This window comes from Caulobacter zeae, from assembly GCF_002858925.1.
GTDB classification, from domain to species: Bacteria; Pseudomonadota; Alphaproteobacteria; order Caulobacterales; family Caulobacteraceae; genus Caulobacter; species Caulobacter zeae.
This window is the reverse complement of the sequence record NZ_PJRS01000010.1, coordinates 1-53,324: the sequence shown is the minus strand read 5'-3', so window position 1 is coordinate 53,324 and position 53,324 is coordinate 1. Positions and strand designations below refer to the sequence as shown.

Here is a 53,324-nt window from a genome sequence, read left to right as displayed (position 1 = left end):
GCGGCAATCCACGCCGCCAGCGGATCGCTCTCTGATGGGGTGATGGCCGCGGTTGAAATCCACGGAGCCATGTGCGCGATCCTCCGCTACCAGGGTATGCGCGCGGGTGCCGAGATCACTCCGGAATGGGCGAAGCTGCGCGGTGACTTCATGAGGGCCTGGGGCCTTTATGAAGGCTCCTGCCTGTTCACCGACGACGTCGTCACCGGCGACCTCGATGTCACCGCTGGCAAGGAGCTCCACGACGAGCACGAAGAGCGGTTCGACGATCTCCTCGATCAGGTCGAGGCCTACCGGCCCGCAACGGTGCTCGATATCGCCGACAAAGCGATGTTGCTCCACCTAACCCCCGAGTTCGACCAGTCCGGTCTGGACGTGATCGCTCGCGACCTTAGCGCGCTTTTCCTGAGCGACGCTGTCAGCCGCGCCTGGGTCGCGGCGGCCGGCGCGGTCGATGATGCGGAGCAAGCCTTTGTCTCGGCCGCGCATGCGCAGTACGCGTTCGAGGACGCCAACCCCGATGTCGGCGACGGCGACCCCGAGTACGAGCGCCTCAAGTCGAAATGGGACGCCACGAACTGCGCCCATTCCAACGCCCTGTATGAGCTCACACAGGTCCAGGCGCCGGACGCCGCGGCGATCGCTCGCCAAGTGCAGGCCTTCGGCTACCTGTGCCAAGTTACCACCCACAAGATTGGTGGCCTCGAAGGCCACCCCATGGACCCCGCCGACCCTCACATCGCTAGCGCGGTTGACCTCGCGGGCCCCACCGACGAGCGGGCAATTCTCGGCATCTACCGATCGGCCCTGCACCTCGCGAACGGGCGCGCGCCGAAGATTATCACCCCCGATTTCAGCGCTGGATCTTACGCGTCCATCGCCCTCCAGGCCGCCGAATAGCGACATGGCCGCCGGCCAGTGCCGGCGGCCGCTCTGCGCTTCCGTTGAACCTAAAGCCCAAGAGGCGGCCAATGTCTCGCGACCCCCGCATTAAGCGCCACTGCCCGTTCTGCAGTGAGCGGGATCATCTACACATCGTCGACCGCGGCGCCCTCCGACCAATCATCCGAGACGGCGCGACGGTACTGGACCCTGACGGTACCGAAGAGCTCGAAGAGGTCGACGGAGCCTTCTGCCAGGTGTGCTCGGCCAGCGCGCCGCTGGATGTCTGGAACAACGAGGTAACCCCCGACACCTACGCCATTCTTCGAGACATCGACCTCCCCACCGAACCCGTCTGAGAAGGATTCGTTATGCCCGACCAAGCTAGCCAAGACCGCGTCCAGGACTGGATCGCCCGCGGTGCCCGCCCGAACAGCCGAGAGCGCCTGGAACGCGAAGCTGAGTTCCTGCTCGAGGTGCAGGCCGATATCCGCACGCTACCCAGACAGCGCCTGGCCGAGCTGGCGGATGAGCAGACCGAGTTGGCCGCCGGATACCGGGACAGCGCGGTCGCGTGCTCGGGCGGTGATCTCCTGAACATACTGCAGCTGGCCGGCCGAAGCGCCTTCAAGGCGCGGGTTTACGCCGAAGCCGCGCGGGCCGCGTAACGTGGAGGGGCTATCCGAGGACAAGCTCGAGGGCGTGCGCGCCATCGCCGACTTCCTGGGGTGGGCCGGAAAGGCCGGCGAGCGCCGCGTCTATCATGTGCGAGAACGCGGCCTGGGGCCGATCCGCAAGCGCGAAGGTATCGGCTACTATGCCTTTCGATCCGAGCTGACCGAATGGCTGAAGTCGGAAGATACCCTCGGGGGCGACCGCGCGGCTTGACGCTGGGCGTACTGCTGCCGTTCTAATCCTTCATGGCCAACATCCAGAAATTCCAGGGCCCCCCGCGGAAGGACGGCACGCGCGCGACGAAGTGGCGAGCCGCCACCAAGGACGCGAGCGGCAAGCGGATTTCGAAGGTCTTCGCGCGCAAGGGCGATGCCGAGGCCTGGCTGAAGGAAGTCGATCGCGCCGGCGTCGTGGGCTCCTCGACCATGACCGTGCTGGCCGTGGCCCGCGAGCACTACGCCCACTTCGACAAGCTGGTGAAGAAGGGGGCCAAGGAGGCCGCGACCCGGGACGGCTACGACACCGCGATCGACAAGCACCTGACCTCAGCGCCCGAGTTCTCGGCGACGCGCATGTGCGACCTGACCACGCCCAAGGCGCAGAACTACCTCGACGCCATTTTCGAGACCTCCGGGTCGCTCGACCTCACCCGCCGCCAGCGGCGCTACCTGGTCACCTGGTTCGACTTCGCCATTCGGAAGGGCTGGCTTGGCGTGAACCCGGCCCGCGCCACCAAGATTGAGGTTGTCGAGCGCGTTGACGACGAGGACGTCATCGAGATCCCCGCCAAGGAAACCCTGGCGGCCGTGCTAAAGGCGGCGGGGCGGGGCGACAACGCGGTGCGGGACACGGCCGTCGTGCGCCTGCTCATGTTCGCAGGGCCGCGCATTTCCGAGCTGCTGGGCCTGGCCGACGACAAGGCGGCGATCACCAAGGATGGTGGCGAGGTGGCCATCACCGAGCGCCTGTGCGGCAAGTACCTGACCCTTGGTTCGCCGAAGTCGAAGAAGAGCCGCCGTAAGGTTCCGATCGGCCCCGCCGCGGCGATGGCCGTCCGCTCCTGGCGCCTGCGTCGCGGCCCGGCCCAGGCGTTCACGCTGGACGGCGGCAAGGGGAGGGAGCGCCACGCCGGTCGGCTGTTCCCAAGCGCCGACGGACCGCTGTGGAGCTATCAAGCCTTCTGGCGCGAATGCTGGCTGCCGCTGATGCGGCGCGCCGGGCTTGTCGAGATGATCCCCGATTCCAAGGGCAAGAACCGGCCCGTGCCGGCGTTTGGCCCGCACGCGCTGCGGCATGTGGCCGTCAGCCTTTGGATCGCCCAGGGGCTTAGCCCCAAACGTGTGCAGGAGCTAGCTGGGCATTCGAGCCTCGCGATGACGATGGACTTGTATGGCCACCTCTGGACCGACGACGAGGCGGACGCGGCCTTGGCCAGGCGGAGCGAGGGGCTTATCTGCTGAACGATGAGCTTCAGCCCGCGTTAATACCGGTCGTGAGATGTTGAGTTGTCAACAGACGGTTGACAAAAGTTCTAACCTGTTAACATGTCGACCCCGACAGGTGAGCCATTGCCAAGTAGCTCACCATGAGGCCTTCGCCGAGGCCACGGAGAGAAAAATGGCTGCGCAGTTGAAGGACGGAGGTCGTTACCCGTCCGTTCAGAAACTCGACAAGTCGGAGTTCGCTCGTTTCGTCACGACGTGCCAGAACGCCCCGAAGCCGTCGCAGTCGCTCCAGCGCCTCCTTGAAGCGAGCCGCGCGCGGAAGGCCGCTTGCCGCTCGATCTAGCACGCGTCCGGATCGAGGCCCTTAACGACCTTCACGAGCGCAGCCGTTTCCGCTGCTCGTATCGCCGTATTCAGAACTTCCTCCGCGGCAACATCTGCCGCGCGCAGCGGAGGAATGCATTGCGCGCCTTCGTGGCCTGCGAGGAAGGCAGTAGGACGGTCGTTGGATACTACTACCTGACAGCCACGTCCGTTGAGCACGAAGACGTCGGCCTAGAAGCGGCTGTCGACTTTAACCAATTCAACAAAATTCCGGCCGTTTACCTCGGCATGATCGGCGTCCACACAACCTACTGTCGCCAGGGGCTTGGCACAGAACTGATGTTCGACATCTTCCGGCAGGCTGAAGAGGTTGCGAACCGTGTGGGCATATGGGCGCTGACCCTGGACGCGGTCGATGAGGAAGCTGCGGCCTACTACGAGCGGTTCGATTTCCAGCGGTTTAAGCCGGGCAGCCTGGAGATGTATCTCCCGATAGACACCATCCGGGCGGTGAACGAAACGCGCCGCGAGGCGGATGAAGAAGCGCGACTTGAAGCGGAAAGACTATTGGCCGAGGCGGCCAATGAGGAAGCGGTTGATCAACAGGCAGGGGAAGGCGCTCCGCCAGCCGAGCGCACAATCGGCGCATAAGCCGGATAACGCGCTGATTTTATTCGAGGCGTATCGCTCTTAAAATCCGCCGGCCGCAAGGCCTTGCCGGTTCGACCCCGGCTGCCCGCACCACGGCCGCTCCCAGGATCAGAAGACCGTCAGCGTCGGGGCCGTATGGAGAACCCCGTAGACGGTGCAGTTGCCCGGCGTGCCGGGGATGATCGTGTCGTTGAATAACGCCTGGCCGTAGCCGCTGGGCTGGGTCCAGATGGCCACGACCGAGCCGCTGCAGGATCCGAGGATCGTGTTGAAGCTGAAGCCATAGAACAGCACCTGGTACGTCGAGAGGGGATAGACGGCCCCGGGGAGCCCGGTCGGGGTCACGAGCCAGCCACAGCGCCAGTCGCCCTCGGAGAAGCTGGCGTCGGTGATTTCCACCTGAGAGCCGCCTGCCACGACCTTCCCGCCCAGCCAGACCCGGCAGGTGATCGTGAAGCCGTTCTGCTCGATGGCGAGATCGCCGCCGAACGCCACCGGGTTCTGCGGATTGGGGGTGAAGATCGCCGCGGTCGCCGACGCGGCGGGGATCGCCGCCGCCAGGGCGGCGGCGCACAGGAAAGTCACGGCTTTAGGCATGATGGCGCCTCCCAGATTGCTTTCCGCCTGTCGCGGTCTCCAGAGTTCTGCCGCCGCCCCCTACTGGCGCTTCGTCGGGCGGACCTTATTCGAGCTATTGGATGGTGATGGGGGTCGAGCTGTAGTTCGTCACCGACAGCATGCCGTCGTAGAAGCAGGTGTAAGGCGAACCCGAGGAGGCCTGGCCCCAGAAATCCATGCCGGCGTTCCATGAGGGGCTGTTCACCCACTTGACCGTCACGAAGCCGCTGCAGTTCCCCAGGATCGTATTCACGCCCATGCCTTGAATGGTGGCCGTGGGCCATGGGCCATAGTTGTTGGGCATGACCGTCCAGGGAAACGACGTCGGCTGCACCAGCCAGCCGCATTGCCAATCGCCCGCTGTGAACGAGCCGTTGGTGATCTGCATCATGCTGCCGCCGAACATGATGTAGCCGTCCAGCGTGACGTCGCACGTGACGGGGCCGCCTTGGTCGATCGTCAGTCGCCCGGTGATCCTCACATTGGGTGGGAAGTCCGGCGTGAACGTCGCCGCCGGGGCTGGCAAGGCCAGACTCGCTGCGACCAGCGACAAAACAGAAGCAACAGCGGTGCGCTTGATCATTGAGCGACTCCCTAATTGCAACTTATGATTTTATCGCTATTTACTCCAATATAAATTGTATTGCAACGGCGGCGTCACCCGACCCTGCGCCCCTTGGCGCGCGCCCTGCGCCGCCGCCACGCCAGCGCCGCCAGCCCCACGGCGAACGCCACCAGCTCGGCGTAGCTCCACAGGTAGTAGGCCGAGAAGAAGCCCCACTGGCGCAGCGAGCGGTCCAGCGCGAAGGCGACGTGGGTCAGCACGATCAGCAGCTGGAAGGCGGTCATGAACAGCAGCCAGATCCGGCGGTCGAACAGGGTCAGGCCGACCAGCACGCTGAGATAGACCAGGTCGATGGCGAAGATGCCCCACTGGGTGAGGCTCTTGTCCTCGATCTCGGCCAGGGCCGAGCCGACCCAGGCCAGCATGGTGGCGATGGCCAGAACGCGCTCGAGCCGGCCGCCCATCCACAGCGCTGCGCCGCAGACCACGAACATCGCGCCGGCGCCGAGCTGGGTCGGCAGGATGCTGAACATGAGGCCCCCGAACAGTGTCCGGGGGCCATTGTCGCGACGAATCGCGCGGGTCGAAAGAGGCGTCGGGTAACCGACGAAGGCGGCGGTCAGGCCGACTTCACCACCTCCAGGAAGCCGGTGCGGGTGGGATCGCCGTCCTCCTCCTTGTCGCCGCCGCCGACCAGGGTGACCCGGCGCAGGCCGATTTGGTCCTTGGCGTCGGCCAGGGCGCCGTGGGCGGCGATCAGCGAGCGGCGGACGTCGGCCAGGCCCGAGGCGGCCTCCATCACGTGGTCGACGGCCTGCTGGCCGACCCCGGCGGCGACCCTGGCCTGCAGGCGGGCGCGGGGCATGGCGGCGATCAGCTCGCCCATGGCGGCCAGGGTGTTGTCCACGGCCTCCTCAGCGGTGAACAGGCGGGAGGCCAGGTGCTCGGCGACGATGCGGCGGTTCATGAAGCGGTGTCCCCTCGGAAGTCCGGCGCTCCGGCAGGCGCTGTCCGGACGGTGATCGAAGGCGCCGGCGGGCGCCTCCTGGGGGAAGGCGGCCTCAGCCGTGGCGCAGGTTCTGGAAGAGCTCGACCACCTGGCGGGCGCTGAGCAGCCCGCCGATCAGCATGGCGAAGCCGAGCGCGATGGCCAGGACGGCCAGGAGGCGGAAGGCGGGGGTCAGAGCATGGTCGGATCCTCCGCGTATTTCTCGCGGAAGCCATCGTCCAGCACCGTGGCGGTGATGGTCAGGATCTCCCTCAGCACCATCTCGGCCGGCTTGGCCGCCGATTCCTTGCGGATCGCCGAGACGAGGTCCGCCACCAGCGGCTGGAGTTCCGGCGGGGCCAGGTCGGTCAGCTGGCGTTGCAGCTGCGACCAGCCGAAGACCGGGACCGCCGGTTCCGGCGGCAGGGGCGGCCAGGCTTGTTCGAAGGCGGTCACCGCCTGGCGGATCTGGCGGGCCTTCCAGACCAGCAGGCCCAGTCGGTGCTCCTGCAGGCTGGTCGTGTCCGCCGGCGGCGGGATGGTGTTGTCGGGAAACTCTTTCACTGGGGTCGAAGGCCTCGGTTGATTGCGAGGCCGACGGTGGCGAGGAGGGCGGGGCGCCCGCCAGTCCGATTGGATCGGGGTGGGATTGAATCCCATAGTCGCCGGGGGCGAATCCCACGGCGCCGGCGACTCGCTCGTGCTCGCTCAGAACACGGGCGGCGGCCCGCCGGCCGTTGACGCCCAGCTTGCGGCAGGCGCTTTCCACCAGGGCGTCGGCGCGCGACTTGGAAACCCCCATCAGCGGGCCGATTTCCTTGGAAAGCCTGTGTTCGCTGACGAGGCGAAGGGCTTCCCGTTCGCGCTTGGTCAACAGTTCGAGGCCGGCGGCGATGTGGGGCGTGTCGGGCATGAGGGCGAGCGGAAGGAAACTACTCGATCTAAGAGGGAGGTGCGTTGCGGCCGGTGACGGCTACGTCGATAGATAGCCGAGTTCTGTGAGCTTCGGACAATATCGATGACGACAACCGGCCCGGATCCCATCGACCTTGCGGTCGGAACCCGCATCCGTATTCGTCGTCGTTATCTGAAGGTCAGCCAGGACGACCTGGCCGCGGCGCTGGGCCTGACCTTCCAGCAGATCCAGAAATACGAGCGGGGCGAGAATCGCGTTTCGGCCTCGATGCTGGTGCGCATCGCCGGCCGCCTGGAGACGACGGTGGCCGCCCTGGTCGGCGAGGACGCGCCATCGGGCGAGGATTCGGCCATGCTGGCGGCGCTGACCCTGCCCGGCGCGCTGGACCTGCTGCACGCCTACGCCGCCGCCGGCCCCAAGACCCAGCGGGCGCTGCTGGGCCTGGCCCAGTCGCTGCTGGCGGCCGACGAGGATTAGGCCTGGGATCAGGCCTCCAGCCGTTCGACGTTGGTGACGCCCAGGTCGGCCAGGGTCTTTTCCAGCTCGACGGCGGCGGCCTCCACCTGCGCCGGATCGCGGCCGCGGATCACCAGGCTGGCGCCGTAGACGTCCGGCGGGGCGAAGAACGGATAGCTGCCGATCGACAGGTCCGGATAGGCCTTGGCGACGGCCTCCAGCGGGGCGGCGATCGTGCCCTCGCCGGCGCCGGTGACGCGCACCGTCGTGGCCACCACCACGGCGCCGGTGCGCAGGCGCGGCCCCACGTCGTCGAGCATGCCGCGCATGATCGCCGGCACGCCGGCCAGCACAAAGACGTTGTCCTTCTGGAAGCCGGGCGGGCCCTGCACCGGGTTCTTCACCAGGCTGCCGCCTTCGGGCACGTGGGCCATGCGGCGGCGCGCGGCGTTGGGCTCGCCCCAGCGCTCGCGCAGCATGGCCATGATCTCGGGATGCTCGGGCGCCGTGACTCCGAAGGCCTTGGCCACCGAATCGGCGGTGATGTCGTCGTGCGTGGGGCCGATGCCGCCGGTGGTGACCAGGTAGTCGTACTTGGTCCGCAGGGCGTTGACCGCATCGACGATCTCCTGCTCGACGTCGGGGACCACCCGCGCCTCGCAAAGGTCCACGCCGTAGGTCGCCAGGTACCTGGCGATGGCGTTGAGGTTCACGTCCTGGGTGCGGCCCGACAGGATCTCATCGCCGATGATCAGCACCGCCGCCGTCACTCGATCCTTGCTGGCCGTCATACGCTTGGCTCCCGGTTGTCGACATCAGGACTTAAGGCCAGGCCGGCCGGGCGGCAACGGCGTCGTGCAATCAATCCTGATGGCAATCCTGGCCGGGCGCGCCCAACCCTCGATTGACACCCGGGTCAGCGTGACAGCTTATCGCTGCATCTTTCAGCTTAACCATTGAGCCGTGATGCGCGCCTTCGTCGTTTCCGCCCTGATCTCCATCGCCGTGGCCGGCTCGGCCGCCGCCCAGACCGCCGCGCCTATGGACGCCGCCGCGCCGACCGCCGCCGCCGACAAGAAGGCCGAGAAGAAGAAGGACCCCGGCGTCGTCTGCCGCCGCGAGCGCGTCGTCGGCAGCAACCGTCCGGTGCGGGTCTGCACCACGGCCGCCCAGCGCGACACCGACAAGGAGGCCGCCCGCACCCTGCTCGACGGTCGCGCGCCCAACAGCACCGACGCGCCCGACGGCGGCTCGGCGAACTGACGCCTTCGACGTCGTGCGTCTTCCGCAACCGCTGACCCGCGGTCTCATCGTCCAGCGCTACAAGCGGTTCTTCTGCGACCTGGTGCTGGACGACGGCCGCGAGATCACCGCCCACTGCCCCAACTCCGGCGCCATGCTGGGCGTGAACCTGCCGGGGCAGGGGGCGTGGGTCTCTCACTCCGACGATCCCAAGCGCAAGCTGGCCTGGACGCTGCAACTGGTCGAGGCCGCCGGTCCCGACGGGACGGGCCTGGTGGGGATCAACACCCTGCTGCCCAACAAGCTGGTGGCCGAGGCCCTGGTCGGCGGGGTGATCCCGGAGCTGACCGGCTACGCCTCGATCCGCCCCGAGGTGAAATACGCCGCCGCCAGCCGCGTCGACTTTCTGCTCACGGATCCCGACCGGCCGCCGTGCTGGCTGGAGGTCAAGAACGTCCACCTTTCCCGCAGCCCGGGCCTGGCGGAGTTCCCCGACTGCAAGGCCGCCCGCTCGACCCGCCACCTCGAGGACCTCGCCGCCCAGGTGCGCGAGGGCCATCGGGCCGTGGCGCTGTTCGTAGTGCAGCGCGAGGACTGCGAAGCGTTCCAGGCCTGCCGCGAGCTCGATCCAGCCTTCGCACGCGGCCTCGACGTCGCCGCCGAGGCGGGGGTGGAGGTCATGGTCTGGGCGTGCGCGATGAGCGCTGAAGAGGTTCGGATCGCGCGGCCGATCGTGTGGAGGCGCTGAGGCGCTCCCTCATCCTTGATGGGGAGGGGCCACTCGGCGCCCCCAGTTGAAATTTCATGCTATGGTCGCGACATAAGCCCGACCGGCATCCAGTGTTTCCGGCGCGCCTTCGTGGTCGCGCCCCGTTTGAGATTGAACGCCCATGACCCTCGACGACGCCTTCGAGATCGAGACCGAGACCCGCACGGGCCAGATCAAGATCCACAAGCCCGAAGACTTCGAGGGCATGCGCAAGGCCGGTCGCCTCGCCGCCGAGTGCCTTGACATGCTGATCCCGCACGTCGTGCCCGGCGTGTCGACGGATCATCTCGACGCGCTGGCCCGCGAGTTCATCCTCGACCACGGCGCCCTGCCGGCCTGCCTGTTCTATCGCGGCTATCCCAAGACGGTCTGCATCTCGCGCAACCACGTGGTCTGCCATGGCATCCCGGGCGACTGGACCCTGCGCGAGGGCGACATCGCCAATATCGACGTCACCGTCATCGTCGACGGCTGGCACGGCGACACCTCGCGCATGTACGGCGTGGGCGAGGTCGGCCCGCGCGCCCGTCGCCTCGTGGACATCACCTATGAAAGCCTGGCCCGCGGCCTGGCGGCCGTGAAGCCCGGCGCGACCCTGGGCGACATCGGCCACGCCATCCAGTCCTATGTCGAGGCCCAGCGTTGCAGCGTCGTGCGCGACTTCTGCGGCCACGGCCTGGGCAAGGTGTTCCACGACGCCCCCAACATCCTGCACTTCGGCCGTCCCGGTCAGGGCGCGGTGCTGAAGGCCGGCATGTTCTTCACCGTCGAGCCGATGGTGAACCTGGGCAAGCCGGCGGTGAAGGTGCTGGGCGACGGCTGGACCGCCGTGACCCGAGACAAGTCGCTGTCGGCCCAGTGCGAGCACTCGATCGGCGTGACGGAAGACGGCTGCGAGATCTTCACGGCCTCGCCCACCGGCCTGTTCCAGCCGCCGATGCAGGGCGCCTGACTGCTTTCGGTGCGTGATCCTCGTCCTTCGACAAGCTCAGGATGAGGATCATGGACGGCCCCAGGGCTGGAAAACCTCACCCTGAGCCTGTCGAAGGGCGAGGTTTCGCCCCGTCGCCTTTCGGCTCGCAGACGCCCCCCGGCCCAACCCCTTACGGGCGCGAAGCCACTAGGCGAAACTGACATTTCAGCCTACCTATCAGTCCGAGGACAACCTTCGGAGCGGTTTCGTGCGCCAGCCTTCGCCCCCTCGGGCCCCTGACGACGCCCCCTACAACGTCGCTGGTGGCGGCGCGCGCTCGCGCATGCTGGTGCTGGACGTCTGCTCCTCATCGGGCCTGGAGGACTGGTCGCCTGACCTGCAGAAGGCCAAGGTCTACGAGAAGATCCTGCTCGACCTGATCCTGGGCGAGCTGCCGCCGGGCGCGCGTCTGGACGAGCAGTCGCTGGCCGCCCGCTACGGTGCGGGTCTGGCCGGGGTGCGCGACGCCCTGGGCCGCCTGGCTCTGGAGGGGCTGGTGATCCGCCGCGCCCGCTCGGGCACCACGGTGGCGCCGCTGGATCTCGTCGACCTGCGCCAGGGTTACGAGGCCCGGGCCCTGATCGAGCCGCACTGCGCGGGCCTGGCCGCCCGCCACGCCTCCAAGGCCGACATCGCCGCCATCAAGGCCGTGTTCGACGACGCCGAAGCCGCCGCCAAGGCCCGTGACCTGCCGGCCCTGGTGGCCATGGACCAGCGCTTCCACGCCGCCGTCGCCCGCGCCTCGGGCAACCTCGCCCTGGCCCGCATACTGATCCCCTTGCAGCACAAGGCCGCCCGCTTCTGGGTGTTTTCGTTCGGCGGGGCCACCGAGGCCGAACTGATGGCCGACATCGAGCAGCACCGCGAGGTCGCCGACGTCATCGCCAGCGGCGACGTCGAGGCTTCCAAGGCCGCCATGATGCGGGTGTTGAGCGTGACGCCCGAGGCCGTGCAGCGGCCGCCGGTCGAGGCTTAGCGCCTTTGCCTTGGCCCTCCCCTTGATGGGGGAGGGTTGGGTGGGGGTGGTGCGGCGTTGGCCGTCGCGCGCTTGCCTGAACCGTCGTAGCCACACCCATCCCCAGCCCTTCCCCCATCGAGGGGGAAGGGGGCCTTCTCGCACGTCCTTCCATAAAGTCCAGATTTAGACTATATGTGGATCTGGATGGAGGTCCGCATGTCGAACGCCAAGCGCAAACCCGTCGAGGTCGCCGCCGGTCCGGGCGTGCTGGACCTGTCGCGGTTCTCGCCCGCCAACCGCCGGCGGCTAAGCGGCCCCGGCCTTCGCACCTTCCTGTCGATCGCCGACCTGTGGGGGCTGACCGAGGACGAGCGCCTGCTGGTGCTGGGACTGCCGTCGCGCTCGACCTACTACAACTGGATCAAGGCGGTGCGGGAGCATCGCGACATCACCCTCGACCTCGACATGCTGACCCGCATCTCGGCGGTGCTGGGCGTGCACCAGGCCCTGGGCGTGCTGCACGCCGGCGAGCGCGAGGGGATCGCCTGGCTGCGGACGCCCCATGCCGCGCCGCTGTTCGGCGGCCGCGCGCCGATGCAGCTTCTGACCTGCGGAACCCAGGACGGCCTGGTCAGCCTGCGACGCTTCCTCGACGCCGCGCGGGGCGGGCTCTACATGCCGCCGGGCGATCTCGACCGAGACTTCCGCCCCTACGAAGACGCCGAGATCGTCTTCTCGTGAACGACGAGCCCCACGCCCCCGCGCCCCGGCCGGCCTTTCGCCTGATCCCGTCGCGGTTTCCGCCGATCGGCCTGTTCGACACCGTGGCGACGGCGGCTGACCTCGACGCGGTGATGGAGCTTTCCGGCTGGACCAACGACCGGCTGGTCGCCGAGCGCATCGCCCGCCTGCCGATGGAGGAGCGGGTCTACGGCCGGCCCAACGCCAGCATCGTCATGGCGTCGTTCCTGCACGTGGCGCCGGGCGGCATGCGCTTCAACGGCCCCGACCTCGGCGCCTGGTACGCCGCCGAACACCTGGCGACGGCCGTGGCCGAGGTCGCCCACCACCTGCGCCGCGAGGCGGTCGCCATCGGCGCGGCGACGATCAGCCGCCAGTACCGAGCCTACACCGCGCGGCTCGAGGGCGACTATCTCGACATCCGCGGCCGGCAGGCGGCGCGGCCCCAGGTCTACGCCAGCGACGATTACGCCGCCGGCCAGGGGCTGGGCGAAGCGGTGCGCGCATCGGGCGGGGCGGGAATCCTGTTCGACAGCCTGCGCCATGCGGGCGGCGTCAATGTCGCCGCCCATCGCCCTCGCAACGTTCAAGACGTGACGCAGGGCGACCACTACGAACTGCGGGTGCAGGCCGCCTCGCGTCGGATCGAGGCCAAGCGGCTCGCGGCCTGAGCGGCGAGACGGAACATCCCGCCAACTGTGAGGCTTTCCCGACACAGGCCCTGGCAATCCATCCTAAAATGTCAGAAGAGATTTTGACGAACGTCAAGTCATCCCCATTTGGTGCGGCGAGGCGGGGCCGTGGTCCCGCTTTTCGGAGCCCGCTCGCATGTCTCGCCGCCTCGTCCTGCTCGCCACCGCCGCCCTGGGCGTCTTCGCCGTCTCGGCCGCGCATGCCGACGACCAGCAGGCCGAGGTCGACGCGGTGGTGGTGGTCGCCCGCGACCGCAACGCCGGCCTCCTGGAAAAGCAGCCCAACGACACCGTCTTCGGCCTGGACAAGCCGCTGATCGAGACGCCGCGCTCGGCCAGCTTCGTGTCGGACCTGACGCTGCAACGCTACGGCATCGAGACCATCGACGGCCTGACGGCGGTCTCGCCGGGCGCCTACACCGCCAGCTTCTATGGCGTGCCCGGGGCGCTCAACATCCGCGGCACCCTGGCCGAGAACTACTTCCGCGGCTTCAAGCGGATCGAGAACCGCGGCACCTATTCGACGCCGATCGGGGCCGCCGACCAGATCCAGATCGTGCGAGGCCCGCCGACCCCGATCTACGGCTCGGGCAAGGTCGGCGGCATGCTGAACTTCATCCCCAAGTCCGGAAAGGGCGAGGGCGGCTACCTGACCGCGCCCGAGGGCGAGCTGACCGCTGCCTTCGGCAGCTACAATCGCAAGAACGCCACGGCCCAGATCGGCCTGCCCGCCAATTTCGGCGACGTGGTCGGCGGGGTCCATGTCTATGGCGAGGTCGAGGACAGCCACAGCTACTATCGCGGCATCTATCCGCGTCGGCAGACCTTGCAGGTGTCGTCCGACTTCGACCTGGGCGACGGCTGGAGCACCGCAATCGGCGGCATGCTCTACCGCTCGAAGGGCGATGTTCAGACGCCGGGCTGGAACCGCCTGACCCAGGACCTGATCGACACCCGCACCTACGTCACCGGCCGGGATACGAGCCTGGTCGACGCCGACGGCAACGGTCGACTGACGCCAAACGAGATCGGCGGGGCGCTGTACCTGCCCTATTACGGCTTCCCGTCCACCGACGCTGCCCACACCCTGGATGTCGGCGTCGGGAACACCAAGCTGTCGCCGCGCACGGTCTACATCTCGGCGTCGGACTTCTCGAAGACGGCGACCAACACCCTCTATTTCGACATCGCCAAGGAGCTGTCGCCCGACAGCGCGATCAAGCTGCAACTGTTCTACGACGACCTGGAGAACAAGCGCTTCGTCTCCTACGGCTATCCCGCACGTTTCGACAGCAAGGTCTGGGAGGCCCGCGCGACCTATGAGTTCGCCAACCGCTTCCTCGACGACGCCGTGGTCGCCCGCTCGTTCGTCGGCGCCTCGTACCGATCGTTCAAGGGCCGCCGGCGCGAGAGCTACAACAGCGGCCTGATCGCGCTGGACCGCCGCGACCTGTCGGTGGGCCAGACCGCCACCGACCTGATCGGCAGCCCGTTCACCGATCCGTCGATGACCTGGGAAAACGACAACCGCACCAAGTGGACCCAAGCCGGGATCTTCTTCACCACCGACATCAAGGTCGGCGAGCGGCTGAACCTGATGCTGGGTGGCCGCTATGACGACTATGACGTCACCTCGGAGGACACCGGCTCGCTGAGCTTCACGACGCCGGGCAAGCAGCACGCCGCCAAGGGCAAGGGAACCTATACGGCCAGCTTCACCTACAAGGCGCCCTTCGGCCTTATGCCCTACGTGTCGTACGCCAAGGCCAGCGCGCTGGAGATGAGCCAGGCCGGCGACGTCAATCCGGGCCTGGTGGCCGACGCCGGCGACGCCTGGCTGTCGGACAGCGACCTGGCCGAGGCGGGCGTGAAGTTCCAGTGGCTGAAGGGCGCGCTGATCGGCTCGCTGGCCGGCTATCGCCAGAACCGCACCCAGCTGATGGGCATCAACGGCGATCCCGCCGGCACGCGCTCGAAGGGCGTGGAGCTGGAGGTCCGCTGGCTGGCCAGCGAGCACTTCAGCTTCACCTTCTCGGGCAACACGCAGCGCACCACGGTCAAGGGTCCCGACACCTCGTTCCAGTATGTGCCGACCTATACGGCCGGCGTCAGCGGCGCGCAGGGCTATGGCGGATCGTACGTGGTGTGGAGCTTCGCCAGCATCCGGCCGGGCGACTACGACTACACCCTGATCCCGAAATCGGTGGTCAGCCTGTACGGCGCCTACGCCTCGGACCAGCACGACTGGGGCAAGCTCTACGGAACCCTGGGCGTGACCCACGTGACCAAGACCTCGGGTACGGTCCCCGGCGCGGTGGTCTATCCGGCCTATGGCGTGGTCAACGGCTCGCTGGCCTATGAGCAGGGCCCCTACACCGCGACGCTCAACGTCGATAACCTGCTGGACGAGCTCTATTTCACGCCCGTCGCCGACACCTACGCCAACCTCGCCGCCCTGCCCGGCAAGGGGCGCGAGTGGCGGATCACCCTCGCAAGGCGCTTCTGATGACGAACCACCAGATCCAGCACCGCCCCTGGCTGCTGCTGGGCGCCTTTTCCCTGCTGCTGTTCCTGATCACGGCGGCGACCTATTCGTCGCTGGGCGTGATGATCCCGGCCATGGTCCCGGAGCTGGGCTGGAGCTGGCAGAACGCGTTCCTGGGCTTCACCGTCATGGGCGTGGCCACCGGCGCCTCGTCCTGGCTGCCGACCCTCCTGATCCGCCGCTGGGGCGTGCGGGCGACGCTGGTGGCGGGCGCGGCCGTGATGGCCGCGGGCCTGGCCCTGCTGGCCAAGGTGCAGAGCCTGCCGGCCTATTTCCTGGCCACGGCCCTCCTGGGGATCGGCTTCCAGGCCGCCGCCCTCATTCCCGGCACCCATGTGCTGTCGGCGATCTTCCGCCAGCGGGCCTTGCCGTTCGGCGTCTACTTCACCAGCGGCGCCCTGGGCGGCGTCGCCGGCCCGCTGCTGGTGCTGGCCAGCCAGGGCGCGTTCGACGGCCAATGGCGGATTTACTGGGCGCTGCAGGCGGTGGTCATCGGCCTGTTGGGCCTGCTGTGCGCCGCCGTCGTCGGCGGGCCGAAGTGGCTGGAGGAGGCCGGCCGGGGCATGGACCGCCTGACCGCCGCCGAGGCCAAGGCCGCGCCCGCCCATCCGCGCGTCTATCGCACCGACCACGACTGGAGCGTCCGCGACGCGGTGCGCACGCCGCAGTTCGCCATACTGGTGGCGGCCTATTTCAGCCACCTGCTGGCCGGGGTCACGGCCGCCAGCCTGACCCAGGCTCACCTCACCGAACTGGGCGTGGCCGGCGTCGTCGCGGCCGGCGCGCTCAGCGCCGAGGGCCTGATGCAGGTCGCCGCCCGCATGGCCGGCGGCGCGGTGGGCGACCGCATCGACCCGCGCTGGCTGCTGGTGCTGGCCCAGGGGCTGCTGGTCGCGGGCCTGCTGGCCCTGGCGCACGCCGCCACCCTGCCGCTGCAGATCCTCTACGCCGTGGGCGTGGGCCTGGGCTTTGGCCTGACCGTGCTGGCCGTCAGCCTGCTGCTGCTGAACTATTTCGGCCGTCGCAACAACGTCGAGCTGTTCTCGCTGGTCTGCCTGGTGGGCGCGGTGTCGGCGGCCGGGCCGTTCGTCGGCGGCTTCATGCGCGACCGCTTGGGCAGCTTCACCCCGACCTTCCAGCTGTTCGCCGCCCTGACGGCGGTGGTGTTTGTGGCCGTCTTGCTGATGCGTCCGCCCAAGCCGCGCGCCGCAGCGGCGGAGGTCGAAGCCGGGGCCGCCGCCGACGCCTGAGGCCGGCCTCGCGCCGTCGCCCTTTTGGTCTATGGTCGCGCCTGACTCGAAGTTGAGCGAGCGGGCGTGGAGGCGACGATGGGGTACGACGGCGGGCGCAAGGAGTTCGGCGTCTTCCTGCCCGTGGCCAATGGCGGTTGGATCGTCTCCAGCACGACGCCGCCGCTCGACGGCCTCTATCCGCAGAACCGCGCCGCCGCCGTGCTGGCCGACCAGATCGGCCTCGACTTCGTGATGTCGATGGCCAAGTTCCGGGGCTTCGGCGGCCACACCGACCACTGGGGCGCGGCCCTGGAGTCGGTGACCCTGATGGCCGCCCTGGCCGAGGCGACCAGCCGCGTGAAGATCTGGGCCACGCTGCATCCGCTGCTTCAGAACCCGGCCGTGGCCGCCAAGCTAATTTCCACCCTGGACCACATCAGCGGCGGTCGCGCCGGCCTCAACATCGTCGCCGGGGCCTATCGCGACGAGTTCGCCCAGATGGGCGCCTGGGACGACGGCCTCGATCATGACGACCGCTACGCCCTGGCCGAGGAGTGGACGCGGCTGGTCAAGCGTCTGTGGACCGAGGACAGCGTCAGCCACGACGGGCGATTCTTCACGCTCAACGACTGTCAGTCCAAGCCCAAGCCGCTCTCGCAGCCACGCCCGGACCTGATCTGCGCCGGCGTCTCCGAGCGCGGCTTCGCCTTCGCCGTGGCCGAGGCCGACGCCTGCTTCATCGGCGGCGAGGACGAGGCCGCGCTGCGCGACGCCAGCCGGCGGGCCAAGGCGCGGGCGGCCGAGCTGGGCAAGGCCATCCGCACCTACGCCATGTGCACCGTGGTCCACGCCGATACCGACGCGCAGGCGCAAGACCTGGCCGATCGCTATCGCGACGGGGTGGACATGGGCGCGGTGACCACCATGTTGTCGAACTGGGGCGTGCCGCCCGAGCGCCTGGCCGAAACCGCCGCGCGCCAAGGGGCGTTCATGACCCGCACCGTGATCGGTGCGCCGGCGACCTGCGGCGCCAAGATCCGCGACCTGGTCGAAACCTGCGAGCTGGACGGGCTGATGCTGATCTTTCCCGACTACGAGGCCGGGCTTACGATGTTCGGCGCCGAGATCCTGCCCGGCCTGCGAGAGGCCTATCCGTGAACGCGACGCCGATCATCGCGCAGGACGGCCTGGCTGCTTGGATCGCCCCGTCGCGGACGGCGCTGGTGATCGTTGACATGCAGGTGGACTTCGCCGCGCCCGACGGCGTCATCGGCCGGTTCGGGGTCGATCTTTCGGCCGCCGCCGCGGCGCTGGAGCAGGCCCAGCGGCTGGCGGCCGCGGCGCGGGCGGCCGGTGCTCCGGTGGTGTTCGTCGGCCTGGAGACCACGCCCGACACCGATCCGCCTGTGGTGCTGGAGCGCATGCGCCGGCGCGGCGGCGATCCCGAGATCGAGCGGGTGATCTGTCGCGAGGGGACGCGCGGCGCCGACTTCCACGGCCCCCTGCCTGAGCCGGGCGAACTGGTGATCCGCAAGCCGCGCTACAGCGCCTTCGTGGGCACGGATCTCGACGCGCGGCTGCGCGCGCGGGGCGTGGATACGCTGGTGGTCTGCGGCCTGACCACCGAGTGCTGCGTCGACAGCACGGTGCGTGACGCCTTCCATCGCGACTACCACGTCTTCGTCGCCGGCGACGCCTGCGCGGCCTATGAGCCCGACCTGCACGAGGGCGCGCTGAAAAGCCTGGGCCTGTCCTTCGCCCTGCTGGTCGACACACCCGAGATCGAGGCGGCCTGGGCCGGGCGCTAGCCGGCGCGCGTTCGGGCAAAGAAAAAGCCGCCCGGGGCTGACCCGGGCAGCTCGTTCGTTGGTCCCGAGGGGCCTTGGCTTAGAAGGAAGCCTTCAGCGACACGGCGACGCGCGAGTCGTAGATGCTGCCGAAGTCATGTTCGCTGGTGTCCCAGTAGCGGACGTCGAGCGCGAGCTTGTCGGTCACGGCGTAGGCGACGCCGAGGTTCCAAGTGGTGTAGTCCGCACCGTCTTCGATGGTCTGCTTGCCCAGGGCGCCGCTCAGCGAGAACTTGTCGTTCAGCGGGATCGAGCCGTTGGCTTCGTAGTAGACGGCGGTCGACAGGTCGCCCGGCCATTCCGGCGAGAAGTAGACGGCGCCGCCGAGGGTGGCCTTGCCGAACGGCTTCGACACGGCGGCCTTCAGCTCGGTGTAGCTGTACTTGCCGGGGGTCAGGCCCTTGTCCTTCGAGTAGCCGTAGTAGAGCACGCCGAAGTCCATCGACACGTCGCCGACGGTCGGCTTCACGCCGGCGTAGAAGTCGACTTCCACGCTCGGGTCATCGGTGCCGAAATCGACGTTCGAAGCCCACACGCCAGCGTAGCCGACGCCGTAGCCGAGGTCGACGCCGCCGAACACTTGCGGGTCTTCCATGGTCTGGCTGACGCCGCGGAACACGTAGTCGCTGGCGACGCCGACATTGTACGAGAGGCTGACTTCCTGAGCCATCGCGGCGCCGCCGAGGGCGACCGAGGCGGTGGCGGCGGCCAGCGCGAGCTTGAAGATCTTCATCCGTGTTATCCCCTTTTTTGTGTAGCCCGCCGGGAGTGTGGTCCCAACTTGTGCGGCGCCTGCAAGCGCGTTCCTTCACAAGCCGGGATTAACCGCGGGCCATGCTTTAGTTGCAATCAGCGGGGGCACAGCGCCAGCAATAAGAACATGGATCGCTCAAAACCTAGGCAACTGTGGCGCAATTGCTGCATGTTCGGCCGATTGGCCACAGTTGTCGTGAAGTTGTCGATCGGCGTTTGCCTGCGGCTTCAGCGCATCGACAAGGTCGCGGCGCCCAGATGCAGGCCGGCGTCGACGAGCAGGGTCTCGCCGGTGACGTGGCGCGCGGCGGGCGAGGCCAGGAACACCGCGGCCCCGGCGACGTCTTCGGCGGTGGAGGCGACTTGCAGCGGCGTGGCGGCGGCGGCTCCGGCCCGCAGGCGGGCGACGCGATCCTCGTCCATGGCCTTGCCGAACCACGGGGTGTCGATGAAGCCGGGGCAGATGGCGTTGACGCGGATCTTCGGGGCCAGGGCGCGGGCCAGCGACAGGGTCATTGTCGTCATGGCGCCCTTCGAGGCCGCGTAGGGCACCGACGAGCCGTTACCCATGACACCCGCGATCGAGCTGGTGTTGACCACGGCGCCTGGACGCGGCGCGGCCTCGAGAAGGGTCCGGGCGGCGCGGACCATCTGGAACGCTCCGACCACGTTGACCGAATAGAGCTTGAGGAAGTCCTCGGCGTTCACCGCGTCGAGATCGCCGTGCTGCGGGGCGAACTTGGTCATGCCGGCGTTGTTGAACAGCGCGTCGATGCGGCCCGACGGCGCGGCGGCCTCGACGATCTTCCGGCAATCGGCGTCGTCGGCGACGTCGCCCTGGGCCAGCACGGCCTTGGCGCCCAGGGCCTCGACCTGGCGGGCGGTCTCCTCGGCCTCCTGCGCGCTGCGGGCGAAGTTGACGACGACCAGGCCCGCGCCCCGGCGGGCGGTCTCGACCGCGATCGCCCGGCCCAGGCCCGTCGAGGCGCCCGTGACCACCACCGTGAAGCCGTCGAAGTCGCGTCCGGTCATCGTTTCTCTCCCAAACAAGTGTTTGCGACACCGTAGCGAGGGCGCCGGCGCTTGTCTCGCCGGGGGCGCGGGCCTAAATCGCCGCCATGACCGAACTTTCCGTGACCCAGCTGGGCCAGACCGTCGCCGCTCCCGCCAGCCCGGAAGAGGCCGTGCTCGAGGCCGTGCCGAACCCGCAGAACGACGTGCTGTACCTGGCGCGCTTCGTGGCGCCCGAATTCACCTCGCTGTGCCCGGTGACGGGCCAGCCCGACTTCGCCCACCTCGTCATCGACTACGCGCCGGGCGACTGGCTGATCGAGAGCAAATCGCTGAAGCTCTACCTGACCAGCTTCCGCAACCACGGCTCGTTCCACGAGGACTGCACGGTCAAGGTGGCCCGCAAGATCGTCGAGGTCGCCAAGCCCCGCTGGCTGCGCATCGGCGGCTACTGGTACCCGCGCGGCGGCATCCCGATCGACGTCTTCTGGCAGACCGGCCCCGCGCCGGAAGGCCTGTGGGTGCCCGACCAGGGCGTGGCCCCCTACCGCGGCCGGGGGTGAGCCGCCTGCGGCGACCCCCTCAGTCGCTTTGCGACAGCTCCCCCAGAGGGGGAGCATCTGCGGAATAGATCCTCCCCCTTTGGGGGAGGTGGCCCGGAGGGCCGGAGGGGGTCTTAATCCGCCCACTCACTCGTGATCGCCGCGATATCCGGCCGCACGCGTTCCTGTGGCTGCTCCGCCGACGTGCCGATGTAGAGGAAGCCGGCGACCTTCTCGTTGCCGGCCACGCCGAGGATGTCGAGCGCCCGCTGGTCGAAGCTGTACCAGTCGGTGATCCAGTTGGCGCCGTAGCCCATGGCCGAGGCGGCCAGCAGCAGCTGGGTGCAGACCGCGCCGGCGCTCATCACCTGCTCCCATTCGGGCACTTCATGCGGCACGGGTCGAGAGATCACGGCGATGGCCAGGGGCGGGGTCGTCAGCTTGCGCATGGCGGCCGTGGCCTTGGTCGGGTTGGCCTGGTCGGCGGCCAGCGGCGCGATCCTGGCTGCGAAGGCGGCCTTGGCCTCGCCGCGCAGGATCACGAACCGCCAGGGAGAAAGCTTTCCGTGATCGGGCACGCGCGCGGCCAGGCGCAGGAGGTCGGCAAGCTCGTCCTCGCTGGGGCCCGGCGCGTGCAGCGCCATCGCCGAGGCCGAGCGCCGGCGCGCCAGGAAGTTCAGGACCTCGGGCGCCGCCTCGATCGCGATCGGTTCGCCGAATTCGGGGGCGGGGGGAATGGAACCGGCCAAGACGATCTCCTGAAAGCGCGCTACAGGCACGTCACCTATGGCCGAGCCTCGGCCGGCACAAGTCGCGAGCCGTTCGCATGTCCGAGAAATTCGCCTGGCTGAAACCGCATGGCGAGGCCTGGGGCGTCACCAGCGCCAAGGTGGTCTACGACAATCCCTGGATCGGCGTGACCGAGTATCAGGCGATCGCCCCGACCGGAAGCCCGGCGCTGTACGGCAAGGTCAGCTTCAAGAACCAGGCGATCGGCGTCGTGCCCCTGCACGCCGACGGCACGGTCACCCTGGTGGGGCAGGCCCGCTTTCCGCGCGGCAACTACAGCTGGGAGATCCCCGAGGGCGGAGCGCCGATGGGCGAGGATCCGCTGGACGGCGCCAAGCGCGAGTTGGCCGAGGAGGTCGGGCTGGTCGCCGCCGACTGGCGACCGATCCTGACCATGGAGCTCTCGAACTCGATCAGCGACGAGGTCGCCTACGGCTTTCTGGCCATGGACCTGTCGCCCACCAAGGCCGAGCCGGACGACACCGAGGACCTCGCCGTGGCCAGGGTTCCGTTCGCCGATGCGCTGGAAGCGGCGATCACAGGGCGGATGCCCGACTCGTTGACGGTGGCGTTACTGCTCCGAGTGCACCATATGGCGGTCGTGGGCGAGCTGCCGGCCGATCTGGCCGCACTGGTCCTGCGCCGGTAGTTGCGCGTCGCCTGTTCGGCTGGAGCGTTTTGAATAAATATGCTCTAGTCACCGCTGGGAAGGGAGAGCCCCGTGGCCAAGCCTCTTGAAGTCGTGACCGATAAGGCCGCGCCGCCCGTCTGGGCCGCGCTGCGAAACCAGGCCGAACACGCCGCCAAGGCCGAGCCGGCCCTGGCCTCGCTGCTCAACGCCGTCATCCTCAGCCACGACAACCTGGCCGACGCCCTGACCTTCCAGCTGGCCCGCAAGCTGGGCGACCAGGAGATGCGGGCCATGACCGCCCGCGAGTTCGCCGCCGAGGCCTTCGAGAGCGATCCGGCCCTGGTGGCCGCCGCCGAGGCCGACCTGCGCGCGGTGTTCGAGCGCGACCCGGCCACCAAGGGCTATGTCCAGCCGTTCCTGTTCTTCAAGGGCTTCCTGGCCCTGCAGACCCACCGCGTCTCGCACTGGCTGTGGGAGAATAACCGCGAGACCTTGGCCTTCTATCTGCAGAGCCGGGCCAGCGAGGTCTTCCAGGTCGACATCCACCCGGCCTCGCGCGTCGGCGCGGGCGTGTTCATCGACCACGGCACCGGCATCGTCATCGGCGAGACGGCGGTGGTCGGCGACGACGTCTCGATGCTGCACGGCGTGACCCTGGGCGGCACCGGCGCCGAGCGCGGCGACCGCCATCCCAAGATCGGCAAGGGCGTGCTGCTGGGCGCCGGCGCCAAGGTGCTGGGCAACATCCAGATCGGCGACTACGCCAAGGTGGCCTCCGGTTCGGTGGTGCTCAAGCCGATCCCGGCTCATTGCACCGCCGCCGGCGTGCCGGCCCGCATCGTCAACTGCCCCACCTGCGAAGAGCCGGCCCGGACCATGGACCACACCCTGGCCGACGTGGTGTACGACTACGTGATCTGAGGGGGCTTTCGCGGGCATTCTAGGGGTGGGGGAGGCAAGCCACGAGCCGCGCCGTCTCCAGCCTCGCCGTCGGTTTCCCGCCCAGGATCCCGTAGGCCGCCAGCGCCCACAGCGCCGCGACCGCCGCCCATTGGGCCGGCGTGATTTTCCGCTGTCTGTCCATGCGTCATTTATCCGGCGGTTGCCCTGGCGCAGCTAACGACTTATCGGTCGAGGTCTGTGAGGTTTCGTCACATGGCTCGACGTCCGCTGCCGCCGCTGAACGCCCTGCGCGCCTTCGAGGCTTTCGGCCGGCGCGGCCGCATGACCCTGGCCGCCGACGAGTTGTGCGTCACCCACGGCGCGGTTAGCCGTCAGGTCCGCCAGCTTGAGGACCATCTCGGCGTCGCCTTGACCGAGGGACCGCGTAACCGCCTGACCATGACCGAGGAGGGGCTGAAGCTGGCCCAGGGCCTGACACGGGCCTTCGACATTCTCGAGGAGTCCGTGCCGCGGCCGCCCGAGGACGAGCCCCGGCCGACCGTGGTGTCGTGCCTGCCGACCTTCGCCATGAAGTGGCTGATCCCGCGCCTGCCCGATTTCCTGGAGCGTTTTCCCGACACGCCGGTGCGGGTGGCCGAGTCCAACGGTCCGTTCGACTTCCGCGCCGATGGGATCGACCTGGCCATCCGCATGCGCGACCCCGACGGTCCGCCGTCGCCGGACGGGGAGGCGACGGCGTTTCTCGACACCCACGTCGGTCCGGTCGTGGCGCCGGACCTGGCGGCGAAGGCGTCCAGCGTGGAGGGCCTTCTGTCCATGCCGCGCCTGCATACCCGCACCTTCCTGCACGGCTGGGACCAGTGGGCGGTCCGTGCGGGCGTCGCCTTGCCGCCGGCCGGGCTGGTGCGCGAGTTCGACCACTATTTCTACATGATCGAGGCCGCGGCGGCGGGGCTGGGCGTGGCCATGGTTCCGCACGCCTTCGTCGAGCGCGACCTGGCGGCCGGCCGGCTGGTCGCGCCGCTAGGCATGGTTCCAGAGCCCACCCTGCTGTGCGCGCTGACGCCCCTCGCCGGAGCCTCGCGCGGGGCCCGGCGGTTCCGCGACTGGCTGGTCGAGCAGGGGCGAGCCGCGTCGCCGCCGCCGTTTTCTCAACAGACCTGATCGGGCGCCCGCGCAAAAGGCCTTACACTTTGCGCCGTGGACCTCTAGTTTCCCGCCATTCCGCCCCACGGGGGCGAAAGACCACCAACGAGATCAGGAGCCCCCCGTGGACGCCGCCGCCATCGCCAAGCTCGAAGCCCACCTGAAGCGCACCTTCGGCAACCCGCACATCGCCGTGAAGGCCCGTCCGAAGCAAAAGGACTCGGCCGAGGTCGAAGTGAAGGGCGAGTTCATCGGCGTCGTCTTCCAGGACGAGGATGAGGACGGCTCGTACATGTTCGAGATGGCCATCCTGGCCGAAGACCTCGACTAAGCCTTTCGCCTGTTCAGGCAGGAAGCGGCCGCTCCGGTTTCTCCGGGGCGGCCGTTTTCGTTTGGGCCAATCCCAAACCGCTCGTCATTCCCGCCCTTGTGGCGGGAACCCCTTGGTCCCGCCTTCTTGTGAGACGCAAGCGGATCGCTGGCGATCCGCCTCCCTCGCACTTGCGGCTGATAGAGGGTTTCCCGCCACAAGGGCGGGAATGACGGGAGTAAAGGGAGAGGGCGGCGGCTAGGCCGCCATCGCCTTGACCTCGCGGCGGATCAACAGCGAGGCGCCGGCCGCAATGAGGCCGGCCATGCCCGCCAGGACGAAGGCCTGGACGTACTGGCCCTGGGCGGCGCGGATCATGCCCGCGCCGACGGCGGCCGTGGCTGCGCCGAGCTGGTGGCCAGCGGCGATCCAGCCGAACACGATCGGGCCGTCGCGGTCGCCGAAGGCCTGGGTGGCCAGGCGCGCGGTCGGCGGCACGGTGGCGATCCAGTCCAGGCCGTAGAACACCGCGAACACCGACAGGCTGACGATCGAGAAGTCCGAATAGGGCAGGTAGATCAGCGAGAGGCCCCGCAGGGCGTAATAGACGAAGAGCAGCTTGCGCGGGTCGTAGCGGTCGGTCAGCCAGCCCGACGCCGTCGTGCCGAAGAGGTCGAAAAGGCCCATCAGGGCCAGCAGCCCGGCGGCGCGGACCTCGGGCATGCCCCGGTCGCCGCAGAAGGCGATCATGTGCACGCCGATCAGGCCGTTGGTGGTCAGGCCGCAGATGAAGAAGCCCAGGAACAGCAGCCAGAAGGTGCGGGTCTTGCTGGCCCGCGCCAGGGCCCCGAAGGCGCCGGCCAGGGCGTTGGAGGCCGAGCCCCGCGGCGGCTCCTCCCAGTCCTCGCCCGCGCCGAACGGCTTGTGGCCGATGTCGGAGGGGCGCTCGGGGATCAGCAGCCAGGCGATAGGGGCCATGACGGCGGCGACGGCGGCCACGGTCAGCACCACGGGACGCCAGCCGCCGTGCTCGGCGATGAAGGCCATGGCCGGCAGGAAGATCAGCGAGCCGGTGGCGGTGGCGGCGGTCAGCAGGCCCAGCATCAAGCCGCGCCGCTCGACGAACCAGCGATTGACGATGGTCGCGCCCAGCACCATGGCCACCGCCCCGCTGCCGAAGCCCGCCAGCACGCCCCAGGTGGCCACATAGTGCCAGGTCTGGGTCATGAAGGCCGAAAGCCCCGTCGAGACGGCCATCAGCACGAGGGCCAGGCTCACCGTCTTGCGTACGCCGAACGATTGCATCAGCGCCGCGGCGAAGGGACCGGTCAGGCCGTAGAGGAAGATGCCGATAGCGGCGGCCAGCGAGATCGCGCCCCGGTCCCAGCCGAAGCTCTTTTCCAGCGGCAGGATCAGCACGCCCGGCGCGGCCCGCAGGCCGGCGGCGGCCAGCAGGGCCAGGAAGGTCACGCCGGCCACCACGAAGGCGTAGTTTCGGCCGAAGGGGCGTCGGATCGTCGCCATGCTGGCTTCCTCGCGGAAAATGTAACCGATCGGTACGGGTCTTGATGGCGTTGTACGTACCGGTTAGTAACATCGTCAAGAGGCCTTCTGAGCTATGACGAAAACCGACGCCGACGCCCCCCTGCATCTCCAGCCCTACGGGCCGGGCCCGCGCGCGGCCGAGAAGATCTTCGAGACGGCCCGCGACCTGTTCTACCGCGAGGGCATCCGGGCCGTGGGCGTCGACGAGATCGTCAGCAAGGCCGGCGTGACCAAGCCCAGCCTCTATCGCAGCTTCAAGTCCAAGGACGACCTGGTCGCCGCGGTGCTGCGCGAGGTGGAGGAGGGCTTCTGGGACCGCTTCAAGTCGGCCGAGGACGCCTTTCCGGATGATCCCAAGGCCCAGATGGTCGCCTATTTCGAAGGCCTGGCGGCGCGTTCGGGCGGGGCCGACTATCGCGGCTGCGCGCTGAGCAACGCCGTCGTCGAGTATCCCGATCGCGGCCATGCCGGCCGGGCCGTGTCGCAGGCGCACAAGCAGGACCTGCGCGATCGCCTGCGGGCCAAGGCGCAGGCCATGGGGGCGTCGGATCCCAAGGCCCTGGGCGATGCGATGATGCTGCTGATCGAGGGCGTGTTCACCTCCAGCCAGATGTTCGACGACGATGACAAGCCGGCCCTGGCGGTGGTGGGGGCGATGAAGGCCCTGATCGCGGCCTACTGCCCGTGAGCCACCCTCTGGATCGTCCCGTCTGGTCCAGCCTGACCGGTCGTCTGTCGCATCTGGCGATCGCGCGGGACGGGGCCCTGCGGATGGATCCCGATTTCGGCCTGTTCGCCGCCGTCGCCGAGGATACGCCGGAAAACCTGGCGGCGCTGGGCGAGTTGGTGCGCGAGCACGGCCCGTCAGGTCTCGTCGAGCTGTCCCCACCGCCGCCCGTTCCCGGAACGAGCGTGAGGTCCAGCGCCCTATGCTGGCAGATGGCGGCGAACACGATCACGCCGCTGAAGCCCGTCGACTTCGAGATCGTCGCCCTGACCGACGCCGACGCAGGCGAGATGCTGGCCCTGGCGACCCTGACCAAGCCCGGCCCGTTCTTTACGCGCACCCACGAGCTGGGGGCGTTCGTCGGCGTGAAGGTCGGGGGCGAGCTGGCGGCCATGGCCGGCGAGCGGATGCGGCCAGACGGCTTCACCGAGGTCAGCGGCGTCTGCACCCGGCCCGACTTTCGCGGCCAGGGCTACGCCGCCGGCCTGATGGCGCACGTGGCCGGCGCGATCCTGGCGCGGGGCGAGACGCCGTTCCTGCACAGCTACGCCGACAACGCCGGCGCCAACGCGCTCTACCAGGCGCTGGGCTTTCAGCGCCGGGCGGACGTCTGGTTCACGGTGCTGGCGCCAGAATAGGTCCGACTTCGCCCCCAAACGAAAAGACCCCGGAAGGCGCTGGCCATCCGGGGTCTTTGTTACTCAGCGGAGAAAGGCCGATCAGGCCTCTTCCATCTTCCGCGCCTGGATCCGGCACCAGCCGTAGAGGCCGGCGACCACGACCGCCGCGACGATGATGGCGATGATCATGCCGAGGTGCTCGGGCGGCGGGTTGGCGATGGCCAGGGGCGCGCCCTTGTTGGTCGAGACGATCAGCAGGGCCAGGGCCACGTTGAACAGGCTCTCGCCGACGATGAAGCCCGAGGCGATCAGCACGCCCAGGCGCTTGGCGACCTCAGCCTTGCGGTCCTTGGAGACCACGCGCTCGAAGATCCAGCCGGCGACGGCGCCGACCACCACCGGGGCGGTGACGGCGCTGGGCAGGTAGATGGCCAGGCCCACGCCCAGCGGCGGCAGGCTGAAGCGGTCCTTGCTGGCGCGGCGCAGGACGATGTCGACCACGACGAGCGCCAGGCCGATCAGGGCGCCGACGCCCAGCAGGTCCCATTGCAGGTTATGGCCGATGACGCCCTTGGCCAGGGTCGAGATCAGCGTCGCCTGCGGCGCGGCCAGCGGCTCGGCGCCGGGCACCACATTGAGGTTCGGCGCGCCGACGAAGCCGTTCGACTTGGCCAGCAGGTCGAGCACGAACGGGATGACGGTCGCGCCCGACAGCACGCCGATCACCAGGGCCGACTGCTGCTTCCACGGCGTGGCGTCGACCAACTGGCCGGTCTTCAGGTCCTGCAGGTTGTCGTTGGCCACGACGGCCACGGCCAGGACGGTGGCGGTGACATAGAGGGCGAAGGCGACCAGGGCCTTGGCGGCGTCCGGGCCGATCAGGCCGCGGCCGATGGCGCCCACCAGCAGCGAGGCGCCCAGCACCGTCAGGATGGCGATGCCCGAGACCGGGCTGTTGGACGAGCCGATCAGGCCGGCCATGTAGCCGCAGACGGCGGCGGCCAGCAGGCCGGCGAACACCAGGTAGGCCACGGCGGCGATGGTCAGCGGCAGGGCCAGGGCGCCGGCCGGGCCGCCAAGCGCGAAGGCGGCCAGCAGCCAGCCGGCCGGGGCCAGCAGGGCCACCGACACCAGGCCGACGACGAACAGCGGGATGTCCTGCTCGACGCGCGGCAGGTCGCCGCCGCCCGAGCGGCGGGCCTTGCCGGCCTCGAAGGCCGACACCAGGCCGCGCCAGATCGGCACGACCAGCTTGCCCAGGGTCCAGATGGCGGCCGCGCCGATGACGCCGGCGCCCAGGAAGCGGACCTTGGTGGCCCACACGGTCAGGGCGTGGTCGGCGACGCTGGCGCCGGCCTCGGCCGGGAACACGCCGGTGAGGATCGGCACCAGCACGGCCCAGGCGATGAACAGGCCGGTGAACATGGCGACGCCGACGGTGATGCCCATCAGGTGGCCCGCGCCCATCAGGGCCAGCGAGCTGGACGCGCCGATGCCGGTCGCGCCCTTGCCGACCTTGACGAAGGCGGCCACTTCGGCGGCGAAGATCTTGGCCGCGCCCAGCGCCGCGAAGGCGGCCGAGGCCAGGGTGCCGGCGATCACGGCCCACAGGCCCGCCTTGCCCTCGGCCGCGCCTTCACGCGAACCCGAACCGACCTTCAGCACCTCGGCGGCGGCGACGCCTTCCGGGTAGGGCAGGGGCGAGTTGGTGACCAGGGCCCGGCGCAGCGGGATCGTGTACATCACGCCCAGGATGCCGCCGACGGCGCAGATGCCGAAGGTGGCCAGGAACGGGATGTCCGACCACCAGCCGATCATCAGCAGGCCCGGCAGCACGAAGATCACCGACGACAGCGTGCCCGCGGCCGAGGCGATCGTCTGGACGATGTTGTTTTCCTGGATGGTCGAGGTGCGGAAGAACCGCAGCAGGGCCATCGAGATCACCGCGGCCGGGATCGAGGTGGCGAAGGTCAGGCCGACCTTCAGGCCCAGATAGACCTGGGCGGCCGTGAAGACGACGGTGATGAGGATGCCCAGGATCACGCCGCGGAGCGTGAACTCCGAGCGCGGGGCGGCGGTGATATCGGACATGCGGGTCCCGCAAACAGTTAAAGCGGCCGGACCTTGCCGTCCGGCCGCTTCATACTCAAGCCTTTCGAGGTTTGAACTGTTACAAAATCACAGATTCAGCGTCACAAAACGCCCAGCATCTCGGCCACCAGGGGATGGCGGACGATGTCGCGGTCCTCCAGGCGGACGACGGCGATGTTGGACATCTGCTCGAAGCGGTCGGCCACGTCGCCCAGGCCCGAGATGCCCGGCAGCAGGTCCGACTGGTTCGGGTCGCCGGTGACCACCATGGTCGAGTGCCAGCCCAGGCGCGTCAGCAGCATCTTCAGCTGCATGTAGGTGCAGTTCTGGGCCTCGTCGATCACCACGAAGGCGTTGTTCAGGGTGCGGCCGCGCATGAAGCCGACAGGGGCGATTTCGATGGCGCCCTCGGCCATCAGGGCCCGCATGCGCTTGACCGAAAGGCGATCGGTCAGGGCGTCGTAGAGTGGCCGCAGGTAGGGGGCCAGCTTGTCTTCCATGTCGCCCGGCAGGTAGCCGATCGACTCCCCGGCCTCGACGGCGGGGCGCGACAGGACGATCCTGTTGACCCGGCCAGCCTCGAGAGCCTCCACGGCCTTGGCGATGGCCAGATAGGTCTTGCCCGTGCCGGCGGGACCCAGGGCCAGGACCAGGTTCTTGCTGTCCATCGCGTCCATGAGCTGGGCCTGGCCTGGCGATTTCGGTTTTATCGTCTTGATGTAGCTCTGATCCCTGGGCGCGTTGTCGGCGTCGCCGAGGGGCGACCAGCCGCCGCGATGCTCCACCGGCAGGCGACGCACCTTGGCGTCGTCGTCGTAGCGGCCGTCAGCGCCTTCGCGCACCATCCGCTTCAGGGCTCGCTTGGTCATCAAAGCCTCCATTCGGGCATGAAAAAAGGACGAGGCCGTAAGGCGTCGTCCTTGGGTCGATGAGAGGAGCAGAAGACGGAGCCGCAGGCGCGGCCGGGCGGCTCGGTGGAGCCCCTGGAAGGCAGTGCTGTACGCCGGAACGCCGAACGCAAGACCCTGTTCTCCGTCGTCAGGAGGCCGCGGTCGGTATGGTCCGCGGCGGATACGGAAGGAAGTCTCCCGATGAGAGGATGTTCCATGCCGAATCACCGGATTTACAATGGGGTGATTATGGTTTCTGAGCGATTAAGTTTTTGCGTGCCGAAAGAACACGGGGTGTACGGATGACTGTCTATTCGTTGGGCGATACGGCCCCCACGCTTCCCCCCGAGGGCGAATGCTGGATCGCCCCGACCGCCAGCGTGATGGGCAATGTCGTGCTCAAGCAGAACGCCAGCGTCTGGTGGGGCGCGGTGGTGCGCGGTGACAACGACCCGATCACCATCGGCGAGAACAGCAACATCCAGGACGGTTCGGTGCTGCATACCGACGCGGGGATCCCGCTGACCATCGGCGCCAACGTCACCGTCGGCCACATGGTGATGCTGCACGGCTGCACGATCGGCGACGGCTCGCTGATCGGCATCGGCTCGATCATCCTCAACGGAGCGAAGATCGGGAAGAACTGCCTGATCGGCGCCGGCGCCCTGATCACCGAGGGCAAGGAGATCCCCGACAACTCGATGGTGGTGGGCGCGCCGGGCAAGATCATCCGCGAGGTCAGCGAGCACCAGGCGATGATCCTGCAGGCCTCGGCCCTGCACTACGTGCAGAACTGGAAGCGCTATCGCGCCGGCCTCAAGGCGATCTGACAGGAAAAGCGCAGGAGCGCCGCCCGGAGGGGGGGATGGGCGGCGCTCCTGTCAGACCCGCGCAAGGGGCTTGAGCGCGGGGCCTTCTCACGACGGCGGCGGGACTGTCGCCGGCGTGGAAGTCGGATGGACCGGGAAGGCGCTCTCCACGAAGCCGCCGGTCGATCTGATGACCGGCATGATGGCGGCCGGCCCTTCCGATCGGATTAAGGTTGAGTTCGCGCAAAATCAGTAACGATGTTCTGCGGTTTTCCGGGGCGAGGCGCGGGCGGAAACCTCGTCATCCAAGCCTGGGTGCGCAGGGCTCGTCTTAAGGGCGAGCCGTCCTCGTATTTTCCGGATAGAACGAGGCCGGCCGGGGTCTTTTCCCCATCGCCGCGGATCGTCCGGCTCTGCTGAAGGCTCGTCCTGCGGCAACATGACCGCAAGGCCGCCTTGGCGTCTCGAGGGGCGCGGGCGGTCTGGCCATTTGTTGAGGGATTGGGCCGCGCCGGGCGTATTGTCTTGGCGAGAGCCAGGGAAACCGACATGAGCGAAGAGCTCGACCACTTGATCGAAGCGATGCGGCGCCAGCCGCAGGCCCGGCTGGACGGCCTGGAGGGGCGCGTGTGGGCGCGGATCGACGCCCTGCGCCAGCCCTCCGGCATGCTGCTGACGCCGCTGCGCGCCGCCGCGGTGGTGGCCGCCCTGGGGATCGGCATGATCGGCGGCAACATCGCCACGACCTCGACGACGAGCAAGCCGGTGGAGATCGCGGCCTTTTCGGTCGACGCCCACCTGGCGCCGTCGACCCTGCTGGACGGTCGGTGATGGCGGTTTCGCGCGGCGCGGTGCTGACCGTGGTGCTGGCCCTGGCGGCGGGGATCGGCGGCGGCTGGCTAGGGTCTGGCCATCTGGTCCCCAAGCACGAGCCGCCGTCGCTCCACGATGTCGTCCACAACGAGCTGAAGCTGACCGCCGAACAGGATCGCCGCATAGAGGCGCTGGAGCAGGACTTCGCCGTGCGCCGGCGCGCGCGGGAGGCCGAGCTGCGGGCCGCCAACGCCCAGCTGGCCGCCGCCATCCAGGCCCGCCACGAATATACGCCCGAGGTCGCCGCGGCGGTCGAGCGCTTCCACGTGGCGATGGGAACCCTGCAGAAGGAGACCGTCGAGCACGTGCTGGCCATGCGCAAGGAGCTGACCCCGGCGCAGGCGGCCAAGTTCGATCGTCGCGTCAGCGAAGCGCTCACGCCCGAGACCCCGTGAACCGGCCCTCGGGTGACGAAGACGACGGCGCGCTGGCCCGCAGGGCGGCGCGGGGCGACGAACTCGCCTTCAGCCTGCTCATGCGTCGTCACAAGGGCCGGCTGCACGCCTTCGCCCGGCGTCACCTGGGCGACGCCGACGCGGCTCTGGACGTCGTGCAGGAAAGTTTCGTCGCCGCCTGGAAGGCGCTGAACCGCTACGATCCTGCACGTCCGTTCTCGACCTGGCTGGCCGCCATCGCCCTGAACAAGTGCCGCGACCGCGGCCGGCGCCTGAAGGTGCGGCGGCTGATCCTCGGCGAACGCTCGATCGACGCGCCGGGAACCCCCGACTACGCCGACCCCGCGGCCGGACCCGAAACCCAGGCCCTGCGCGCCGAGCAGGTGGCGCGGCTGGAGCGGGCGATCGCGCGGCTTCCCGACCAGCTGAAGGAGCCGCTGATCCTGACCAGCCTGGAGGGCCTGTCGCAGCAGGAAGCCGCCGATCTGCTGAAGGTCAGCGCCAAGGCGGTGGAGACCCGCGTCTACCGGGCCCGCCGGCGGCTGGCCGAATGGCTGGCCGAGGCCTGAAACATTTTGCCGGGAGGCTGAGGGAAGGGCGCGCGGGGCGCGTAGCATGGGGCGAGACCGCGTCGCGTCCGGACAGGGCGCTCCCCCCGGCGCGCCGTACGAAGGACTGACATGCGTATCTCCCGCGGGGCCCTGGACCGCCGCCGTTTCCTGCGATCCCTGGCGATCCTCGGCGGCGGCGCGGCGCTGGCCGACCTGCTGCCCGCCTGGGCGCTTCCTGCGCGGGCAGCCGAGCGCTCGCCCGCGGCGCTGAGCGGCGAGGACATTCATCTGAAGATCGGCCACGCGACCCTTTCGGTGGACGGCCGCGCCAGCCATGCGGTGACGATCAACGGAACCGTGCCCGGACCGCTGATCCGGCTGAAGGAAGGCCAGACCGTCCGGCTGCACGTCAGCAACGGCCTGGAGGAAGAGACCTCGATCCACTGGCACGGCCTGCTGGTGCCGTTCGAGATGGACGGCGTGCCGGGCGTCAGCTTCCCGGGGATCAAGCCGGGCGAGACCTTCGTCTACGAGTTCAAGGTCAAGCAGTCGGGGACCTTCTGGTATCACAGCCATTCGGGCCTGCAGGAGCAGGTCGGCCACTACGGCCCGATGATCATCGATCCGGCGGGCGAGGACCCGGCAGCTTTCGATCGCGAGCATGTCGTGGTGCTGTCGGACCACACCCGCGTCCACCCCCACCAGATCTTCCGCCGGCTCAAGCAGCAGAGCGGCGCCTTCAACTTCCAGCGCCAGACGATCGCCGGCCTGTTGAAGGGCAAGGATCAGACCCTGGCCGAGCGCCTGGAGTGGGGCCGGATGCTGATGGACCCGACGGATATCTCCGACGTCACCGGGGCGGCCTACACCTTCCTGATCAACGGGCGAGGCCCCAGCGACAACTGGACGGGCCTGTTCACGCCCGGCGAGCGGGTGCGGCTGCGGTTCATCAACGCCGCCGCCCAGTCGGTGTTCAACGTCCGCATCCCGGGGCTGAAGCTGACCATGGTGGCCGCCGACGGCCAGCACGTGCGGCCAGTCGAGGTCGACGAATTCCAGATCGGCAACGCCGAGACCTATGACGTCATCGTCCAGCCGGTCGAGGACAAGGCCTTCACCATCGTCTCGGAATCGGTCGACCGCTCGGGCCTGGGCCGCGCCACGCTGGCGCCTCGGCCGGGCATGAGCGCCGAGGTTCCGCCAGTCCGCCAGCGGCCCCTGGCCAACATGCGCGACATGGGCATGGACATGTCGGGTATGGATCATGGCGGCATGGATCACGCGGCCATGGGCCACGCCATGCCCGCGGCCGAGCCCGGCATGGCCCCGCCGCGCGCCCGGGGCGGCGACGTGATGGCCAAGGGCGACATGGGCGGCATGGACATGTCCATGCGCAATCCCGACAACGCCCCCCATGTCCCGCTCGGTCCCGGCGTGCAGATGCTCTCGCCCATGGCGGTGGACCGCAGGGCAGAGCCCGGCCAGGGGCTGGAGAGCGTCGGCCATCGGGTGCTGGTCTATCGCGACCTCGTGGCGCTGGAGCCCAATCCCGACCAGCGCGCGCCCGAACGGTCGATCGAGATCCACCTGACCGGCAACATGGAGCGCTTCATGTGGGGCTTCGACGGCCGCAAGTTCAGCGACAGGCCGCCGCCCTATTCGTTCCGGCATGGAGAGCGGGTGCGGGTCGTGCTGGTCAACGACACCATGATGGCCCACCCGATCCACCTGCACGGCCACTATTTCGAACTGGCTTTCGGCCCCGTCGGGCGCATGCCGCGCAAGCACACCGTGATCGTGCTGCCGGGCGGCCGGGTCGCCTTCGACTTCACCGCCGAGACCGGCGACTGGGCCTTCCACTGCCACATGCTCTACCACATGCACGCGGGGATGTTTCAGGTCTTCAGCGTACGGGACGGCCAGGGAGAGGGCGCGTGATGAAGGCCTCCCTGATCGCCCTGCTGCCGTTGCTGTGGGCCGGCCCGGCCCTGGCGCAGCACGACCACCACGCGCCGGCGCCGGCCGATCCGCACGCGGGTCACGACATGGGCGCGACGCCGGCGGCGCCGCAGGCCGCGCCCGATCCCCATGCCGGCCACGACATGGGCGCCATGGCGGACCAGCCGTCGCCCGAACCGTCGCCTGAGTCTTCGACCGAGCCGCCGCCTCTGCCCGACCGCGAGACCGCCGCTCCGCCGGCGCCGAGCGACCATCTGGCCGACCGGATCTTCGATCCGGCCACCATGGAGCGGGCGCGTGCGGTGCTGCGCCAGGAACACGGCGGGGCCCAGGCCTCGCAGGTCATGCTCAACCTCTTCGAATACCGGGCCCGCTCCGGCGGCGACGGCTATCACTGGGCCGGCGAGGCCTGGTTCGGCGGCGACATCGACCGGCTGGTGATCAAGTCGGAGGGCGAGGGCGACCGTCACGGCGTCGAGAGCGGCGAGGTGCAGGCGCTCTATTCGCGGGCGATGGGCCTCTATACCGACCTGCAGGTCGGCGTCCGCCAGGACCTGGAGCCCACGTCGCGCACCTATGCGACCGTCGGGTTCGAGACCCTGCTGCCTTACTGGATCGAGGCCGAGGGCGCGGTCTTCGTGTCCGGCAAGGGCGACGTCCTGGCCAGGGCCGAGGGCGCGATCGACTGGCGCCTGACCCAGCGCCTGATCCTGCAGCCGCGCGCCGAGCTCAACTTCGCGGCCCAGGACGTGGCCGAGACCGGTACGGGCTCGGGCCTGTCGGACGCCGAGCTCGGCCTTCGCCTGCGCTACGAGGTGCGGCGCGAGTTCGCCCCCTATGTCGGCGTCACCTGGGGGCGGCGCTTCGGGCGCACCGCCGACTATGCGCGCGCCGCCGGGGAAGAGGTTTCAGACACCAGCCTGGTGCTGGGCCTGCGGGCCTGGTTCTAGCGCCCCTCAGTCATTGGTTCACGGAGTAAGCTCATGAAAGTTCTCGGCATCGCCGGCGGCCTGGCCGCCCTGGCCCTTCTCGCCCAGCCGGCCGCGGCTCAGGACGATCACGCCGGCCATGCGGGCCATGCCGCCCCCGCCGCCGCCTCGGCGATCGAGGCCGTCGGCGTGGTGCGGGCGGTCGACGTCAAGGCCGGCAAGGTCACCCTGGCGCACGAGGCGATCCCGGCCCGCAAGTGGCCGCCGATGACCATGGCCTTCAAGGTTTCCGATCCGGCCCTGCTGAAGGACCTCGCCGTCGGGACCAAGGTCCGCTTCAAGCTGGACGGCCAGACGATCACCGGCCTCACCGCGCTCTAGGCCGCAGCCGCATCGACAAGCCGGGCGCGTGAAGGCGCTCAGTCGATGGCCGGCGTTGTTCTCATGCCTGCGTCTTGAGGGACGCTCACGCCATTCCGGCGATCGGCTTCGTTCTTCTTCTTCTTGTCTTGGTCGTGGTGCCATTTGATGGAGAAGAACATGCCGACGCCCAGCACTATGATCTTGAGCGGGAAGAAGATTACAGGAAACAGATCTACCCAAGTCACAATGTTACTCCTGGGTGGCGTCGAAGGCTGACGCGCATCCTTTTGCCAAGGAGTAGCGGTCTATCAATTTTATCGGTTCGGGTGTCGTGGACAAAGTGTCCAAGCACGGCAGTCAGCGTCGCTGCGCAGTCCCGCCGCGGGACCGCGCAGCTTAAGCCCGGGCCAAGGCGCTGGCCGCCTTGCCGTCATACTGGCCGCCGAAGCTGGTCTTCAGGTGGGCCATGATCGCGCCGACATTGGCGTCGGGGTTCTTGGCCCGGAAGTCGTTGATGGCGTCGCGCAGTTCGGCTTCCGTCATCTGCTTGGGGCCATACGAGGACAGGACCGCCAGTTCGGTTTCAGCCGCCTTGGTCCGTTCGTCCACCTTCGACGTATCGCCACCGGCCTGGATCAGGCGCGCCCGTTCGGCCGCCAGGTTTTCCAGCGTCAGCTTGGTGTTCTTCACGAACTTCGCGACGGTCGCGACGACCTTCTCGTCGGTGACTTCCGTCACGCCGCGCTTGAATTCCTCGGTCGTGATCTGCGTGGCTTCGCCGATCAACGTGGTGAGCACGTCCGCCTTCAGGCGGTCGCCCAGCTTGCGCGCCGCCAGTTGGTCAGCCTTCAGCTCGTCGAGCAAAGCCATGTCGTCGTCCTTTCAGTTCACTCTATTCGTAGCGCTTTAAGTGTATGGTGGCCGCGGCTCTTCAAGGGCACGGGCGGGGCGGGAGACACGGGCGGTGTCCGGGCCAGATCCCCCTCCCGTCTGGGTAGCGAGCTCGTATATCGCGGACAAGGCAAGGGGCGCACGGCTGGCGACTTGAAAGACTGCGAGGGACTAGATCGGCTCCAGCATCTCGGCGAGTGCAAGCACCGCCGTCCACGTCCGCCCCGTGATCCGCGAGCCGAGGGTCTTCTCGACCAGGCTGGTGGTCAGCTTCGAGCCGCCCAGGCCGTCGGGATAGATCGCATAGATCTGGCGGCTTTCGGCCCGCGCCTGCTCGTTCCCGCGGATCGCCGCGCGCAGGGCGCCCATGGCCTTCTTGTCGGGGGTGTCCTTGCAGAACAGGGTCATCAGCCAGCCCGGATCGGCCGCCGCGAAGTCCGGGAACGGGTTGGCCGCGACCAGGGCCCGCCAGGCCTCGGCGGTGCGGACATAGACATCGGTGCGCAGGCCCAGGCGCGCCATCAGCTCGGTTTCGATCTGGGTCTGAAGTTCCGCGCCGGTGCGCTCGCCGCTCTCAAACACCAGGTCGCCGAGCTTGGGGCCCATGCGGATTTCGGTGTGGCCGAGATCGGTCAGCAGACCGGTCAGCTCGTCGGCGGTGATCAGGCGGCCGCCGGCGGCGTTGACGCCGCGCAGCAGGGCGATGTGGAGGGACATGGTCGGGCCTTTCGAACGAGGCGGCTGCTTAAGCCCTGGGCGGGCCGCCGTCGCGGGGTATTTGCGGTCGGCGTTTCCTACGCGAGGTCCGTCGCCCCTGGCAAAGATCCTGGCTGTTGGATGGGCGGCCGACGGAGTCTCAAGAACATCCAGGTGCGCCGCTGAACGCCCTCTTCCAGGATACAACGCAATGCCGGCTCATGGCGCAGCGTGAATCCGCCGATCGTGCGCGGCCGCCTCTCGCATTATTGACAGCCTAAGCCTGTTTTAGGGACAGCTCTAACCTGTACCGACAATGCGATGCCCCCCTTGCCGCCGCCTCGGGACCGGGTCACTCTCTGTCTTAACAACGATAACATTGTGGGAGGGACGCCATGTCGGGCACGCGCTTCGACTACGTCATCATCGGCGCCGGTTCGGCGGGTTGCGTGCTGGCCGCGCGGCTGAGCGAGGATCCGGCGGTGAAGGTGCTGCTGCTGGAGGCCGGCGGCAAGAACGGCTCGGTGCTGGTGCGGATGCCCGCCGGCGTGGGCGAGCTGATCAAGGCCAAGGGCGAGAGCAACTGGGGCTTCTGGACCGAGGCCGAGCCGCATCTCGACGGCCGCAAGCTGTGGTGGCCGCGGGGCCGGGGCCTGGGCGGCAGCTCGGCGATCAACGGCATGATCTATATCCGCGGCCACGCGCGCGACTATGACCAGTGGCGGCAGATGGGGCTGTCGGGCTGGTCCTACGCCGAGGTGCTGCCCTACTTCAAGCGCTCGGAAACCTTCCACGGCGGCGGCTGCGCCTATCACGGCGGCGACGGTCCGCTGCACGTCTCGGCCGGCGAGTCCGACAGTCCGTTCTACAAGGCGGTGATCGAGGCCGGCCGCCAGGCGGGCCATCCGGTGACCAAGGACTTCAACGGCTTCCAGCAGGAAGGCTTCGGGCCCTACGACCTGACCATCCGCGACGGCAAGCGCTGGAGCGCGGCCGCGGCCTACCTGGCCCAGGCCCTGTCGCGGCCCAACCTGACCTGTCTGACCGAGGCGCGCACCACCCGCATCGTGGTCGAGAACGGCAAGGCGGTCGGCGTCGAGTACGTGATCGGCAAGGGGGCGCAGAAGGCGACAGCCTATGCCGACGCCGAGGTGCTGCTGAGCGCCGGGGCGGTGCAGTCGCCTCAGATCCTGCAACTGTCGGGGATCGGCGATCCGGACGCCCTGAAGGCCGCCGGCGTGACGCCTGTGCACGAGGCTCGCGGCGTCGGCCAGAACCTGCAGGATCACCTGGATGTCTGCCTGTCGTGGACGACCAGGGGGCTGAAGACCGCCTATTCGGCCAACAAGGGGCTGAACAAGCTGGGCGTCGGTTTGTCCTACCTGCTGATGGGCAAGGGGATCGGCCGGCAGAACTTCCTGGAGTCTGGCGCCTTCCTGCGCTCGCGGCCCGATCTCGACCGGCCCGACCTGCAGATCCACGCCGTGCTGGCGATCATGCAGGACCACGGCAAGGTGCTGGTCGAGAAGGACGGCTTCACGTTGCATGTCTGCCAGCTGCGGCCGGAAAGCCGGGGCTCGGTCGGGCTGCAGTCTTCGGATCCGTTCGCCGACCCGAAGATCCTGGCCAACTATCTGGCCGCCGAGGAAGATCGCCGGGCCATGCGCGAAGGCGTGCGGATCGGCCGCGACGTCGCCGCCCAGGGCGCGCTCGATCCCTATCGCGACAGCGAGTACGCGCCGGGCGCCGACGTCAGGAGCGACCAGGAGATCGACGCCTGGATCCGCGCCAAGGCCGAGACAATCTACCACCCGGTCGGCACCTGCCGCATGGGCGCGGCGGGCGATCCGCTGGCGGTGGTCGACGACCAACTGCGGGTGCAGGGGATCGAAGGCCTGCGGGTGATCGACGCCTCGGTGATGCCCACCCTGATCGGCGGCAACACCAACGCCCCGACCATCATGATCGCCGAGCGCGCCGCCGACCTGTTGCGTGGCAAGGCGACCCTGGCGCCGCAGGACGCGCCGGTGTTCGACGGGGTTCCGGCCGCGGCGGCGTGAAGGGGCGGCTGTCAGAAAGGGAAACCTCGTCCTTCGACAAGCTCAGGATGAGGTTTCTCCGGCGCCGTCGTCATGAGTAGTCCTCACTGCGCAAGCTGCCGTTTCGGATAGATCCGTCGCGAAAGCCCAATAGGCCTTATTTCGAAGTTTGATTGCGTGTCCGGGTCCGAAGTCGCGCAAGCTTCGGCTCGCTTTCGCACAAGGATCCGCTTCATGAGCCAACGTCCCCTCGGCCGCTCCGGCCTCTCGATCGCCCCGCTGGTGTTCGGCGGCAACGTCTTCGGCTGGACGGCGGACGAGGCGACCTCGTTTCGCCTGATCGACGCCTTCGTCGACGGCGGCTTCGACGCGATCGACACCGCCGACGTCTATTCGGCCTGGGTTCCGGGGCACGAGGGCGGCGAGTCCGAGGCGACCATCGGCCGCTGGCTGGCGGCGGGCGGCAAGCGCGACCGCATCAAGATCCTGACCAAGGTGGCCAAGTGGCCAAGTGGCCCAGGCGCCCCGGCCTGTCGGCGGCCAACATCGTCGCGGCGCTGGAAGACTCGCTGCGCCGGCTGAACACCGACCATGTCGACCTCTACCAGTCGCACGAGGATGACGCGGCCACGCCGATCGACGAGACGCTGGAGGCCTTCGACCGGCTGGTGAAGGCCGGCAAGGTGCGGGCGATCGGGGCCTCGAACTTCACGCCGGACCGTCTGGAGGCCTCGCTGAAGACCTCGGCCGACAAGGGCCTCGTCCGCTACGAGTCGATCCAGCCGAAGTTCAATCTCTACGACCGCGACGAGGTGGAAGGGGCGCTGGCGCAGCTGACGGCGCGCGAAGGCGTGGGGATCATCCCGTTCTACGGCCTGGCCGCGGGCTTCCTGACCGGCAAGTACCGCAGCGAGGCAGACCTGGAAGGCAAGGCGCGCGGGCGCACGGTGAAGGGCTATCTCAACGACAAAGGCCTGCGGATCCTGGCGGCCCTCGACCAGGCGGCCGAGGCGACGGGCGCCACCCAGGCCCAGGTCGCCCTGGCCTGGATCGTCGCCCACCCGGCCATCACCGCCCCGATCGCCAGCGCCACCAGCGTCGCGCAGCTGGAGGAACTGCTGGCCGGGGTGCGCCTGACCCTGCCGGCCGAGGTCATCGCGGCGCTGGACGAGGCGGGGCGGTAGTCGACAGCCGCGAGGCGAGGGGGTATTCCTTGTTGAGACCAATTCTCAACTAAGGGGCCGCCGATGACCGAGCGCAACGTCAACCAGATTTCCGACTGGAACGGGCGCACCGGCGAGCGGTGGGTGGCCAATCAGGCGCGCCTCGACCGCATGCTCAAGGACTATGGCCAGGCGGCGATCGCCGCCGCGGCGCCGGCCGCCGGCGAGCAGGTGCTGGACATCGGTTGCGGGGCCGGGGCGGGCAGCCTGGAGATCGCCGCCCTGGTCGGGCCGTCGGGCGGGGTGCTGGGCGTCGACGTCTCCGAGCCGCTGGTCGCCCGGGCCCGCGAGCTGGCGGCGGAGGTCGCCAATGTGAAGTTCCAGGTGGACGACGCCAGCCGCGCCCTGCTGCCGGTGGAGCAGTTCGACCTGCTGTTCTCGCGCTTCGGAGTGATGTTCTTCGACGAGCCGGCGGCGGCCTTCGCCCACATGCGGCGAGCACTAAAGCTGGGCGGACGGCTGGCCTTCGTCTGCTGGCGCGGGGCGGGTGAGAACGACTGGGTGCGCCTGCCGATGAAGGCCATCGCGCCGATCGTCGGGGCGCCGGCGCCGCCCCCGCCCGAGGCGCCGGGGCCGTTCTCATTCGGCGACCGGGCGCGGGTGGAGCGGATCCTGGCTGAGGCCGGCTTCGTCGACGTCGCCTTCACCGCCATCGACCATCCGATCACCTTCGGCGAAGGCGAGACCCGCCAGGCGGCGATCGAGGATGCGGTGGACTTGGCCTTCCAGGTCGGGCCGTTGACCCGGGCCTTGGCCGATCAGTCCGACGCGGTGCGAGCGCAGGCGATCCCGCTGGTGCGCGAGGCCTTCGCGGCCAAGGCGACCGGCGAGGCGGTGGTGATCGAGGGCGCAGGCTGGGTGGTCACGGCGCGCAACAGCATGGCGTAAGGGTCGGACGGAGGGGCGCTCCCGCCGTGGCGGCGCTCTCCCGAGCGCCCCTCCGTCCTTCCGGCGTCGTCTCCGGCAAGCCGACGCAAAACCTCCCGCCAGAGCACGGGATGAAACTCGTATGTCGCCGCCTCAGGCGATGAGGCGGCCGTCCAGGCTGGCCAGGCGCAGGCGCGGGGCCTCGGCGTTCGTCGGGGCCAGGGCCTGGATCCGGCGCACGCCCAGCTCGTAGGCCGGGCGGCCCATCAGGCGCTGCATCATGGCGATCGGCTGGTAGAGCCCCAGGAACCGGTCGGCCTCGCCGCTGGCGCCGGTCATCGGGGCCAGAAGCACCTCCATGCCTACCGAGGCCACGCCATGGGCGCGGATGTCGGCGGTGACGACCACGGGCTCGCCCCGGCGGCGGGCCACTTCCAGCGCCGACTTCACCTCCAGCCGGTGCGACAGCGCCCACATCGACAGCTGGTCCTCGCCGCGCAGGTCGCGAGCGTGCAGGTCGGTGACGAAACCGCCGGCCAACCGGAAGGGATAGCGCCCGTTCCCACGCCCGAGGATGAACACCTGGGGCAGCAGGTCAAGGAAATCACCCGGATCGATGCTGGCGCGCGCCGGCATCCGATCGGCGCCGGCCCGGTTTCGCCAATAGTCTATCAACCGTTCCGTGCTTGGATGGAACATCGTCGTCCCCTTGCGGGTCCTTTCGCGGTCCATTTCGACCGCATGGGGCTTGCTAGGAGAACCGGGCCAGGGGCCCTGTCGTATCGTCTTGGCACAGAGTCGAGGCGCGGCGGGCCCATGGCGCGCTTCTTGCTGGAGAACCGGCCGGAAGACGTCGCTGTGTGAAGGGGAGACGCCATGACGGCGCCGAAACTGACCGTGTCCAAGCTGTGGATCGCCATCGGGGCGGCCGTGGCCGGACTCTTCGTGGGCGGCGTCGCCTACGCCCAATGCAACAGCGGCTGCACGCCGACGCCTCCGACCTGCTGCGCGCCTCCGCCCGCGCCCCCGCGCCCGCCCAAGCCGCCGAGCGGCTGCGACAACGGCTGCGGCGGCGGTGGCGGCCACTGGGGCGGCGGCGGCAAGACCAACGTGAACGTGAACGTCAACGTGAACGCCAATGCGAGCGCCAACGCCTCGGTGCGCGCCGGATCCAACGCCTCGGCCGGCGCGACCGTCTATTACGGCGGCGGCGCCCATGGCGGTTACTATTCGGGCCCGCAGCCCACCGGCTACATCCAGGGCCTGAACGTCACCGGCGGCGAAGCCGCGCGTCGCACGGCCTACGAGGCCACCCGCACCCGCTTCAAGCGCGTCGTCGTCCGCGCCGTCTGCCTGGACGACAAGGACATTCCCCATCCGGCTTCGCAGGTCACGCCCGACCGCGAGATCGACGATCTCTATGACGGCGAGCTCTATCGCTGTATCGCCGGCAGCCGCATGCAGTACGTGGTCGGCGAGTATTCCGGCCTGATCGACGCCAGCACCGGCGGCCAGACCTATATCTGCGCCAAGAACGAGGCGCTGTATCACACCCCCGGCGCGCGTGGGGGCCAAGGGGGCGGCGAAGGCGGGACCCTGGTCTGCCGTCCGCAGCGCCCGGCCCGCGACTGCAACGAGCGCTCGCTGCTGCGCCGCTACGGCGCCGGCGTGAAGATCCTGTCGATCCTGACCACCGAGACCTACACCGCCTATCGTGAGGAGACCGTGCGCGAGTCCAGCTCCAGCATGAGCCTCAGCCTCGACGGCGGCGTCGGCGGCGTCGTCTACTGATCACCTGGAGCAGCGCTTTCCTAAAGCGAAGGCCTCCGTCCGAAAGGGCGGAGGCCTTTTTCTTTCCGGCTCGGGCGGGCTCAGGCGTGGGGAGCGGCCGCGTCGCGCTCGGCCTGGAGCAGGGCCTTTTCCTTGGGCGTGAGCGACAGGTCGGAATCGACCGAGAACTCGAAGCCCAGGATCTCGAGCACCAGCGACCTGCGCACGCTGCCCTCGTTCGACAGCAGCCAGGGGTTTCGCTTCACGAGCTTCCTGAGCAGCCACAATGGTAGTTTGATCTTCATCCAGGTCTCCAGCCTTCCACATATCGGTGTAAGCCGGAGTAGCGTCAAATCCGGTCGCCCATCCCGCCGGGCGGGACGGGCGACCGGGCCGGCTACTTGCCTTCCGGCTTGACCTCGAAGGTCCAGCTCTTGTCGTCGGCCAGGAAGGTGCGGGCGGCCTTCTGGACGTCGGCGGCGGTGACGCGCTGCAGGCCGGCGATCACAGAGCGGGTGGCGTCCAGCAGGCGTGGGTCGGTCTGGGCGCCCGACAGCGCGCCCAGCCAGTATTCGTTGGTCTCGCGCGCCTTCTCCAGCTGGTCGATGCGCGGCAGCTTGGCCCGTTCCAGCTCGTCGGCGGTGACCGGCTTGTCGCGCAGGTCGGCGGCGATCTGGCGGACGCTGGCGACCACCTGGTCGATCTTCCCGGGCGGAACCTCGACCGACAGGCCGATATAGCCCCAGCCGGGGAAGGTGGCGTTGTGGGTGGCCGAGACCGAGGGCGAGTAGGTCGCGCCCTGCTTCTCGCGCAGTTCGTCGGTCAGGCGCAGCTGCATCACCGAGGCCAGGACCTGGGTGTTGCGCGAGCGTTGCAGGTCGCTGAACAGGTCGTCGGTCTTCCAGGCCATGAACAGCAGGCCCTGGTCGGCGCGGCCCTTGTGGTGGCGCACCACCGGAACCTTGGACGGTGCGGGGAAGGCGATCCTGGCCGCGTCGGCCGGCGCCGCGACGCCGGTGCGGACGGGCAGGGCGCCGAAGGTCTCGCCGACGGCGGCGATCGCCTTCTCCACCGTGGTGTCGCCGACGACGACGATCTCGATCTGGCCCGTCGACAGCGGACCGCCCACGGCCGCCTTCAGCTGGTCGATCGAGCCGTCGGCGATCTCCTTGCGGTCGGGGAAGGCGAAGCGTTCGTCGCCGGGGTGCATCAGGGACGACAGGTCGCGACCGACCACGCCGCTGCTGGTGCGCTCCAACTGGTCGTGGATCGTGCCGTAATAGGTCTTCACGCGGTTGAAGGCCTCGGGCCGCCAGCCGGCGTCGGACGCATAGGCCGCCAGCACCTGCAGCTCGGTGGACAGGTCCTCGGGGCGGGTGCGGCCCGACAGCACGAAGGCGTCGTCCTCGACGCCGAGGCCGGCGTTCCAGACCTTGCCGGTCAGCACCTGCTCCATGTCCTGGGCGGTGATCTGCTTGAGGCCGCCCTCGATCATCGACGAAGCCGACCACAGCGGGCTCTGGCCGGTCTTCGACAGGTCGAGCAGGCCGTTGCCGATGCGGGCCTTCACCAGGATCTGGTCGTCGCGGAACTTCGTCGGCTTGACCGTCAGGCGCACGCCGTTCTCGAAGCGCACGAAGACGGCGTCCAGATCGGTGACGTCCTTCTGCTCGACCGCCTTGCCGGTCGGACCGAACACCGCATAGGGCCAGTTGGTGGCCACGGGCGCGGCCGGCGGGGCGACCGGGGTCTTGCCGGCTTCCTGGTAGGCGGCCGTGACCGCCGCCTCGCCGCCGTCGATGGCGGTGGGCGTGGGCAGCACGATCAGCGGACCCTGGCCGGCGAACAGCGACTTTACGGCGGCCGAGACGGTGTCGGCCTTGAGATCCTTGGTGATGGCCTCGAAGGCGGCCAGGTTCTGCGAGGGGCTGGTGGGCACCTCGCGGTCGCCCAGCGCGCCGACGATCTGGCCGGCCAGGGCGGGCGTGCGCTGGGTGGCCTCGCCGGCGGCGGCGGCCACGTAGGAGGCCCGCATGGCGGCGATCTCGCGGTCCAGCTCGTCCTGGCGCACGCCGAACTGCATCAGCCGGCGCTGTTCCTGGTCGAGCACCTGCAGGGCGGCTTTCCAGCCGCCCGGCTTCACCTGGGCGAACAGGCCGTTGATCTGGGCGGCGTGGTACTGGTCGTTGCGCAGGGCGCCGGCCGAGATGAACGGCGGCTCGGCGCTGCGGGTCAGGGCGCGCAGGCGGCGGTTCAGCACCGCCATGCCCAGCGACTCCAGCATGTATTCGCGGTCGGACGCCTTGCTCTCGACGCGCAGGTCGGGCGACTGCACCCAGCCCAGCTGGACGGACTCGCCCGAGCCCGGCTCGACGATGACCTTGGCGGTCAGGCCGCGCTGGGCGATGGGGCCAAGGTCAGGGCGCTTGCCCGGCTCGCCCTGGCCCCTCCAGTCGCCGAACTTGGCCTTGATCTTGGCCTCCATGGCGTCGACGTCGAAGTCGCCGACGGCCACGAACACCGCGTTCTCGGGGCGATACCAGGCCTGGTAGAAGTCGCGGATGCGCTGGGCCGGGGCGGTGGAGATCACCTCGGTCGTACCGATCGGCAGGCGCGAGGGCGGACGCTGGCCCTCCAGGTTGAAGGCGAAACCCTGTTTGAAGACGCGATAGCCGGGGCTGTCGCGGGTGCGCTCTTCCGACAGCACCACGCCGCGCTCGCGGTCGACGGCGGCCGGGTCGATGGTCAGCTCGCCGGCCGCCTCGCGCAGCAGCATCATGGCGTCGTCGACCGTGCCGTCGTCGGTCTTGGGTAGGTCGAGGGTGTAGGTCGTCTCGTCGAAGCTGGTTGAGGCGTTGGTGTCGGCCCCGAAGGCCAGGCCCCGGCGCTCGAGGATCTTGACCATCTCGCCTTCGGGCACGTTCTTCGACCCGTTGAAGGCCATGTGCTCGAGGAAGTGGGCCAGGCCCTGCTGGTCGTCGGCCTCCATCAGCGAGCCGGCGTCGAACCACAGGCGCAGCGCGCCCTGGCCGGGCGGGGTGGCGTTCTTGCGGATGGCGTAGCGCATGCCGTTCTCCAGCACGCCGAAGCGGATGGCCGGATCGACGGCGACGTCCGAGACCTCGTGCGGCCACTGGCCGGGCTTGAGGTCGGAGAACTGGGGTCCGGCGGTCTTGATCGGCGCGGCGGGCGCCTTGGCCGGAACCGGGGCGACCGATGACGGCGCGGCGTCCGCCTTCTTGTCCGAGCCGGGCAGGACCGAGGAGAGGGTGGAGCAGGCGGTGAGCGCCAGGCCGGCGGAAACGACGAGCGCCAGGCGCGAGACAGAGATCATGGAGACCGTTCGATTACCGGAAGTGTCGGGGCGGCAGCTAAGCCTTCGCGCGTGGCGCAAGCAAGGCCGCGCGGCGGCGAAGTCGGCGTTCGGCGCTTCAGAATTGCAACAACCGCGCGTCTGGCCTGTGGGAAACTCGCTCATCCGCCTTGCGGAAGGCGGGGCGGCCGCCCACTCCCTAAGGGGCCGGAAAGTCGTCCGGCGGCGAGGGAGTGCGTCACATGCGTCTTTGGCTTGCGGGCTTTGCGGCCCCCGTCGCGATCCTGGCGGCCCTGTCCGGTGCGCCGACGGCGGCCCTGGCGCGACCCCAGGCTGTCCCCGCCGCGATGGCGCCGGCGCCCGACGCGGCGCTGTCCGCCCGCATCGACGCCGTCGTCGACCGCGCGATCGCCGACCAGCGCCTGGTGGGCGCGGTGGTGCTGGTCGCCCGCGACGGCAAGCTGGTCTATCACCGCGCCGCCGGCCTCGCCGACCGCGAGGCCCAGGCGCCGATGCGCGAGAACACCGTCTTTCGCCTGGCCTCGGTGACCAAGCCCTTCGTCAGCGTGGCGATCATGCGCCTGGCCGAGGAGGGGAAGCTGTCGCTGGCCGATCCGGTGACCAAGTGGCTGCCCGACTTCAAGCCGGCCCTGGCTGACGGCTCGACGCCCGAAATCACGCTGGGCCAGCTGCTCAGCCACACCGCCGGCCTGACCTATGGCCTGGCCGAAAAGGCCGATCACCCCTACCACCAGCTGGGCGTCTCGGACGGCCTCGACATCTCGGGCCTGACGCTTGAGGAGGACGTCGCCCGCATCGGCAAGGGGCCGCTGGCCTTCGCGCCGGGGTCGGCCTGGCGCTATTCGCTGGCCATCGACGTGCTGGGCCTGGTGGCGCAAAAGGCCGACGGCCATCCGTTGCCGCAAGTGGTGGCGCGCACCGTCACGGGGCCCCTGGGGCTGAAGGACGCCGGCTTCCAGGCGACCGACCCTGCCCGCCTGGCCACGCCCTACGCCAACGCCAACGCCAGCCCGGCCCCGACGCGGATCACCGACAACCAGGATGTCTCGCTGGGCGCCACCGCCGTGCGGATGGCCCCCAGTCGCGCCGTCGACCCGGCCGCCTTCCCCTCGGGCGGCGCGGGCATGGTCGGCACGGCCGGCGACGTGCTGGCCCTGCTGGAGGCGGTGCGCACCGGCGGCGGCCCGATTCTCTCTGCGGCCAGCGTCCAGGCCATGACCTCCGACCAGGCCGGTATCAAGGCCGCGACGCAAGGTCCCGGCTGGGGCTTCGGCTACGGCTGGGCGGTGCTCGACGATCCGGCCATCGCCAAGACCCCGCAAGGCGCGGGGACCCTGGCCTGGGGCGGAGTTTACGGCCACAACTGGTTCGTCGACCCCAAGGCCAAGCTGACCGTGGTGCTGCTGACCAACACCGCCTTCGAAGGCATGAACGGCCAGGTGACGCGCGAGCTGCGCGACGCGGTGTACGGGCGGTAGGGGCGAAAGGAACCTCCCCCTCTGGGGGAGGCGATCGCGTAGCGATCGAAGGGGGGGAGTTGGTGGTGACTTTCCAACGCCGCTGAAGCTGAAAACGGCCCCCCACTGGCCTTCGGCCGCCTCCCCCACAGGGGGAGGATCCCCTCTCTAGTTCGACCTCACATAGAACGCCGCGTCGTTGCCGACCGCGCGGGCGGTGCTGGTGACCGAGCGGGCCGAGCCGGTGACGGTGGTGGTGGCGCGCGCGGAGACGTCGGCGTTGTTGGTCTGGGTGTTGCTCGTGGTCATCGAGCCGCCGCAGGTTCCGCACACATAGCCGCCCACCGAGTTGCCGGCCGCGCTGGCGCGGGCGCCGATGTCGTAGCCGTCGTGGCCCTCGGCGCTGGCGATCACCTCGACGCCGCCGCCGTCATTGGTCTGGACGTTGTCGAGCACCAGGGCGGCGCCCGTGTTGCTGACGACCGCGGCGTTGCCCACGCCATAGGCGCTGCTGCCCGCCGCCCCGAACTGGTAGGACGTGGTCTCGGCCTGCGAGCGCACATAGGCGGTGTTGTACTGGTGGTTGGCCACGTCGAGCAGCGGGCCGACATTGGTGGCGTTGAGGTTGTTGCCGGCCGCCGAGGTCGAGGTCTCGGTCAGATAGGCGTTGCCGTAGGCGGTGAACTTGCTGGCCTGGACCAGGTCGGCGGTGTTGCCCTGGTCGGTGATGACCCGGGCGGCCGACTGGTTGGCGCCGTCGATGTCGATGTGGTTGCCCGCCGCCGTGCCGGCCACGGTCGAGGTTCCGCTGACATACTGCACGATCGCGCCGCCGTCGGCCATGACGTCGCCGGAGTTGGCCTGGCTGATCCGCGCCCCGGCCGCGCCGTTCTGCAGCCACAGGCCTTGGGTGTTGCCGGTGGCCTGGGTGTCGATGGCGAGGTCGCCGGCCCGGGCCGTCTCGCCCTCGACCTGGCCGCGGGCGGTGACCGCGCCGCTGTTGGTCTGGACCATGAAGCCGCGGTAGGTCGCTTCTTCCGCCCCGGCGTTGCCGAAATTGCCGGCCGCCTGGGTCGCCACCACGCTGGAGGCGCCCATCGAGCCGGAGGCGTTGACCACAGTGTGGCCGTAGACCGAGCCTTGGTTCACTTGGTTGGAGGTGGCGTCGACGTCCACGCGCGAGCCCGCGATGCCGACAGTGTTGCCGGTGGCCGAGGTCGATGCGCTGACGCCTTCCTGGACGGCGACGACGTTCAGGGTCTGCTCGCTGAAAATCTCGCCGAGGTTCAGCTGGTCGTTGAGAACCTGGCCCTGGGCGAAGGCGCTAGTAGCGGCCGCGACGCACAGAGGGATCGCTGCGATCGTTCCAGCGAGACGGATCTTCGCGGGTCTGCGCATTGTTGCTTCCCAGGTTGTTGTAGGCGGGCGTGAAGGCGCCCGTGACGCCGACGGTGTCGGCCCCGAAGGGGTCGGACTGCAGGCAGCTTTGCGGACCCGGCATGCCGTAGAGGTTGGCGCTCATCTCGACGACCGAACGCTCGATCAGCGAGCGCACGGCCAGTTGCACTGGCTCCAGCGCGCCCTTGCCGGCCGACAGGTCGAACAGGTTGTTGTTGGCGAAGGCGAAGATGCCCGCGCTGACTTCGCGACCGATCACCTGCTTCTGGTAGGAGATGACGTCTTCCACCACCAGGGTGCGGCTGTTGATCAGGCGCAGGTCCATGGCGATGTTCATCACGAACACGCGGCGCTTGAAGTTGGCCTTCAGCCCGTCGGTGTCGAGGTCGCCGCCGTAGAGGTCCGCGCCCGCCGAGTGGATGTTGTAGTTCAGCTCGGTGACGCCGCCGACGAGGTAGAAGTCCGAGCCGGCGACCTGGCCGGCGACGATCTTGCGATAGTCGGCCGGGGCGTCCGGCGTCGGGGCCGGGCGGTCGGAGATCAGCTTGTTGTTGGCGTACTTCAGCTCGAGTTCCGACACCGAGGTGTCGAAGCGCTCGACCATCGGCATGCCGGCCTTGGCGAAGGCGGTCATCGCCATCAGCGAGGCGCCTTGCGTGACCTTGCGGCCCGAACCGTCGGACTCTTCCTTGCCGGTGTAGTCGGCGATGCGGCCCACGGCGATGCGCGGGGCGGCGACGCGGTTCTGGCGGGCGTAGCTGGCCAGGCAGTTCAGCGCCGTCGAATAGGGGGTGGGGTTGGCCGTCACCGGCGCCGTGCCGATGGGCCGGGCATAGTTGCCAGCGTCCAGGCGCTTGGGCACGCCGCCGCCGCAGGCGCTGAGCGCCGTGCAGGCCGCAGCGACCATCAGGAAGACGCGCTTAGTTGCCATTGGAGACACCGCCGTTGGTCGACGCGCCGGCGCTGACATTGCCGTTGTTGACCTGGTTGGAGTTGACGATCACCGTGTTGTTGTTGCCCTGGGTGATGACCGTCAGGTTGTTGCCGATCGCAGTCGAGCCGGAAAAGCCGCCCAGGCTTCCGACGCCCGAATAGCTGTCCAGCGAGCCCGACGAGCTGCGGCTGGAATAGACGCTCTGGTCGCTGCCGGTGAGCATGACGCCGTCGACGATGACGCGATTGCCGTTGGCGTCGCGGGTCGAATAGTCGACGACGTGGTTTTCCTGGCCGGCGACGCGGCCGTAGCCGGCGTTGTAGGACGCGGAGTTGCTGCTCATGGATTGCGCCATGGCCGGAGCGGCGTCCAGGATCAGCACGCCGGCGAGGGCGGCGACCGCGCCGAGGGCCCGAACCAGGGGCTTGTTGTTCTTCTTTGAGGCCATGACGGGCTCCGCGACTGTCTGTCCGGGGCTTGCAAGCAACCCCCGTGCCAAAACCGGACACGCCATCCTAGGCGGTAAGGTATCCAGAATTGGTTAAACGCGGCGGAGGCGGCGCCTGGGGCGCGCCATGACGCGGGCGGCGCCGTTCCACCATTGATCCCGACGCGGGTTTGCGAGACCCTCGTTACGCAAAGAGCGATCAGGGAGGATTGCGTTTTGTTGGTGTCTCAGATCCTGAAGACCAAGGGCGACCTCGTTTTCACCGCCTCGCCCCAGGAAACCGTCGGCGCGGCCGCGGCGCTTCTGCACAGCCGCAAGGTCGGCGCCATGGTGGTGCTGGAAGCCGACGAGTCCATCGCCGGCATACTGTCGGAACGCGACATCGTGCGGCAGATCGCCAAGGAGGGCGCGAGCGCGCTGTCCAAGCCGATCTCGGCCTGCATGACGCGCGACGTGATCTTCGCCCAGCCCGACGAGAGCGTCGACGACCTGCTGGCCAAGATGACCGACCGCCGCATCCGCCACCTGCCGGTGGCCAAGGGCGGTCGCCTGGTGGGCATCATCTCGATCGGCGACCTGGTGAAGTACAAGATCCAGGAGGCCCAGGCCGAGGCCGACGGGCTGAAGGCCTATATCGCCGCCGGCTGACGGCGGGATCTTCGTGAAGGCAAAGGGCGCTCCTTATAGAGAGCGTGGAAGCAGGCTCGTCCTCATCGAGGGCGGGCCTTTCTAATGGGCGCTCTTCTATATGCGCGGGATCAGCCGATCAGCTCGGCGCCCTGGCCGGTAACCGCGTCGGCCAGGCTGTAGCCCTCGAGCACGGCGGCGGTGGCGTCGCGGGCCCGCAGCAGCGCCTCGCGCAGGGCGCAGGTGGCCAGGTCGCTGCAATCCTCGCAGCGCCGGAAGGCGGTGCGGCTGACGCAGGGGGCCAGGGCCAGAGGGCCGTCGACCAGGCGGATGATCTCGGCGAAGCTGATTTCCTCGGCGGGGCGGGCCAGCAGATAGCCGCCGAACTTGCCGCGCCGGCTGGTCACCAGCTTGTGGCGGGCCAGGCCCAGCAGGATGGCTTCGAGGAACTTGCGCGGAGCATCGGCGCGCAGGGCCAGTTCGCCGGCCGTGACCTGCTCTTCCGCGCGGGCCAGTTCGACCATGGCGCGCAGGGCGTAGCGGGCTTTCTGGGACAACATCGGCGGCGTCTCTCCTTATAGAGCGCTCTATGGAGGCTGCATGGCGGGGTGCGCAAGCGGTTCCGCTTGATGAGGCCTGGGGCGCCCTCCGGCGATTCCATGCACAGATCCGCTCACAGCTAACCGGCGGGGGTGGGCGAAATTGGGTTGCGGCCGGGCAGGGGGCTGTCTAGAAGCCGCACCTCGCCGCGGGGGACACGCTTCGCCGCTCGGAAATGAAGGTTTCGACTTGCATTTCGAGCGCTGGATCGCTAAGTTCCGCGGTCTCAATCGACTCGGGCAGCTGGATTGCCGACGACCTCTGGTCTTCGGGAAGGAGCGCTTTTGTTGCTTTTGTAGGGCTTTGGTTCTTCGGAAGTTTCTGAAAAGAGTTGGTTGACGAGGATTGGTTGTTTCAATAGAAGCGCCGCCTCGTTCATCGGGATTGAAGAGTTCACAAGAATTCGGAAGTGCTGGTGAAGAAGTCGAGCAGGGCTTTCTTAGAAAGAATTGCTTGACAGGGTTTGGTGGTTTCTTTAGAAGCTGCTGGCTCGCTGAACTGGGAACTTTCCTGGTTCGGCATCGGGTCGAAAAGTTTTGAAAAAAACGATTTGACACGGAATTCGAGGTTAGCTAAATAGCCGCCTCCGCCGACACCGGGCGCTAAACGGTGGGGCCGCTCCCCGGTTACGGAGGCGGCTTGGAGCTCCGGCTCTGGTCTTTGACATTGTTGATTTGGAAAGAG

General features: G+C 68.8%; 60 protein-coding genes and 2 pseudogenes (1 of these 62 running past the window's edge). 38 read left to right on the top strand and 24 right to left on the bottom strand.

Going from position 1 to position 53,324, the window contains the following annotated elements:
• From SGCZBJ_RS03725 to SGCZBJ_RS03700, 6 genes are all read left to right on the top strand, one after another.
• On the top strand, positions 1-900 hold the 3' portion of the coding sequence (locus SGCZBJ_RS03725; protein ID WP_133149177.1) for a hypothetical protein. 126 nt of this gene lie to the left of the window's left edge; only the last 900 of its 1,026 coding nucleotides appear in the window; its start codon lies beyond the left edge, outside the window; its stop codon occupies positions 898-900.
• Between the two features lie 71 nt (positions 901-971).
• Complete coding sequence (locus tag SGCZBJ_RS03720; protein WP_101716679.1) at positions 972-1,241, top strand: hypothetical protein; 270 nt, start codon at positions 972-974, stop codon at positions 1,239-1,241.
• 12 nt (positions 1,242-1,253) lie between these two features.
• Positions 1,254-1,550 carry a hypothetical protein gene (locus tag SGCZBJ_RS03715; protein WP_101716678.1) on the top strand — a complete coding sequence of 99 codons (297 nt, stop codon included), beginning with the start codon at positions 1,254-1,256 and terminating at the stop codon, positions 1,548-1,550.
• A gap of 34 nt (positions 1,551-1,584) precedes the next feature.
• Positions 1,585-1,770, top strand: a complete 186-nt coding sequence (locus tag SGCZBJ_RS03710) for a hypothetical protein (RefSeq protein ID WP_133149176.1) — start codon at positions 1,585-1,587, stop codon at positions 1,768-1,770.
• A 32-nt stretch (positions 1,771-1,802) separates the two neighbouring features.
• A complete protein-coding gene (locus tag SGCZBJ_RS03705) occupies positions 1,803-3,017 on the top strand; it encodes a tyrosine-type recombinase/integrase (protein ID WP_101716676.1) in 1,215 nt (404 codons plus the stop codon).
• 312 nt (positions 3,018-3,329) lie between these two features.
• Positions 3,330-3,977 (top strand): GNAT family N-acetyltransferase, encoded by a 648-nt coding sequence (locus SGCZBJ_RS03700; RefSeq protein ID WP_101716675.1) that lies wholly within the window; start codon positions 3,330-3,332, stop codon positions 3,975-3,977.
• Positions 3,978-4,085: 108 nt separating this feature from the next.
• On the opposite strand, the gene SGCZBJ_RS03695 is transcribed toward SGCZBJ_RS03700, so the two are convergent.
• From SGCZBJ_RS03695 to SGCZBJ_RS26450, 6 genes and pseudogenes are all read right to left on the bottom strand, one after another.
• Entirely contained in the window at positions 4,086-4,574 is a 489-nt protein-coding gene (locus SGCZBJ_RS03695) for a protein activator of alkane oxidation PraB (protein ID WP_133149175.1), read from the bottom strand.
• Between the two features lie 94 nt (positions 4,575-4,668).
• The gene (locus SGCZBJ_RS03690; RefSeq protein ID WP_133149174.1) at positions 4,669-5,178 is read right to left on the bottom strand and encodes a protein activator of alkane oxidation PraB; all 510 of its coding nucleotides are present in this window, start codon (positions 5,176-5,178) and stop codon (positions 4,669-4,671) included.
• Positions 5,179-5,252: 74 nt separating this feature from the next.
• Positions 5,253-5,693 carry a hypothetical protein gene (locus SGCZBJ_RS03685; RefSeq protein ID WP_101716672.1) on the bottom strand — a complete coding sequence of 147 codons (441 nt, stop codon included), beginning with the start codon at positions 5,691-5,693 and terminating at the stop codon, positions 5,253-5,255.
• Between the two features lie 86 nt (positions 5,694-5,779).
• A complete protein-coding gene (locus SGCZBJ_RS03680; protein WP_101716671.1) occupies positions 5,780-6,127 on the bottom strand; it encodes a hypothetical protein in 348 nt (115 codons plus the stop codon).
• A gap of 213 nt (positions 6,128-6,340) precedes the next feature.
• Positions 6,341-6,712, bottom strand: coding sequence for a hypothetical protein (locus SGCZBJ_RS03675; RefSeq protein ID WP_240621406.1), 372 nt, complete (start codon positions 6,710-6,712; stop codon positions 6,341-6,343).
• Between the two features lie 160 nt (positions 6,713-6,872).
• Positions 6,873-7,061, bottom strand: a pseudogene (locus SGCZBJ_RS26450) (LuxR C-terminal-related transcriptional regulator); the annotation flags it as partial.
• Between the two features lie 105 nt (positions 7,062-7,166).
• On the opposite strand from SGCZBJ_RS26450, the gene SGCZBJ_RS03670 reads away from it, so the two are divergent.
• A complete protein-coding gene (locus SGCZBJ_RS03670; RefSeq protein WP_101716670.1) occupies positions 7,167-7,541 on the top strand; it encodes a helix-turn-helix domain-containing protein in 375 nt (124 codons plus the stop codon).
• 8 nt (positions 7,542-7,549) lie between these two features.
• On the opposite strand, the gene SGCZBJ_RS03665 is transcribed toward SGCZBJ_RS03670, so the two are convergent.
• Positions 7,550-8,311: a competence/damage-inducible protein A gene (locus SGCZBJ_RS03665; RefSeq protein ID WP_101716669.1), complete on the bottom strand. Its 762-nt coding sequence runs from the start codon at positions 8,309-8,311 to the stop codon at positions 7,550-7,552.
• A 175-nt stretch (positions 8,312-8,486) separates the two neighbouring features.
• On the opposite strand from SGCZBJ_RS03665, the gene SGCZBJ_RS03660 reads away from it, so the two are divergent.
• From SGCZBJ_RS03660 to SGCZBJ_RS03615, 10 genes are all read left to right on the top strand, one after another.
• Positions 8,487-8,783, top strand: a complete 297-nt coding sequence (locus SGCZBJ_RS03660; RefSeq protein WP_101716668.1) for a hypothetical protein — start codon at positions 8,487-8,489, stop codon at positions 8,781-8,783.
• 13 nt (positions 8,784-8,796) lie between these two features.
• Positions 8,797-9,510 (top strand): DNA/RNA nuclease SfsA, encoded by a 714-nt coding sequence (gene sfsA / locus SGCZBJ_RS03655; protein ID WP_101716667.1) that lies wholly within the window; start codon positions 8,797-8,799, stop codon positions 9,508-9,510.
• A 142-nt stretch (positions 9,511-9,652) separates the two neighbouring features.
• Positions 9,653-10,483 carry a type I methionyl aminopeptidase gene (gene map, locus SGCZBJ_RS03650; RefSeq protein WP_101716666.1) on the top strand — a complete coding sequence of 277 codons (831 nt, stop codon included), beginning with the start codon at positions 9,653-9,655 and terminating at the stop codon, positions 10,481-10,483.
• 304 nt (positions 10,484-10,787) lie between these two features.
• Entirely contained in the window at positions 10,788-11,480 is a 693-nt protein-coding gene (locus tag SGCZBJ_RS03645) for a GntR family transcriptional regulator (RefSeq protein ID WP_101716665.1), read from the top strand.
• Positions 11,481-11,678: 198 nt separating this feature from the next.
• Positions 11,679-12,203, top strand: a complete 525-nt coding sequence (locus tag SGCZBJ_RS03640) for an MbcA/ParS/Xre antitoxin family protein (protein WP_205685311.1) — start codon at positions 11,679-11,681, stop codon at positions 12,201-12,203.
• Complete coding sequence (locus SGCZBJ_RS03635; RefSeq protein ID WP_101716664.1) at positions 12,200-12,874, top strand: RES family NAD+ phosphorylase; 675 nt, start codon at positions 12,200-12,202, stop codon at positions 12,872-12,874. The genes SGCZBJ_RS03640 and SGCZBJ_RS03635 overlap by 4 nt, the downstream gene beginning before the upstream one ends.
• Before the next feature lie 157 nt (positions 12,875-13,031).
• Positions 13,032-15,401 (top strand): TonB-dependent siderophore receptor, encoded by a 2,370-nt coding sequence (locus SGCZBJ_RS03630; protein ID WP_101716663.1) that lies wholly within the window; start codon positions 13,032-13,034, stop codon positions 15,399-15,401.
• A complete protein-coding gene (locus SGCZBJ_RS03625) occupies positions 15,401-16,690 on the top strand; it encodes an MFS transporter (protein WP_101716662.1) in 1,290 nt (429 codons plus the stop codon). The genes SGCZBJ_RS03630 and SGCZBJ_RS03625 overlap by 1 nt, the downstream gene beginning before the upstream one ends.
• A gap of 78 nt (positions 16,691-16,768) precedes the next feature.
• Entirely contained in the window at positions 16,769-17,830 is a 1,062-nt protein-coding gene (locus tag SGCZBJ_RS03620; protein ID WP_101716661.1) for an LLM class flavin-dependent oxidoreductase, read from the top strand.
• Positions 17,827-18,480 carry a cysteine hydrolase family protein gene (locus tag SGCZBJ_RS03615; protein ID WP_276308921.1) on the top strand — a complete coding sequence of 218 codons (654 nt, stop codon included), beginning with the start codon at positions 17,827-17,829 and terminating at the stop codon, positions 18,478-18,480. Before SGCZBJ_RS03620 ends, SGCZBJ_RS03615 begins: the two co-directional genes overlap by 4 nt.
• 79 nt (positions 18,481-18,559) lie before the next feature.
• On the opposite strand, the gene SGCZBJ_RS03610 is transcribed toward SGCZBJ_RS03615, so the two are convergent.
• On the bottom strand, positions 18,560-19,252 hold the full coding sequence (locus SGCZBJ_RS03610; protein WP_101716660.1) for a TorF family putative porin: 693 nt from the start codon (positions 19,250-19,252) through the stop codon (positions 18,560-18,562).
• A gap of 248 nt (positions 19,253-19,500) precedes the next feature.
• Entirely contained in the window at positions 19,501-20,322 is an 822-nt protein-coding gene (locus SGCZBJ_RS03605; RefSeq protein WP_165799228.1) for an SDR family NAD(P)-dependent oxidoreductase, read from the bottom strand.
• A 68-nt stretch (positions 20,323-20,390) separates the two neighbouring features.
• Between SGCZBJ_RS03605 and queF the strand changes: the two genes are divergently transcribed.
• Complete coding sequence (gene queF, locus SGCZBJ_RS03600) at positions 20,391-20,846, top strand: preQ(1) synthase (RefSeq protein WP_101716658.1); 456 nt, start codon at positions 20,391-20,393, stop codon at positions 20,844-20,846.
• A 113-nt stretch (positions 20,847-20,959) separates the two neighbouring features.
• Here queF and SGCZBJ_RS03595 read toward each other — a convergent pair whose 3' ends face one another.
• Positions 20,960-21,574, bottom strand: a complete 615-nt coding sequence (locus SGCZBJ_RS03595; protein ID WP_101716657.1) for a nitroreductase family protein — start codon at positions 21,572-21,574, stop codon at positions 20,960-20,962.
• Between the two features lie 77 nt (positions 21,575-21,651).
• On the opposite strand from SGCZBJ_RS03595, the gene SGCZBJ_RS03590 reads away from it, so the two are divergent.
• The 4 genes from SGCZBJ_RS03590 (at position 21,652) to SGCZBJ_RS03575 (ending at position 24,625) form a co-directional block, all read left to right on the top strand.
• On the top strand, positions 21,652-22,263 hold the full coding sequence (locus tag SGCZBJ_RS03590) for an NUDIX domain-containing protein (RefSeq protein ID WP_101716656.1): 612 nt from the start codon (positions 21,652-21,654) through the stop codon (positions 22,261-22,263).
• Positions 22,264-22,335: 72 nt separating this feature from the next.
• Positions 22,336-23,166, top strand: a complete 831-nt coding sequence (gene cysE, locus SGCZBJ_RS03585) for a serine O-acetyltransferase (protein WP_101716655.1) — start codon at positions 22,336-22,338, stop codon at positions 23,164-23,166.
• Between the two features lie 234 nt (positions 23,167-23,400).
• On the top strand, positions 23,401-24,312 hold the full coding sequence (locus SGCZBJ_RS03580; RefSeq protein WP_101716654.1) for a LysR substrate-binding domain-containing protein: 912 nt from the start codon (positions 23,401-23,403) through the stop codon (positions 24,310-24,312).
• Positions 24,313-24,418: 106 nt separating this feature from the next.
• Positions 24,419-24,625 carry a DUF3126 family protein gene (locus SGCZBJ_RS03575; protein ID WP_101711814.1) on the top strand — a complete coding sequence of 69 codons (207 nt, stop codon included), beginning with the start codon at positions 24,419-24,421 and terminating at the stop codon, positions 24,623-24,625.
• A gap of 237 nt (positions 24,626-24,862) precedes the next feature.
• Here SGCZBJ_RS03575 and SGCZBJ_RS03570 read toward each other — a convergent pair whose 3' ends face one another.
• A complete protein-coding gene (locus SGCZBJ_RS03570) occupies positions 24,863-26,128 on the bottom strand; it encodes an MFS transporter (RefSeq protein ID WP_101716653.1) in 1,266 nt (421 codons plus the stop codon).
• A gap of 94 nt (positions 26,129-26,222) precedes the next feature.
• On the opposite strand from SGCZBJ_RS03570, the gene SGCZBJ_RS03565 reads away from it, so the two are divergent.
• Positions 26,223-26,837, top strand: a complete 615-nt coding sequence (locus SGCZBJ_RS03565; RefSeq protein ID WP_101716652.1) for a TetR/AcrR family transcriptional regulator — start codon at positions 26,223-26,225, stop codon at positions 26,835-26,837.
• Complete coding sequence (locus tag SGCZBJ_RS03560) at positions 26,834-27,514, top strand: GNAT family N-acetyltransferase (RefSeq protein ID WP_240621405.1); 681 nt, start codon at positions 26,834-26,836, stop codon at positions 27,512-27,514. The genes SGCZBJ_RS03565 and SGCZBJ_RS03560 overlap by 4 nt, the downstream gene beginning before the upstream one ends.
• 81 nt (positions 27,515-27,595) lie before the next feature.
• On the opposite strand, the gene SGCZBJ_RS03555 is transcribed toward SGCZBJ_RS03560, so the two are convergent.
• Positions 27,596-29,587, bottom strand: coding sequence for an OPT family oligopeptide transporter (locus tag SGCZBJ_RS03555; RefSeq protein WP_101716651.1), 1,992 nt, complete (start codon positions 29,585-29,587; stop codon positions 27,596-27,598).
• A 101-nt stretch (positions 29,588-29,688) separates the two neighbouring features.
• A complete protein-coding gene (locus SGCZBJ_RS03550) occupies positions 29,689-30,468 on the bottom strand; it encodes a PhoH family protein (protein WP_101716650.1) in 780 nt (259 codons plus the stop codon).
• Between the two features lie 311 nt (positions 30,469-30,779).
• Between SGCZBJ_RS03550 and SGCZBJ_RS03540 the strand changes: the two genes are divergently transcribed.
• The 7 genes from SGCZBJ_RS03540 to SGCZBJ_RS03510 all read left to right on the top strand — a co-directional run bounded on the left by SGCZBJ_RS03540 (position 30,780) and on the right by SGCZBJ_RS03510 (position 36,374).
• A complete protein-coding gene (locus SGCZBJ_RS03540; protein WP_101716648.1) occupies positions 30,780-31,307 on the top strand; it encodes a gamma carbonic anhydrase family protein in 528 nt (175 codons plus the stop codon).
• A gap of 528 nt (positions 31,308-31,835) precedes the next feature.
• The gene (locus tag SGCZBJ_RS03535) at positions 31,836-32,117 is read left to right on the top strand and encodes a hypothetical protein (RefSeq protein ID WP_101716647.1); all 282 of its coding nucleotides are present in this window, start codon (positions 31,836-31,838) and stop codon (positions 32,115-32,117) included.
• Entirely contained in the window at positions 32,117-32,554 is a 438-nt protein-coding gene (locus SGCZBJ_RS03530) for a periplasmic heavy metal sensor (protein ID WP_240621404.1), read from the top strand. The genes SGCZBJ_RS03535 and SGCZBJ_RS03530 overlap by 1 nt, the downstream gene beginning before the upstream one ends.
• On the top strand, positions 32,551-33,123 hold the full coding sequence (locus SGCZBJ_RS03525) for an RNA polymerase sigma factor (RefSeq protein ID WP_240621403.1): 573 nt from the start codon (positions 32,551-32,553) through the stop codon (positions 33,121-33,123). Before SGCZBJ_RS03530 ends, SGCZBJ_RS03525 begins: the two co-directional genes overlap by 4 nt.
• Positions 33,124-33,234: 111 nt before the next feature.
• Positions 33,235-35,043, top strand: coding sequence for a copper resistance system multicopper oxidase (locus SGCZBJ_RS03520; RefSeq protein WP_101716645.1), 1,809 nt, complete (start codon positions 33,235-33,237; stop codon positions 35,041-35,043).
• A complete protein-coding gene (locus SGCZBJ_RS03515) occupies positions 35,043-36,014 on the top strand; it encodes a copper resistance protein B (RefSeq protein WP_101716644.1) in 972 nt (323 codons plus the stop codon). The genes SGCZBJ_RS03520 and SGCZBJ_RS03515 overlap by 1 nt, the downstream gene beginning before the upstream one ends.
• 33 nt (positions 36,015-36,047) lie before the next feature.
• Entirely contained in the window at positions 36,048-36,374 is a 327-nt protein-coding gene (locus tag SGCZBJ_RS03510) for a copper-binding protein (protein WP_101716643.1), read from the top strand.
• Positions 36,375-36,412: 38 nt separating this feature from the next.
• Here SGCZBJ_RS03510 and SGCZBJ_RS03505 read toward each other — a convergent pair whose 3' ends face one another.
• From SGCZBJ_RS03505 to SGCZBJ_RS03495, 3 genes are all read right to left on the bottom strand, one after another.
• Entirely contained in the window at positions 36,413-36,601 is a 189-nt protein-coding gene (locus tag SGCZBJ_RS03505; protein WP_205685310.1) for a hypothetical protein, read from the bottom strand.
• Between the two features lie 151 nt (positions 36,602-36,752).
• Positions 36,753-37,226 carry a GatB/YqeY domain-containing protein gene (locus SGCZBJ_RS03500; RefSeq protein ID WP_101716641.1) on the bottom strand — a complete coding sequence of 158 codons (474 nt, stop codon included), beginning with the start codon at positions 37,224-37,226 and terminating at the stop codon, positions 36,753-36,755.
• Between the two features lie 192 nt (positions 37,227-37,418).
• Complete coding sequence (locus SGCZBJ_RS03495; protein WP_101716640.1) at positions 37,419-37,964, bottom strand: DUF1697 domain-containing protein; 546 nt, start codon at positions 37,962-37,964, stop codon at positions 37,419-37,421.
• A 374-nt stretch (positions 37,965-38,338) separates the two neighbouring features.
• Here SGCZBJ_RS03495 and SGCZBJ_RS03490 point away from each other — a divergent pair, with 374 nt between their 5' ends.
• The 4 genes from SGCZBJ_RS03490 to SGCZBJ_RS03480 all read left to right on the top strand — a co-directional run bounded on the left by SGCZBJ_RS03490 (position 38,339) and on the right by SGCZBJ_RS03480 (position 42,093).
• Positions 38,339-40,003, top strand: a complete 1,665-nt coding sequence (locus tag SGCZBJ_RS03490; protein ID WP_101716639.1) for a choline dehydrogenase — start codon at positions 38,339-38,341, stop codon at positions 40,001-40,003.
• Between the two features lie 213 nt (positions 40,004-40,216).
• Positions 40,217-40,564: an aldo/keto reductase gene (locus SGCZBJ_RS26595; protein WP_276308920.1), complete on the top strand. Its 348-nt coding sequence runs from the start codon at positions 40,217-40,219 to the stop codon at positions 40,562-40,564.
• Complete coding sequence (locus SGCZBJ_RS03485; protein WP_276308919.1) at positions 40,486-41,166, top strand: aldo/keto reductase; 681 nt, start codon at positions 40,486-40,488, stop codon at positions 41,164-41,166. The genes SGCZBJ_RS26595 and SGCZBJ_RS03485 overlap by 79 nt, the downstream gene beginning before the upstream one ends.
• Before the next feature lie 63 nt (positions 41,167-41,229).
• Complete coding sequence (locus SGCZBJ_RS03480; RefSeq protein WP_101716638.1) at positions 41,230-42,093, top strand: class I SAM-dependent methyltransferase; 864 nt, start codon at positions 41,230-41,232, stop codon at positions 42,091-42,093.
• A 132-nt stretch (positions 42,094-42,225) separates the two neighbouring features.
• On the opposite strand, the gene SGCZBJ_RS03475 is transcribed toward SGCZBJ_RS03480, so the two are convergent.
• Positions 42,226-42,771 carry a PAS domain-containing protein gene (locus tag SGCZBJ_RS03475; RefSeq protein ID WP_101716872.1) on the bottom strand — a complete coding sequence of 182 codons (546 nt, stop codon included), beginning with the start codon at positions 42,769-42,771 and terminating at the stop codon, positions 42,226-42,228.
• Between the two features lie 177 nt (positions 42,772-42,948).
• Between SGCZBJ_RS03475 and SGCZBJ_RS03470 the strand changes: the two genes are divergently transcribed.
• Positions 42,949-43,863 carry a hypothetical protein gene (locus SGCZBJ_RS03470; protein ID WP_101716637.1) on the top strand — a complete coding sequence of 305 codons (915 nt, stop codon included), beginning with the start codon at positions 42,949-42,951 and terminating at the stop codon, positions 43,861-43,863.
• 80 nt (positions 43,864-43,943) lie between these two features.
• On the opposite strand, the gene SGCZBJ_RS03465 is transcribed toward SGCZBJ_RS03470, so the two are convergent.
• Both SGCZBJ_RS03465 and SGCZBJ_RS03460 read right to left on the bottom strand, forming a co-directional pair.
• A complete protein-coding gene (locus SGCZBJ_RS03465) occupies positions 43,944-44,147 on the bottom strand; it encodes a hypothetical protein (RefSeq protein ID WP_133149173.1) in 204 nt (67 codons plus the stop codon).
• A 92-nt stretch (positions 44,148-44,239) separates the two neighbouring features.
• On the bottom strand, positions 44,240-47,176 hold the full coding sequence (locus SGCZBJ_RS03460; protein WP_101716635.1) for a M16 family metallopeptidase: 2,937 nt from the start codon (positions 47,174-47,176) through the stop codon (positions 44,240-44,242).
• A 221-nt stretch (positions 47,177-47,397) separates the two neighbouring features.
• On the opposite strand from SGCZBJ_RS03460, the gene SGCZBJ_RS03455 reads away from it, so the two are divergent.
• Positions 47,398-48,654, top strand: a complete 1,257-nt coding sequence (locus SGCZBJ_RS03455; RefSeq protein ID WP_101716634.1) for a serine hydrolase domain-containing protein — start codon at positions 47,398-47,400, stop codon at positions 48,652-48,654.
• Positions 48,655-48,801: 147 nt separating this feature from the next.
• Here SGCZBJ_RS03455 and hfaD read toward each other — a convergent pair whose 3' ends face one another.
• From hfaD to hfaA, 3 genes are read right to left on the bottom strand one after another with little or no spacing between them, the layout of a single operon-like run.
• The gene (gene hfaD, locus SGCZBJ_RS03450) at positions 48,802-50,031 is read right to left on the bottom strand and encodes a holdfast anchor protein HfaD (RefSeq protein ID WP_165799227.1); all 1,230 of its coding nucleotides are present in this window, start codon (positions 50,029-50,031) and stop codon (positions 48,802-48,804) included.
• Positions 49,958-50,962 carry a holdfast anchoring protein HfaB gene (hfaB, locus tag SGCZBJ_RS03445; RefSeq protein ID WP_101716633.1) on the bottom strand — a complete coding sequence of 335 codons (1,005 nt, stop codon included), beginning with the start codon at positions 50,960-50,962 and terminating at the stop codon, positions 49,958-49,960. The genes hfaD and hfaB overlap by 74 nt, the downstream gene beginning before the upstream one ends.
• Positions 50,952-51,320 carry a holdfast anchoring protein HfaA gene (hfaA, locus tag SGCZBJ_RS03440; protein WP_420808147.1) on the bottom strand — a complete coding sequence of 123 codons (369 nt, stop codon included), beginning with the start codon at positions 51,318-51,320 and terminating at the stop codon, positions 50,952-50,954. Before hfaA ends, hfaB begins: the two co-directional genes overlap by 11 nt.
• 309 nt (positions 51,321-51,629) lie before the next feature.
• Here hfaA and SGCZBJ_RS03435 point away from each other — a divergent pair, with 309 nt between their 5' ends.
• Positions 51,630-52,061: a CBS domain-containing protein gene (locus tag SGCZBJ_RS03435; protein ID WP_101716631.1), complete on the top strand. Its 432-nt coding sequence runs from the start codon at positions 51,630-51,632 to the stop codon at positions 52,059-52,061.
• Between the two features lie 110 nt (positions 52,062-52,171).
• Here SGCZBJ_RS03435 and SGCZBJ_RS03430 read toward each other — a convergent pair whose 3' ends face one another.
• Positions 52,172-52,600: an RrF2 family transcriptional regulator gene (locus tag SGCZBJ_RS03430; protein ID WP_101711835.1), complete on the bottom strand. Its 429-nt coding sequence runs from the start codon at positions 52,598-52,600 to the stop codon at positions 52,172-52,174.
• A gap of 433 nt (positions 52,601-53,033) precedes the next feature.
• Positions 53,034-53,324: pseudogene (locus SGCZBJ_RS25540) on the bottom strand (hypothetical protein); the annotation flags it as partial.

Excerpts from the sequence above, each read along its gene's own strand:
- SGCZBJ_RS03720 (WP_101716679.1), top strand. The coding sequence starts at position 972 with ATGTCTCGCGACCCCCGCATTAAGCGCCACTGCCCGTTCTGCAGTGAG.
- SGCZBJ_RS03715 (WP_101716678.1), top strand. The coding sequence starts at position 1,254 with ATGCCCGACCAAGCTAGCCAAGACCGCGTCCAGGACTGGATCGCCCGC.
- SGCZBJ_RS03705 (WP_101716676.1), top strand. The coding sequence starts at position 1,803 with ATGGCCAACATCCAGAAATTCCAGGGCCCCCCGCGGAAGGACGGCACG.
- SGCZBJ_RS03695 (WP_133149175.1), bottom strand. The coding sequence starts at position 4,574 with ATGCCTAAAGCCGTGACTTTCCTGTGCGCCGCCGCCCTGGCGGCGGCG.
- SGCZBJ_RS03690 (WP_133149174.1), bottom strand. The coding sequence starts at position 5,178 with ATGATCAAGCGCACCGCTGTTGCTTCTGTTTTGTCGCTGGTCGCAGCG.
- SGCZBJ_RS03685 (WP_101716672.1), bottom strand. The coding sequence starts at position 5,693 with ATGTTCAGCATCCTGCCGACCCAGCTCGGCGCCGGCGCGATGTTCGTG.
- SGCZBJ_RS03680 (WP_101716671.1), bottom strand. The coding sequence starts at position 6,127 with ATGAACCGCCGCATCGTCGCCGAGCACCTGGCCTCCCGCCTGTTCACC.
- SGCZBJ_RS03670 (WP_101716670.1), top strand. The coding sequence starts at position 7,167 with ATGACGACAACCGGCCCGGATCCCATCGACCTTGCGGTCGGAACCCGC.
- SGCZBJ_RS03665 (WP_101716669.1), bottom strand. The coding sequence starts at position 8,311 with ATGACGGCCAGCAAGGATCGAGTGACGGCGGCGGTGCTGATCATCGGC.
- SGCZBJ_RS03660 (WP_101716668.1), top strand. The coding sequence starts at position 8,487 with ATGCGCGCCTTCGTCGTTTCCGCCCTGATCTCCATCGCCGTGGCCGGC.
- map (WP_101716666.1), top strand. The coding sequence starts at position 9,653 with ATGACCCTCGACGACGCCTTCGAGATCGAGACCGAGACCCGCACGGGC.
- SGCZBJ_RS03645 (WP_101716665.1), top strand. The coding sequence starts at position 10,788 with ATGCTGGTGCTGGACGTCTGCTCCTCATCGGGCCTGGAGGACTGGTCG.
- SGCZBJ_RS03640 (WP_205685311.1), top strand. The coding sequence starts at position 11,679 with ATGTCGAACGCCAAGCGCAAACCCGTCGAGGTCGCCGCCGGTCCGGGC.
- SGCZBJ_RS03630 (WP_101716663.1), top strand. The coding sequence starts at position 13,032 with ATGTCTCGCCGCCTCGTCCTGCTCGCCACCGCCGCCCTGGGCGTCTTC.
- SGCZBJ_RS03625 (WP_101716662.1), top strand. The coding sequence starts at position 15,401 with ATGACGAACCACCAGATCCAGCACCGCCCCTGGCTGCTGCTGGGCGCC.
- SGCZBJ_RS03620 (WP_101716661.1), top strand. The coding sequence starts at position 16,769 with ATGGGGTACGACGGCGGGCGCAAGGAGTTCGGCGTCTTCCTGCCCGTG.
- SGCZBJ_RS03610 (WP_101716660.1), bottom strand. The coding sequence starts at position 19,252 with ATGAAGATCTTCAAGCTCGCGCTGGCCGCCGCCACCGCCTCGGTCGCC.
- queF (WP_101716658.1), top strand. The coding sequence starts at position 20,391 with ATGACCGAACTTTCCGTGACCCAGCTGGGCCAGACCGTCGCCGCTCCC.
- SGCZBJ_RS03590 (WP_101716656.1), top strand. The coding sequence starts at position 21,652 with ATGTCCGAGAAATTCGCCTGGCTGAAACCGCATGGCGAGGCCTGGGGC.
- SGCZBJ_RS03580 (WP_101716654.1), top strand. The coding sequence starts at position 23,401 with ATGGCTCGACGTCCGCTGCCGCCGCTGAACGCCCTGCGCGCCTTCGAG.
- SGCZBJ_RS03570 (WP_101716653.1), bottom strand. The coding sequence starts at position 26,128 with ATGGCGACGATCCGACGCCCCTTCGGCCGAAACTACGCCTTCGTGGTG.
- SGCZBJ_RS03565 (WP_101716652.1), top strand. The coding sequence starts at position 26,223 with ATGACGAAAACCGACGCCGACGCCCCCCTGCATCTCCAGCCCTACGGG.
- SGCZBJ_RS03555 (WP_101716651.1), bottom strand. The coding sequence starts at position 29,587 with ATGTCCGATATCACCGCCGCCCCGCGCTCGGAGTTCACGCTCCGCGGC.
- SGCZBJ_RS03550 (WP_101716650.1), bottom strand. The coding sequence starts at position 30,468 with ATGGAGGCTTTGATGACCAAGCGAGCCCTGAAGCGGATGGTGCGCGAA.
- SGCZBJ_RS03540 (WP_101716648.1), top strand. The coding sequence starts at position 30,780 with ATGACTGTCTATTCGTTGGGCGATACGGCCCCCACGCTTCCCCCCGAG.
- SGCZBJ_RS03535 (WP_101716647.1), top strand. The coding sequence starts at position 31,836 with ATGAGCGAAGAGCTCGACCACTTGATCGAAGCGATGCGGCGCCAGCCG.
- SGCZBJ_RS03530 (WP_240621404.1), top strand. The coding sequence starts at position 32,117 with ATGGCGGTTTCGCGCGGCGCGGTGCTGACCGTGGTGCTGGCCCTGGCG.
- SGCZBJ_RS03520 (WP_101716645.1), top strand. The coding sequence starts at position 33,235 with ATGCGTATCTCCCGCGGGGCCCTGGACCGCCGCCGTTTCCTGCGATCC.
- SGCZBJ_RS03515 (WP_101716644.1), top strand. The coding sequence starts at position 35,043 with ATGAAGGCCTCCCTGATCGCCCTGCTGCCGTTGCTGTGGGCCGGCCCG.
- SGCZBJ_RS03510 (WP_101716643.1), top strand. The coding sequence starts at position 36,048 with ATGAAAGTTCTCGGCATCGCCGGCGGCCTGGCCGCCCTGGCCCTTCTC.
- SGCZBJ_RS03500 (WP_101716641.1), bottom strand. The coding sequence starts at position 37,226 with ATGGCTTTGCTCGACGAGCTGAAGGCTGACCAACTGGCGGCGCGCAAG.
- SGCZBJ_RS03495 (WP_101716640.1), bottom strand. The coding sequence starts at position 37,964 with ATGTCCCTCCACATCGCCCTGCTGCGCGGCGTCAACGCCGCCGGCGGC.
- SGCZBJ_RS03490 (WP_101716639.1), top strand. The coding sequence starts at position 38,339 with ATGTCGGGCACGCGCTTCGACTACGTCATCATCGGCGCCGGTTCGGCG.
- SGCZBJ_RS26595 (WP_276308920.1), top strand. The coding sequence starts at position 40,217 with ATGAGCCAACGTCCCCTCGGCCGCTCCGGCCTCTCGATCGCCCCGCTG.
- SGCZBJ_RS03480 (WP_101716638.1), top strand. The coding sequence starts at position 41,230 with ATGACCGAGCGCAACGTCAACCAGATTTCCGACTGGAACGGGCGCACC.
- SGCZBJ_RS03475 (WP_101716872.1), bottom strand. The coding sequence starts at position 42,771 with ATGTTCCATCCAAGCACGGAACGGTTGATAGACTATTGGCGAAACCGG.
- SGCZBJ_RS03470 (WP_101716637.1), top strand. The coding sequence starts at position 42,949 with ATGACGGCGCCGAAACTGACCGTGTCCAAGCTGTGGATCGCCATCGGG.
- SGCZBJ_RS03465 (WP_133149173.1), bottom strand. The coding sequence starts at position 44,147 with ATGAAGATCAAACTACCATTGTGGCTGCTCAGGAAGCTCGTGAAGCGA.
- SGCZBJ_RS03460 (WP_101716635.1), bottom strand. The coding sequence starts at position 47,176 with ATGATCTCTGTCTCGCGCCTGGCGCTCGTCGTTTCCGCCGGCCTGGCG.
- SGCZBJ_RS03455 (WP_101716634.1), top strand. The coding sequence starts at position 47,398 with ATGCGTCTTTGGCTTGCGGGCTTTGCGGCCCCCGTCGCGATCCTGGCG.
- hfaD (WP_165799227.1), bottom strand. The coding sequence starts at position 50,031 with ATGCGCAGACCCGCGAAGATCCGTCTCGCTGGAACGATCGCAGCGATC.
- hfaB (WP_101716633.1), bottom strand. The coding sequence starts at position 50,962 with ATGGCAACTAAGCGCGTCTTCCTGATGGTCGCTGCGGCCTGCACGGCG.
- hfaA (WP_420808147.1), bottom strand. The coding sequence starts at position 51,320 with ATGGCGCAATCCATGAGCAGCAACTCCGCGTCCTACAACGCCGGCTAC.
- SGCZBJ_RS03430 (WP_101711835.1), bottom strand. The coding sequence starts at position 52,600 with ATGTTGTCCCAGAAAGCCCGCTACGCCCTGCGCGCCATGGTCGAACTG.